The sequence below is a fragment of the Actinoallomurus rhizosphaericola genome (genome assembly GCF_024055675.1).
GTDB classification, from domain to species: domain Bacteria; phylum Actinomycetota; class Actinomycetes; order Streptosporangiales; family Streptosporangiaceae; genus Actinoallomurus; species Actinoallomurus soli.
In genome coordinates, this window is record NZ_JAMXMW010000006.1 from 115,344 (window position 1) to 171,112 (window position 55,769).

Annotated in this window: 57 protein-coding genes (2 of these 57 cut by a window edge); 36 read left to right on the plus strand and 21 right to left on the minus strand. The window is 71.5% G+C overall.

The window, feature by feature from the left end:
* The 4 genes from NE234_RS15940 to NE234_RS15955 form a co-directional block, all read right to left on the minus strand.
* Positions 1-98 carry the 5' portion of an alpha/beta hydrolase gene (locus NE234_RS15940; protein ID WP_252781065.1) on the minus strand. The gene continues 937 nt to the left of window position 1, outside the view, so 98 of the gene's 1,035 nt are visible here — the first part of the coding sequence; its start codon is at positions 96-98; the stop codon falls past the left edge of the window.
* Between the two features lie 2 nt (positions 99-100).
* The gene (locus tag NE234_RS15945) at positions 101-2,809 is read right to left on the minus strand and encodes an MMPL family transporter (protein ID WP_252781066.1); all 2,709 of its coding nucleotides are present in this window, start codon (positions 2,807-2,809) and stop codon (positions 101-103) included.
* 13 nt (positions 2,810-2,822) lie between these two features.
* Complete coding sequence (locus tag NE234_RS15950; RefSeq protein WP_308206892.1) at positions 2,823-4,562, minus strand: fatty acyl-AMP ligase; 1,740 nt, start codon at positions 4,560-4,562, stop codon at positions 2,823-2,825.
* Positions 4,563-4,723: 161 nt separating this feature from the next.
* Positions 4,724-6,967: a substrate-binding domain-containing protein gene (locus NE234_RS15955; RefSeq protein ID WP_252781067.1), complete on the minus strand. Its 2,244-nt coding sequence runs from the start codon at positions 6,965-6,967 to the stop codon at positions 4,724-4,726.
* A 211-nt stretch (positions 6,968-7,178) separates the two neighbouring features.
* Between NE234_RS15955 and NE234_RS15960 the strand changes: the two genes are divergently transcribed.
* Entirely contained in the window at positions 7,179-8,300 is a 1,122-nt protein-coding gene (locus NE234_RS15960) for a sensor histidine kinase (protein WP_252781317.1), read from the plus strand.
* A gap of 73 nt (positions 8,301-8,373) precedes the next feature.
* Here NE234_RS15960 and NE234_RS15965 read toward each other — a convergent pair whose 3' ends face one another.
* Together NE234_RS15965 and NE234_RS15970 are read right to left on the minus strand one after the other, a co-directional pair.
* Complete coding sequence (locus tag NE234_RS15965; protein WP_252781068.1) at positions 8,374-9,270, minus strand: RNA polymerase sigma-70 factor; 897 nt, start codon at positions 9,268-9,270, stop codon at positions 8,374-8,376.
* Entirely contained in the window at positions 9,267-10,472 is a 1,206-nt protein-coding gene (locus NE234_RS15970; protein ID WP_252781069.1) for an NAD(P)/FAD-dependent oxidoreductase, read from the minus strand. Before NE234_RS15970 ends, NE234_RS15965 begins: the two co-directional genes overlap by 4 nt.
* 344 nt (positions 10,473-10,816) lie before the next feature.
* Between NE234_RS15970 and NE234_RS15975 the strand changes: the two genes are divergently transcribed.
* On the plus strand, positions 10,817-11,356 hold the full coding sequence (locus tag NE234_RS15975; RefSeq protein WP_252781070.1) for a hypothetical protein: 540 nt from the start codon (positions 10,817-10,819) through the stop codon (positions 11,354-11,356).
* A 47-nt stretch (positions 11,357-11,403) separates the two neighbouring features.
* Here NE234_RS15975 and NE234_RS15980 read toward each other — a convergent pair whose 3' ends face one another.
* Positions 11,404-11,802: a VOC family protein gene (locus NE234_RS15980; protein WP_252781071.1), complete on the minus strand. Its 399-nt coding sequence runs from the start codon at positions 11,800-11,802 to the stop codon at positions 11,404-11,406.
* 153 nt (positions 11,803-11,955) lie between these two features.
* On the opposite strand from NE234_RS15980, the gene NE234_RS15985 reads away from it, so the two are divergent.
* From NE234_RS15985 to cydC, 6 genes are all read left to right on the plus strand, one after another.
* On the plus strand, positions 11,956-13,095 hold the full coding sequence (locus tag NE234_RS15985; RefSeq protein WP_252781072.1) for a glutathione-independent formaldehyde dehydrogenase: 1,140 nt from the start codon (positions 11,956-11,958) through the stop codon (positions 13,093-13,095).
* A 39-nt stretch (positions 13,096-13,134) separates the two neighbouring features.
* The gene (locus tag NE234_RS15990; protein ID WP_252781073.1) at positions 13,135-13,809 is read left to right on the plus strand and encodes a response regulator; all 675 of its coding nucleotides are present in this window, start codon (positions 13,135-13,137) and stop codon (positions 13,807-13,809) included.
* A gap of 210 nt (positions 13,810-14,019) precedes the next feature.
* Positions 14,020-15,186 (plus strand): cytochrome ubiquinol oxidase subunit I, encoded by a 1,167-nt coding sequence (locus NE234_RS15995; protein WP_252781074.1) that lies wholly within the window; start codon positions 14,020-14,022, stop codon positions 15,184-15,186.
* A 14-nt stretch (positions 15,187-15,200) separates the two neighbouring features.
* Positions 15,201-16,166, plus strand: a complete 966-nt coding sequence (locus NE234_RS16000) for a cytochrome d ubiquinol oxidase subunit II (protein WP_252781075.1) — start codon at positions 15,201-15,203, stop codon at positions 16,164-16,166.
* Positions 16,166-17,803 (plus strand): thiol reductant ABC exporter subunit CydD, encoded by a 1,638-nt coding sequence (cydD, locus tag NE234_RS16005; protein WP_252781076.1) that lies wholly within the window; start codon positions 16,166-16,168, stop codon positions 17,801-17,803. Before NE234_RS16000 ends, cydD begins: the two co-directional genes overlap by 1 nt.
* Complete coding sequence (cydC, locus tag NE234_RS16010) at positions 17,797-19,536, plus strand: thiol reductant ABC exporter subunit CydC (RefSeq protein ID WP_252781077.1); 1,740 nt, start codon at positions 17,797-17,799, stop codon at positions 19,534-19,536. The genes cydD and cydC overlap by 7 nt, the downstream gene beginning before the upstream one ends.
* On the opposite strand, the gene NE234_RS16015 is transcribed toward cydC, so the two are convergent.
* Both NE234_RS16015 and NE234_RS16020 read right to left on the minus strand, forming a co-directional pair.
* Positions 19,520-19,768, minus strand: a complete 249-nt coding sequence (locus NE234_RS16015; RefSeq protein WP_308206893.1) for a TFIIB-type zinc ribbon-containing protein — start codon at positions 19,766-19,768, stop codon at positions 19,520-19,522. The genes cydC and NE234_RS16015 overlap by 17 nt on opposite strands.
* A 110-nt stretch (positions 19,769-19,878) precedes the next feature.
* The gene (locus NE234_RS16020) at positions 19,879-21,468 is read right to left on the minus strand and encodes a hypothetical protein (RefSeq protein WP_252781079.1); all 1,590 of its coding nucleotides are present in this window, start codon (positions 21,466-21,468) and stop codon (positions 19,879-19,881) included.
* Between the two features lie 298 nt (positions 21,469-21,766).
* On the opposite strand from NE234_RS16020, the gene NE234_RS16025 reads away from it, so the two are divergent.
* From NE234_RS16025 to NE234_RS16075, 11 genes are all read left to right on the plus strand, one after another.
* Positions 21,767-22,495 carry an IclR family transcriptional regulator gene (locus tag NE234_RS16025; protein WP_252781318.1) on the plus strand — a complete coding sequence of 243 codons (729 nt, stop codon included), beginning with the start codon at positions 21,767-21,769 and terminating at the stop codon, positions 22,493-22,495.
* A 209-nt stretch (positions 22,496-22,704) separates the two neighbouring features.
* Positions 22,705-23,571, plus strand: a complete 867-nt coding sequence (locus NE234_RS16030; protein ID WP_252781080.1) for an NAD(P)-dependent oxidoreductase — start codon at positions 22,705-22,707, stop codon at positions 23,569-23,571.
* 88 nt (positions 23,572-23,659) lie between these two features.
* Positions 23,660-24,802: a ferritin-like domain-containing protein gene (locus NE234_RS16035; RefSeq protein WP_252781081.1), complete on the plus strand. Its 1,143-nt coding sequence runs from the start codon at positions 23,660-23,662 to the stop codon at positions 24,800-24,802.
* A gap of 167 nt (positions 24,803-24,969) precedes the next feature.
* Positions 24,970-25,551, plus strand: a complete 582-nt coding sequence (locus NE234_RS16040) for a septal ring lytic transglycosylase RlpA family protein (protein ID WP_252781082.1) — start codon at positions 24,970-24,972, stop codon at positions 25,549-25,551.
* Between the two features lie 345 nt (positions 25,552-25,896).
* Entirely contained in the window at positions 25,897-27,048 is a 1,152-nt protein-coding gene (locus NE234_RS16045) for a sensor histidine kinase (protein WP_252781083.1), read from the plus strand.
* Positions 27,045-27,710, plus strand: coding sequence for a response regulator transcription factor (locus NE234_RS16050; protein ID WP_252781084.1), 666 nt, complete (start codon positions 27,045-27,047; stop codon positions 27,708-27,710). Before NE234_RS16045 ends, NE234_RS16050 begins: the two co-directional genes overlap by 4 nt.
* Positions 27,711-27,803: 93 nt before the next feature.
* Positions 27,804-28,685 carry an ABC transporter ATP-binding protein gene (locus tag NE234_RS16055; protein WP_252781085.1) on the plus strand — a complete coding sequence of 294 codons (882 nt, stop codon included), beginning with the start codon at positions 27,804-27,806 and terminating at the stop codon, positions 28,683-28,685.
* A gap of 51 nt (positions 28,686-28,736) precedes the next feature.
* On the plus strand, positions 28,737-29,483 hold the full coding sequence (locus NE234_RS16060; RefSeq protein WP_252781086.1) for an ABC transporter permease: 747 nt from the start codon (positions 28,737-28,739) through the stop codon (positions 29,481-29,483).
* Positions 29,480-30,637: a sensor histidine kinase gene (locus NE234_RS16065; RefSeq protein WP_252781087.1), complete on the plus strand. Its 1,158-nt coding sequence runs from the start codon at positions 29,480-29,482 to the stop codon at positions 30,635-30,637. The genes NE234_RS16060 and NE234_RS16065 overlap by 4 nt, the downstream gene beginning before the upstream one ends.
* 31 nt (positions 30,638-30,668) lie before the next feature.
* Positions 30,669-31,274, plus strand: coding sequence for a response regulator transcription factor (locus tag NE234_RS16070; RefSeq protein WP_252781088.1), 606 nt, complete (start codon positions 30,669-30,671; stop codon positions 31,272-31,274).
* A gap of 139 nt (positions 31,275-31,413) precedes the next feature.
* A complete protein-coding gene (locus tag NE234_RS16075) occupies positions 31,414-31,647 on the plus strand; it encodes a hypothetical protein (protein ID WP_252781089.1) in 234 nt (77 codons plus the stop codon).
* A 76-nt stretch (positions 31,648-31,723) separates the two neighbouring features.
* Here NE234_RS16075 and NE234_RS16080 read toward each other — a convergent pair whose 3' ends face one another.
* From NE234_RS16080 to NE234_RS16085, 3 genes are all read right to left on the minus strand, one after another.
* Complete coding sequence (locus NE234_RS16080) at positions 31,724-32,743, minus strand: BtrH N-terminal domain-containing protein (protein WP_252781090.1); 1,020 nt, start codon at positions 32,741-32,743, stop codon at positions 31,724-31,726.
* Positions 32,744-32,832: 89 nt separating this feature from the next.
* Positions 32,833-32,928 (minus strand): DUF397 domain-containing protein, encoded by a 96-nt coding sequence (locus NE234_RS45940; protein WP_406567008.1) that lies wholly within the window; start codon positions 32,926-32,928, stop codon positions 32,833-32,835.
* Positions 32,925-33,770 (minus strand): helix-turn-helix domain-containing protein, encoded by an 846-nt coding sequence (locus NE234_RS16085; RefSeq protein WP_252781091.1) that lies wholly within the window; start codon positions 33,768-33,770, stop codon positions 32,925-32,927. The genes NE234_RS45940 and NE234_RS16085 overlap by 4 nt, the downstream gene beginning before the upstream one ends.
* 91 nt (positions 33,771-33,861) lie before the next feature.
* On the opposite strand from NE234_RS16085, the gene NE234_RS16090 reads away from it, so the two are divergent.
* From NE234_RS16090 to NE234_RS16100, 3 genes are all read left to right on the plus strand, one after another.
* Complete coding sequence (locus NE234_RS16090; protein WP_252781092.1) at positions 33,862-34,185, plus strand: hypothetical protein; 324 nt, start codon at positions 33,862-33,864, stop codon at positions 34,183-34,185.
* A gap of 79 nt (positions 34,186-34,264) precedes the next feature.
* Positions 34,265-34,693, plus strand: a complete 429-nt coding sequence (locus NE234_RS16095) for an ATP-binding protein (protein ID WP_252781093.1) — start codon at positions 34,265-34,267, stop codon at positions 34,691-34,693.
* 192 nt (positions 34,694-34,885) lie between these two features.
* Positions 34,886-35,203 carry a hypothetical protein gene (locus tag NE234_RS16100; protein ID WP_252781094.1) on the plus strand — a complete coding sequence of 106 codons (318 nt, stop codon included), beginning with the start codon at positions 34,886-34,888 and terminating at the stop codon, positions 35,201-35,203.
* Positions 35,204-35,275: 72 nt separating this feature from the next.
* Here NE234_RS16100 and NE234_RS16105 read toward each other — a convergent pair whose 3' ends face one another.
* On the minus strand, positions 35,276-36,310 hold the full coding sequence (locus NE234_RS16105) for an SDR family oxidoreductase (RefSeq protein ID WP_252781095.1): 1,035 nt from the start codon (positions 36,308-36,310) through the stop codon (positions 35,276-35,278).
* 125 nt (positions 36,311-36,435) lie between these two features.
* Here NE234_RS16105 and NE234_RS16110 point away from each other — a divergent pair, with 125 nt between their 5' ends.
* The 3 genes from NE234_RS16110 (at position 36,436) to NE234_RS16120 (ending at position 39,602) form a co-directional block, all read left to right on the plus strand.
* Entirely contained in the window at positions 36,436-37,008 is a 573-nt protein-coding gene (locus NE234_RS16110) for a TetR/AcrR family transcriptional regulator (protein ID WP_252781096.1), read from the plus strand.
* Between the two features lie 221 nt (positions 37,009-37,229).
* A complete protein-coding gene (gene abc-f / locus NE234_RS16115) occupies positions 37,230-38,867 on the plus strand; it encodes a ribosomal protection-like ABC-F family protein (RefSeq protein WP_252781097.1) in 1,638 nt (545 codons plus the stop codon).
* Between the two features lie 156 nt (positions 38,868-39,023).
* Entirely contained in the window at positions 39,024-39,602 is a 579-nt protein-coding gene (locus NE234_RS16120) for a biotin transporter BioY (protein ID WP_252781098.1), read from the plus strand.
* A gap of 69 nt (positions 39,603-39,671) precedes the next feature.
* Here the strand turns inward: NE234_RS16120 and NE234_RS16125 are convergent, their stop codons facing one another.
* Positions 39,672-40,295 carry a TetR/AcrR family transcriptional regulator gene (locus NE234_RS16125; RefSeq protein ID WP_252781099.1) on the minus strand — a complete coding sequence of 208 codons (624 nt, stop codon included), beginning with the start codon at positions 40,293-40,295 and terminating at the stop codon, positions 39,672-39,674.
* 79 nt (positions 40,296-40,374) lie between these two features.
* Between NE234_RS16125 and NE234_RS16130 the strand changes: the two genes are divergently transcribed.
* A complete protein-coding gene (locus tag NE234_RS16130) occupies positions 40,375-41,667 on the plus strand; it encodes a GH1 family beta-glucosidase (protein WP_252781100.1) in 1,293 nt (430 codons plus the stop codon).
* On the opposite strand, the gene NE234_RS16135 is transcribed toward NE234_RS16130, so the two are convergent.
* On the minus strand, positions 41,668-42,726 hold the full coding sequence (locus NE234_RS16135; protein WP_252781101.1) for a CapA family protein: 1,059 nt from the start codon (positions 42,724-42,726) through the stop codon (positions 41,668-41,670).
* Positions 42,727-42,790: 64 nt separating this feature from the next.
* Between NE234_RS16135 and NE234_RS16140 the strand changes: the two genes are divergently transcribed.
* From NE234_RS16140 to NE234_RS16170, 7 genes are all read left to right on the plus strand, one after another.
* Positions 42,791-43,951, plus strand: coding sequence for an aminotransferase class V-fold PLP-dependent enzyme (locus NE234_RS16140; protein WP_308206895.1), 1,161 nt, complete (start codon positions 42,791-42,793; stop codon positions 43,949-43,951).
* A 103-nt stretch (positions 43,952-44,054) separates the two neighbouring features.
* Positions 44,055-44,504, plus strand: coding sequence for a Fur family transcriptional regulator (locus NE234_RS16145; protein ID WP_252781320.1), 450 nt, complete (start codon positions 44,055-44,057; stop codon positions 44,502-44,504).
* Between the two features lie 184 nt (positions 44,505-44,688).
* Complete coding sequence (locus NE234_RS16150; protein WP_252781321.1) at positions 44,689-45,525, plus strand: HAD family hydrolase; 837 nt, start codon at positions 44,689-44,691, stop codon at positions 45,523-45,525.
* Positions 45,526-45,728: 203 nt separating this feature from the next.
* Complete coding sequence (locus NE234_RS16155; RefSeq protein ID WP_252781102.1) at positions 45,729-46,190, plus strand: hypothetical protein; 462 nt, start codon at positions 45,729-45,731, stop codon at positions 46,188-46,190.
* Positions 46,191-46,368: 178 nt separating this feature from the next.
* Positions 46,369-47,610 carry a lipase family protein gene (locus tag NE234_RS16160; protein ID WP_252781103.1) on the plus strand — a complete coding sequence of 414 codons (1,242 nt, stop codon included), beginning with the start codon at positions 46,369-46,371 and terminating at the stop codon, positions 47,608-47,610.
* A gap of 93 nt (positions 47,611-47,703) precedes the next feature.
* Positions 47,704-48,195, plus strand: coding sequence for a YjdF family protein (locus tag NE234_RS16165; RefSeq protein WP_252781104.1), 492 nt, complete (start codon positions 47,704-47,706; stop codon positions 48,193-48,195).
* A gap of 32 nt (positions 48,196-48,227) precedes the next feature.
* Positions 48,228-48,740: an O-acetyl-ADP-ribose deacetylase gene (locus NE234_RS16170; RefSeq protein WP_252781105.1), complete on the plus strand. Its 513-nt coding sequence runs from the start codon at positions 48,228-48,230 to the stop codon at positions 48,738-48,740.
* Positions 48,741-48,749: 9 nt separating this feature from the next.
* Here NE234_RS16170 and NE234_RS16175 read toward each other — a convergent pair whose 3' ends face one another.
* Positions 48,750-49,814 (minus strand): SPFH domain-containing protein, encoded by a 1,065-nt coding sequence (locus NE234_RS16175; RefSeq protein ID WP_252781106.1) that lies wholly within the window; start codon positions 49,812-49,814, stop codon positions 48,750-48,752.
* The gene (locus NE234_RS16180; RefSeq protein ID WP_252781107.1) at positions 49,796-50,248 is read right to left on the minus strand and encodes an NfeD family protein; all 453 of its coding nucleotides are present in this window, start codon (positions 50,246-50,248) and stop codon (positions 49,796-49,798) included. The genes NE234_RS16175 and NE234_RS16180 overlap by 19 nt, the downstream gene beginning before the upstream one ends.
* Positions 50,249-50,450: 202 nt before the next feature.
* Between NE234_RS16180 and NE234_RS16185 the strand changes: the two genes are divergently transcribed.
* Entirely contained in the window at positions 50,451-51,359 is a 909-nt protein-coding gene (locus tag NE234_RS16185) for a Rieske 2Fe-2S domain-containing protein (RefSeq protein WP_252781108.1), read from the plus strand.
* 110 nt (positions 51,360-51,469) lie between these two features.
* Here the strand turns inward: NE234_RS16185 and NE234_RS16190 are convergent, their stop codons facing one another.
* Positions 51,470-51,718 carry a hypothetical protein gene (locus NE234_RS16190; RefSeq protein ID WP_252781109.1) on the minus strand — a complete coding sequence of 83 codons (249 nt, stop codon included), beginning with the start codon at positions 51,716-51,718 and terminating at the stop codon, positions 51,470-51,472.
* Between the two features lie 133 nt (positions 51,719-51,851).
* On the opposite strand from NE234_RS16190, the gene NE234_RS16195 reads away from it, so the two are divergent.
* The gene (locus tag NE234_RS16195; RefSeq protein ID WP_252781110.1) at positions 51,852-52,382 is read left to right on the plus strand and encodes a hypothetical protein; all 531 of its coding nucleotides are present in this window, start codon (positions 51,852-51,854) and stop codon (positions 52,380-52,382) included.
* 215 nt (positions 52,383-52,597) lie between these two features.
* Here the strand turns inward: NE234_RS16195 and NE234_RS16200 are convergent, their stop codons facing one another.
* Positions 52,598-53,533 carry a PrsW family intramembrane metalloprotease gene (locus NE234_RS16200; protein ID WP_252781111.1) on the minus strand — a complete coding sequence of 312 codons (936 nt, stop codon included), beginning with the start codon at positions 53,531-53,533 and terminating at the stop codon, positions 52,598-52,600.
* A 194-nt stretch (positions 53,534-53,727) separates the two neighbouring features.
* On the minus strand, positions 53,728-54,525 hold the full coding sequence (locus tag NE234_RS16205; RefSeq protein WP_252781112.1) for an ABC transporter ATP-binding protein: 798 nt from the start codon (positions 54,523-54,525) through the stop codon (positions 53,728-53,730).
* 103 nt (positions 54,526-54,628) lie between these two features.
* Here NE234_RS16205 and NE234_RS16210 point away from each other — a divergent pair, with 103 nt between their 5' ends.
* A complete protein-coding gene (locus tag NE234_RS16210) occupies positions 54,629-55,402 on the plus strand; it encodes a hypothetical protein (RefSeq protein WP_252781113.1) in 774 nt (257 codons plus the stop codon).
* 79 nt (positions 55,403-55,481) lie between these two features.
* Here the strand turns inward: NE234_RS16210 and NE234_RS45325 are convergent, their stop codons facing one another.
* Positions 55,482-55,769, minus strand: partial view of an RDD family protein gene (locus NE234_RS45325; protein ID WP_252781114.1) — the 3' portion only. Its footprint extends 498 nt past the window's final position; the window shows 288 of its 786 coding nt (coding positions 499-786); its start codon lies off the right edge, out of view — the gene reads right to left on this strand; it ends in the stop codon at positions 55,482-55,484.

Genomic DNA, 55,769 nt, shown 5'->3' on the forward strand with positions numbered 1-55,769 from the left:
TTGCTCGCCGCGTCGGCGGGCGACGCGCCCGCCATGGCGACGGCCAGGGCCGCACCCATGGTCGACGCGATGGCGCGGCGGAGCGGAGTTCCTGGCATGCTCAATCCTCCGGTGTCTTCCAGTGCCACCCGGGGCCGTCCGGGTTGGGAACGATCTCTCGCTGGGGACGGGGGGCGCTCGGGCCGCCTTCCGCCTCCTCGCGTGTCTCGCGGGACGCCAGGGGCCGGCCGTTGACGGCGGCGACCCGGCGCAGGACCTCGTCGGCGAACGTCGGCGCGCCCGCGTTCTCGGACTCGTCGGTGAGCGTCGGCTCGCCCATGCTCTCGAGCTCTTCGGCGAGCGTCGACTCGCCGGTGCTCTCGGGCTCGTCGGCGGCGGACGGCTCGGGGAAGGCCGGGGGCTGCGGGACGGGCCGCAGCGCCCTCCGTTCCGCCCTCAGTTCGGCCAGCCGCTGCGACTGCCGCCGCGCCCTGGGCGCGGGGGCCGCCGCGACGAGCGCGGGCTCCAGAGGCTGGGTCCCGTCCGGGGCCGGTGCGTCCTCCTCGGCCGCAACCCGCTCCACGACAGGCGGCTCCCCCGAAGCATCCTCCGCGGCCGGCGGCTCCTTCGCGGCGCTCTCCGCGGCCGGTGGGGGCCCCTCCTCGGCCTCGTGTTCGCCGAGGTCGATGCGGGAGTGGAGGGCGCGCAGGGGGCGGGGCAGCCACCAGTTCGCCGGGCCGAGGAAGCGCATCGTCGCCGGGACGAGCAGCATCCGGACCAGCGAGGCGTCGACGACGATCGCCACGAACATCCCGACGCCGATGAGCTTGACCAGGGTGATCTCCGCCGTGGAGAACACCGCGATCACCACGAGGAACAGCACCGCGGCGCTGGAGATGATGCCGCCCGTACGCTGCAGGCCGATGGCGACGGACCGGGCGTTGTCCCCCGTACGGTCCCACTCCTCGCGGACCCGGCTGAGCAGGAACACCTCGTAGTCCATCGACAGCCCGAAGACCGTGAGCAGGACGAGGATGATGGTCGTCGGCTCGGTCGTGCCGGTCGGGGTGAAGCGCAGCAGGCCCGCGAGGTGGCCGTCCTGGAAGCCCCACACGATCGCGCCGAACGACGCGCCGAGGGACAGCAGGTTCATGGCGACGGCCTTGAGCGGCAGCACGATCGACCCGAACGCCATGAACAGCAGCAGGAACGTGACCAGCCCGATCACCGCGCCGACCATGGGCAGGCCACGCCGGAGGCTGTCCATCATGTCCATCTGGGCGGCCGTGGAGCCGCCCACGTCGGCGTACAGGGCCTCGCCCTGCGGCGGGACGGCGCGGATGCGGCGGACGAGGTCACGGGCCTGGTCGCTCATCGCGGCGTACCGGTGGCGGACCGAGATGCGCACCGCGGCGTACTTGTCGGCGTACCCCGTGATCTCCACGCTGGTGACGCCGGGCAGGTGCCGCAGCCGGTCCTCGTAGTCGGTGATGAAGGACGGCACCGGCCGCTTCTTCGACGGCACGAAGTTCTTCGGGATGAGGTCGCCGGACAGGACGACGTCGATCGGGTCCTTCGAGCCGGTCGGGAACTCCCGCTGGAACGCCTCGTACAGCCGGCGGTTCGGGCTGCTCGTGGGCAGCACGCGCACGTCGGTCGAGCCGAAGCGCACGTGCAGGAACGGCGTGGTCAGCACGCCGAGGATCGCCATGACGCCGACGAAGAACAGGATCGGGTGGCGCATGACGCTGGTCGCCAGGCGGTACCACGGGCCGCTGTCCCGCCGGACCCCGCGGGACCGGCGGCGCCAGGGCATCCGGCCGAACTCCACGCGGGGGCCGAGCAGGGCGAGCAGCGCGGGCAGCAGGACCAGCGCGCCGACGATCGCGACGGCGACGACCGCCATGCCGCCGAGGCCGACCGAGCGCAGGAACATCTGCGGGAACAGCAGCAGGCCGCTGAGCGCCGTCGTCACCGTGATGCCGGAGAACGCGATCGTGCGGCCCGCGGTCGCCATCGTGTTCGCCAGGGCCGTCGGCCGGTCGGCGCCGCGCGCCAGCTCCTCCCGGAACCGGTTGACGATGAACAGCGAGTAGTCGATCGCCAGGCCGAGGCCCATCATCGTGATGACCTCGGCGCTGAAGGACGAGACGTCGGTGACCATCGTCAGCAGCCGAAGGACGGTGAACGCCCCGACGATGGAGAACGCCCCGACGACGAGCGGCAGCCAGAACGCCCCCAGGCTGCCGAACACCAGCAGCATCAGGACCAGCAGCACCGGGAAGGAGATCGTCTCCGCGCGGGCCAGGTCGCCCTGCGTCTGGGTGTTGAACTCCTTGGCCAGCGGCACGCCCCCGCCGACCCGTACGCTCAGGCCCGGCGCGCCGAACAGGTCCTCGATGGCGTCGTACGACGCGGCCTTGGCCGAGTCGTCGCCGGCGAGCTGCACGGCGGCGAACGTCGCGTGCCGGTCCTTGGACGCGAGCTCGGCGACGCGCGGCGTCTGGCTCCAGTACGTCAGGACGCCCCGGATCCGGTTCTGCGGCAGGCGGGCGAGCGTCGTGGTGACGGCGCCGCGGAAGCGCGGGTCGTCGATGGTCAGCCGGTCGCTGCGGTAGATGACGAAGACGTCGGGCGTGGAGTTGCTGAAGTACTGCGCGGACAGCTTGGCGACGAGCGAGGACGAGGAGTGCGGGTCGTCGAAGCCGCCGCTCTTGAGCCGCGCGACCGCGCCCGATCCCCACATGCCGGACAGGACCGCGAACGCCAGGCACAGGGCGAGACAGCTCAGCCGTCGTCGATGGACGAGACGTCCCAGACCGGCGAACATCGCTGCCCTTCGTCTACCGGATCACGGGCAGCGTCCCGGCGAGGTACCGCTCCCGGCAGGCACTGCGCGCGATCTTGCCGCTGGACGTGCGCGGGACCCCACCCGGCTCCACGAGCACGAAGTCGTCGAGCCGCAGTTCGTGGGCAGCGCTCACGGCGCTCCGTACGGCGCGGGCGATGTCCTCCACGGGGACGCCCTCGCCGCGCCGGGCGCGTTCGGCGACGACGACGACCCGTTCGCCGTCCTCGCCGGCGAGCGCGAACGCCGCCACGTGGTCGCGCCGGATCCCCTCGTGCGCCTCCTGCGTGCTGACCTCCACATCCTGGGGATAGTGGTTGCGGCCGTCGACGATGATGAGGTCCTTGATCCGGCCGGTGACGTACAGCTCGCCGTCGTGGACGACGCCGAGGTCGCCGGTGCGGAGCCAGCCCTCGGCGGGCAGCCCGCCGGCCGGGTCCTCCAGGACGGCGCCGAAGACCTCGGCCGTCCGGCCGGGGTTGCGCCAGTAGCCGGGTGAGACGTTCGGGCCGTTCACCCAGATCTCGCCGACCCGGCCGTCCGGCAGCTCGATCCGCGACTCCGGGTCGACGATGGCCACGTGCTGGCCGGTCGGCGTGCCGCAGGACACCAGGACGGTGTCGCCGCCGGGCCGCGCCTCGCCCCCGGCCAGCGCCACCCGGTCGAACGCGGTGAACCGCGGCTCGCCCCGCGTCTTGCTGGAGACGTACACGGTCGCCTCGGCCAGGCCGTACCCCGGCGACTGCGCGGCGGGCCGCAGCCCCGCCGAGGCGAACGCGTCGGCGAACATCCGCACGGTGTCCGGCCGGATCGGCTCCGCGCCGTTCAGCGCGACCCACAGGCCGTCGAGCCGCAGCCGGGCCTTCTCCTCCTCGGTCACCCGTGAGGCGCAGTACTCGTACGCGAAGTTCGGCCCCGCCGTGATCACGTCGTCGTGCTCGGACAGCAGCTCCAGCCAGCGGAACGGCTCCATCACGAACGCCACCGGGTCGGTCAGGACGAGGTGGTTGCCGTGCACCAGCGGCAGGGCCAGCGCCAGGATCAGCCCCATGTCGTGGAACAACGGCAGCCAGCTCACGCCGACCGTCACCCGCGGCCGCGCCTCGTACGCGGCCCACACCTGCAGCGCGTTGGCGGTGATGTTCCGGTGGGTGATCTGCACGCCGGCCGGCGCGCGGGTCGACCCGGAGGTGTACTGCAGGTACGCGACGTCGTCCGGGGCGATCTCCTCGCCCGGCCAGGAGGCGGCGAGCGAGACGTTCACGGTGTCGGCCAGCACGATGTCTTTGGGCCGGGGCGCGCTCTGCTCGTCCAGGAAGCGCTCCACCTGCGGAAGCGCGGACGTCACGGTCACCACCACGGACGGGTCCGCGTCGCCGTACGAGCGGATCAGCCGGTCGCCGTGGCCCGGCAGGTCAGGGGAGAACAGCGGCACGGCGATGAGCCGGGCGTACATCGCCCCGATCATCGTGGTGAGGTACTCCAGGCTCTGCGGCATGAGCAGCGCGACGCGCTCACCGGGCTCGGCGACCTCGCGCAGCCGGGCGGCGATCGCGCGCGCCCGCCGGTGCATCTGCCCCCAGGTGAGCTCCTGCCGCTCGCCCGCCGGGTCGGCGGCGTAGTCGACGAAGGTCAGGGCGGGCGCGGACGGCATCTCGGCCGCTCGGCGGGCCACCGCCGTGATGAGCGGCTCGTCCAGGGCTCCGGGCTCCAGAGGCCGACCACTCAGTGCCACGTCCGCACTCCCTGCCTCGCCACGGCCGCAAGGCCGACACCACCCGTGATCATCGTGACCGCGTGAAGCTATCGCAGTACGCGAAGCCGCCACTTGCCCCCGAGCCCACATTCGCCGCACCGTCCTTGTCACGCCGGTGACAAGCGGAAGAGCCGCAGGGCTCAGCGGCACTTTCGGGTGGAGCAGATTCGCTGGTCGATGATGTCTTGCAGGATCCGCTGCACGTCCGACGAGTCCATCGCGTGGTACGCGGCGCCGTTGGTCTCCTCGGCGATGCTCTGCATCGTCCTCATGTCGACGGACGGGCCGAAGCCGATGGCCAGGACCGGGACCGGCTTGTCGGGGTCGTTCTCCTTCGCGAGCGTGCGCCGCAGCTCCTTGAGGGAGATGCCGGAGGGATCGTCGTTCTTGCCGTCGGTGAGCAGGAGGACGTTGTTGTAGTAGCCCTGCTTGTAGGTGTTCCGCAGCGAGCGGACCGCCGCGAGCACGGTGTCGTACAGACCGGTGTCGCCGTCCGGCTTCGGGCGAATCCGGCCGAGTACGTGGTTGATCGCCTGACGGCGCGTGCCCGATCCCGACCGGGTCGAGAGCGGCCCGATCGGCACGTCGACGCGATAGTCCCGGCTGCCGTCCAGTCTGGTGGAGAACGTCCACAGGCCGACGTCGGTGTCGTCGGGCAGGGTCGCCAGCGCGCTCGTTCCGATCTTCGCGGTCGCCTGCAGGCGGCTCACCCCGCCGCGGACCGGCTCGGCCATCGACCCCGACACGTCGAGAACGCACAGCGCCCGGGCGGTCAGCGACAACTTGCTCCAGACCTGCATCGCCTGAGTCACGTCGTCGGCCGACGGGGTCGGCAGCGCCCGCGGGACCTGGGTGTTCAGCCCGCCGGCGGCGAAGTCCTTGCCGGGACGGCCGTCCGGGGTGCGGAAACCGAGTGCCTGGACGGCGGCCCGCGCCTGTCCGGTGTTCATCGCCTGCGCCAGCAGGGTCGTGGCGCCGGCGCGGGTACGGTCGCCGGTGGTCACCGCGAACGGGTAGTCGAGGTCGAGCACGCCCTCGCGGGGATAGAGCACGGCCGCCGGGGCGGTCGTGGCGTGGTTGTACTTCCACACCGCCTGCTCGGGAGCGATCAGCACGGGAGCCTTGCCGTCCTGGTTCCGTGACAGGCCGGCGAGCAACGCCTGGGTGGTCGGCGAGACGTTCTTCCGCACGTCCTGGACGAGCCGGCCGAAGACCGACAGGGCGTTCGGGTCGCGCTGCAGCAGGACCCGGGTCATGACGACCGTGCCGATGCCGGCCGCCTGACTCGCCGGATCGAGGATCTGCAGCCGGACGGACTTCGCCGAGATCCCGGCCTTCCCACCGGTACCGGAGGAGGGCGACGCCACCGACTTGAGCAGCGTGTCCCAGCTCAGCGGAACCTTCTGCGCGGCCATCGCGGTGGCGAGCGAGCGCGTCGTCGCGACGACGACCGGTGTTCTGGCCACGGAGAGCGGAGCCGGACCGCCCTCGGCCGCGCCCGAGGAGACGTGCGCCATGGCGAGCCAGATGGAGGAGTCGGGGATCCAGACATCCGGCCTGGCCGTCCCCGGTGCCGGCACCGTGCCGGAGAGCGTCCGGGCCACTCCGGCCGGATCCGCCGCCTGCACGCCGGCCTGGACGCACCTGCCGTCGATGGAGTGGTGTTCCTTGTTGAACGTCCGGGTGATCTCCACGATGGCCGGCGCGACCTCCGGTGCCGCGGCGACGTTCAGCGCGATCGGGCTGCCGCCGCACTCCGGCTTGCCGGACAGCGCGTACACGGCCGCCCCGACCAGGAGCACCACGACCGTGACCCCCGCGACCAGACCGGTCAGCACACGGATCTTACGGCGCCGCGCGGCCCGATCGTGTTCCCTGTCGCCGGGACCGAGATCCCAGGGATCCGGAGGGCGGATTCCGGCACCGGCCGTGCCCAACCCGGCGGAGACCGCCGGCCGCTCCCGGGGCCCTGTGGTCTCGCGGGATCCTGCGGTGGTGTGGGGCCCTGTCGTCTCCCGGGGCCGTATGGTCTGGCGGGGTCCGGTGGCAGAGCGCTCGACGCCGGCGGCGGTGTCGTGCCCGAACAGGTCGGGGCGCGTCACCTCCGACGGCGCCTCGGCGGGCCCGCCGTCGTCATCCTCGGCGGGATACGGAGGAGTCGCCGGGCCGTACGGAAGCCATCCGGCGGGCCCTTCGCCGCGCGGTCCGCGAGGTCCGCCCGTGGGCGCCTCGTCGTACGGCTCGTTCCGCCGGTCGCGCGGAGGCGCGTCGTCACCGCTCGCCGCTTCGTACCCGTCCGCAGGCGGTGCGGTGGACGTGTCACCGTCGCGAGGCGCCGCACCGTCGGCCGAGGTCGACTCCTCGAACGTCACGTATTCCGACATACCGCCACGATCAGGTCTCTTGCGGCGGTTTCCGCGCACGACTGCCCTCATTTCGACTGTCGGTGATACGACGCGGAACTGTAGCGCCTGGGATAAGTGTGGCAAAACGGGCTAAATGATGAATCAGCGCTGCGTGACAAGGCATAACATTTCCCCTACCGGTCACCCCGAGGACACCCGGAAGCGCTGCATTACGGTGCAAGACGTGAGAATGCCCCGGCTGCCGCGCGGACAGCGCGCCGACATCCTGCTGGCCGCGGTCGTCGGGGTGCTCGTGGCCCTCAGCACCGTGTGGCACGCGGGAGGTTTCCGCCCCGTCCACGCCCGCGCGTACGCCATGATGGCCGTCGGCGTCGCCGCGCTCGCCGTCCGCCGCCGGGCGCCGGTCCTCGCCGTCACCGTCGTCGGGGTCTCGACCGCCTACTACTACATCGGCCCCTTCCCGGACGGCGCGGAGATGCTCACGTTCGCCGTCGCCTCGTACCTCGCGGCGGCACAGGGGCAGCGGATCGCCGCATACGTCGGGACCGCGGCAGGGCTCTCGGTGTTCGGATGGGCCGAGTTCGCGATCGGGCCGGGCCGCCCCGCGCGGTTCCTCGGCGTCCTCGCCTGGGTGCTCGTCGTCGTCATCGCGGGCGAGGTGACGCGCTACCACCGGGCGTACCTGAGCGAGGCGCGGCGACGGCTCGCCGAGGCGGAGCGCACCCGCGAGGAGGAGGCCCTGCGGCGCGCCACCGAGGAACGCCTGCGCATCGCCCGCGAACTGCACGACGTCCTCGCGCACAAGATCTCACTGATCAACGTGCAGGCGGGCGCCGCCCTGCACCGGCGCGACCCCGAACAGGCGTACGCCGCGCTCAGCGCGATCAAGGACGCGAGCAAGGAGACGCTGCGGGAACTGCGCACGACCCTCGGCGTCCTCCGCCAGGTCGACGAGGCCCAGCCGCTGGCCCCCGCGCCGTCGCTCGACCACCTGGAGGACCTGATCGCCCAGACGAGGAAGGCCGGACTGCCCGTCGACCTCACCGTCTCCGGCGAGCGCGCACCCCTGCCGTCCCCGGTCGACCTGGCCGCCTACCGCATCGTCCAGGAGGCGCTCACCAACGCCGTACGGCACGCCGGCCCGGCGACCGCGACCGTCCTGGTCCGGTACGACCCGGACCGGGTGACCGTGGAGATCGCCGACGACGGGCGCGGCCCCGCCGCCGGCGAGGGCAACGGCATCCGCGGCATGCGCGAACGCGCCACCGCCGTCGGCGGCACCCTCACCGCGACCGGCCGCCCCGGCGGCGGCTTCCTGATCCACGCCACGCTCCCCCTGCCCGCGCCCTGACGGGCGGCGCCGGCCCTGCTCATGATCCCTGGTGCCTGCGGCTCCCCATGCGCACCGACCGCCGGCGCATCCGTCATCGGAGGGTGAGCGGGATCTCGGAATCGACGCGGGTCAGCTTCTCCGGGTTGCGGACGTAGTACAGGCCGGTGATGCGGGCGTTCTCGACGCGGATCGCCATGGCGCCGTCGATCTCACCGTCCACCCGGATGAGGAGCGCCGGGCCGCCGTTGACCACGGTGGGTTCGGCGGTGATCGCGGCCTTGGTCTTGCCGATGCCGCCGAGCATGTAGCGGACGATCTTTTCGGCGCCGGTGATCGGCCGCAGCGCGGCCTGCTTGACGCCGCCGCCGTCGCTCACCAGGACGACCTCGGGGGCGAGCACGTCGAGGAGGGCCTGCGGGTTCCCGGTCTCGAGCGCGCGCCGGAACGACTCCAGGGCCGCCCGGGCCTGGCTCGCCGGAACCGCCTCGCGGGGACGCCGGGCGTCGACGTGCTTGCGGGCGCGGTGGGCGATCTGGCGGACGGCCGCGGGACTCTTGCCGACGGCGGCCGCGATCTCGTCGTAGCCGACGTCGAAGGCCTCGCGCAGCACGAAGACGGCGCGCTCGGTCGGTCCCAGCGTCTCGAGGACGAGCATGAGCGCCATCGACATGCTCTCGGCGAGTTCGACGTCCTCGGCGACGTCCGGCGCGGTGAGGAGGGGCTCGGGCAGCCAGGGGCCGACGTACGCCTCCTTGCGGCGCTTCATCGTGCGCAGCCGGTTGAGCGACTGCCGCGTCGTGATCCGGACCAGGTAGGCGCGCTCGTCGCGCACCTGGTCCAGGTCGGTCCTGACCCAGCGCAGCCAGGTCTCCTGCAGGACGTCCTCGGCGTCGGCCGCCGATCCGAGCATCTCGTACGCGACGGTGAAGAGCAGGTTGCGATGGGCGACGAAGGCCTCGGTCGCCGGGTCGGTGGTGTGGTCGCTCATGCCTGGGCCGCCCGTTCGGTGATGATCGGCGCCTCGCCGTCCCGGGCCTCCAGCAGCCGCCGGCGCTGGGCGTCCTTGGCCCACCAGGTTCGCACGCCGGGCTTGCGCGCCTCGTACCCCAGTTGCCAGACGGTGCTCCGGCACACGAACTCCTTCACCTTCGCGCCCACGCGGCCGCCGAGGTGGAACCTCGTCGCGGTGTCGTTCCGGTGGGAGAACTGGAAGACGCCGAAGCGACGCCCCAGGCTGATGCACTGCCCGGCGAACCCGACGCTGACGGGCGTCGGCCGCTCACCCGCGAGCCGGCTGAGCACCGTCTCGGCGGCCTGCGGGCCCAGCTGGACCGCGGACTGGCAGCCCATCCGGAACGGCAGGCCCGACGGTGCTGCCGAGTCCCCGGCCGCGATGATCCGCACGTCGTCCACGCTCGTCAGCGTCTCGTCGGTGAGCAGGCGACCCAACGCGTCGGTGCTCAGCCCGCTGCGCGCGGCCAGGTCCGGGACACCGAACCCGGCGGTCCAGATGGTGAGCCCGCTCGGCAGCTCGCGACCGTCACCGAGCCGCACACTTTCGCGGGTCACGGCGGTCACGTTCGTGCCGGGACCGTCGAGCACGGTCACGCCGAGCCGGGCCAGCCGCCCGGCTACCGCGCGCCGGCCCCGGGGATGCAGGTACGGGCCGAGCTCCCCGCCGCAGACCAGGGTCACGGCGCGGCCCTTCTCCGCCAGCTCCGCGGCGGTCTCGATGCCGGCCGGGCCGGCTCCGACGACCGTCACCGCGGTCGACGCGGGCGCGGCGTCGAGGACCGGCCGCAGCCGCTGCGCCTCCTCCAGGGTGGCGATCGGATGGGCGAACTCCGCGACTCCGGGCACTCCCGCGTCGGTGCTGTCGCTGCCCACCGCGTAGATCAGATAGTCGTAGCCGACCGTGCCGCCGGCCGCCAGGGTCACGCAGAGCCCGGCCGCGTCGATTCGAGTCACGGTGTCGACCACCAGCCGTACGCCGTCGGCCAGGACCTTCCGGTAGTCGACGACCGCGTCGTCGGATCCGCCTACCAGTTGGTGCAGGCGGATCCGCTCCACGAAGGCCGGGCGGGGGTTGACCAGCGTCACGGTCACGTCGCCGCGCTGCGTCAGGCGATTCGCGGCCATGACGCCCGCGTACCCGCCGCCGACCACGAGGACCTCGGTGTTCTCGGCCATGGTGTCTCCTCCGTCTCAGGGATTCGGCCTCAAGACACCGCGTGATCCACGGTTGTGACATGCGTTTTGATCCAGGCCCCAGAACGGCAGCGACCGGCTGCCTCAGGGCTGGGTGACGGGGCTCGTCAACGATGAAGATGGAGTGTTCGAATGCATGGAAGATGTTCGTCTGGGCACAACAGCAGTTGTACTGTACGCAACATGGCCGCCAAGGAGATCCTCGCAGCGATCCGCGACTTAGAGGCCGCTGGATGGCGTACGCCCAGAGTCCCGGAGCATGAAGCCACGAAGATCAAGCGGACGTTGACACGGTGCCCGCACACCTGCTCCGGCGAGGAGGTCTAGTGAACGTGTACTGGTTCGACGTGAACGTGGCCGGACGTGTCACCGACAGGCACGCCGAGGCGCTAGGAGATGTACTGACAGCCGCCGACGGCATCGACGCGACCGTTCAGGCCGGGGAGGACGGAGGCGTGATCATGTTCTCCCGAGAGGCCGATGACGCGATTCAGGCCATCATCTCTGCTGTCAGGGACGTCGAGGAAGCCGGGATGACCGCCACCGGTGTCACCGAAGATCTTGTGACTGCGGAGGACATCGCTGAGCGAGCGAAGGTAACCGCCGCCTCGGCACGCTACTGGATCACAGGCGAACGAGGACCGGGGGGATTCCCTTCCCCCCGGGTCGCCCGGCCGAAGGCGAGCCTCTACTCATGGGCGGAGGTGTCCACTTGGCTGCACAAGGCGAGACTGGGTGCCGTCGACCACGTCGCCGTTGAGACGGCACAGGCCTGCGCCCTGATCACCGCTGCTCTTACCGTCCGTCGAGGTGTGGCCAACCTGCCGAAGCACGAGCGCCGTTTGGTGACACGACTCGTCGCCTGACCCGTGACCGTTGGCGCCGGCGGAAGAATCGCGTTGCGGACGCCGCTCTATCGCTCGTAGCGCTGGAGGGCCTCCGGGGTGACGGGGGCGAAGAAGTTGACCAGGTTGCCGTCGGGGTCGCGGAACAGCAGCGACCGGTTGCCCCACGGCTGCGTGGTCGGCTCGTTCACGAAGTCGACGTCGAAGCGCTTGAGGTTCTCGTACTCCGCGTCGACGTCGTCGACGCGGAACTCGATGATGACGCTCTGGTTGGCGGCCGGCCGGGGCGCGTTCGCGCCGAGGGCCTGGACCGTGCGGGTGCTCGCGATGGCGAGCGTCCCGACCGGGGTGATGATCTCGGCGAAGTCGTCCGTGGACCGCTTCGCCGCCTGGCCGGTGGCCTTCTCGTAGAAGTCGGCGAGGCGGGCGACGTCCTCGGTGATGACGCGGATCGAGGCGAACTGCATGGCGTACTCCCGTGTGCTCTGAACTGCGATGAGACGACCGTAGAGCGAATACCGGACAGGATCCGCCCGGTATCCGACGCGACGTTTGGGGATTCGTGTCCGGGTAGGCGACCGAGGGACACGTGTGAGCGGTACGGATGGAGGGAGCGTCACGTGAAGGCAGTGGTCTACCGCGGTTCCAAGGACGTACGGGTCGAGGACGTCCCCGACGCGCGGATCGAACGGCCGACCGACGTCCTGGTCCGGGTCACCACGACGAACATCTGCGGCTCCGACCTGCACATGTACGAAGGGCGGACGGACGTCGAAGAGGGCAAGGTGCTCGGCCATGAGAACCTCGGCGAGGTGATCGAGGTCGGCTCGGCCGTCGACCGGGTGAAGGTCGGCGACCGGGTCTGCCTGCCGTTCAACATCGCCTGCGGGTTCTGCAAGAACTGCGAGCGCGGGTTCACCGCGTTCTGCCTGTCCGTCAACCCCGGCTTCGCCGGCGGCGCGTACGGCTACGCGGACATGGGCCCGTACTCCGGCGGCCAGGCCGAGCTGCTGCGGGTGCCGTACGGCGACTTCAACTGCCTGCGGCTGCCGCCGGACGCCGAGGAGAAGGAGAACGACTACGTGATGCTGGCCGACATCTGGCCGACGGGGCATCACGCGACGCAGCTCGCCGACGTCGCGCCCGGGGACTCCGTGGTCGTGTACGGCGCCGGGCCGGTCGGCCTGATGGCGGCCTACTCCGCGCAGCTCATCGGCGCGAGCAAGGTGATGGTCGTCGACCACCAGAGCGACCGGCTCGCGCTGGCCGAGAAGATCGGCGCCATCCCGGTCGACCCCCGCAAGGGCTCGCCCGTCGAGCAGGTCATGGAGCTGACCGGCGGAGAGGGCGCCGACAAGGGCTGCGAGTGCGTCGGCTGGCAGGCGCACGACCCGCAGGGCGACGAGCACCCCGAGCTGACGATGAACGACCTCGTCGCCTCCGTCCGCGCCACGGGCGCGATCGGCGTGGTCGGGGTCTTCGTCCCGGAGGATCCGAAGGCCCCGGGTGAGCTGGCCAAGCAGGGGAAGCTCCCGTTCGACATGGGGCTGTTCTTCCAGAAGGGCCTGCGCATGGGCACCGGCCAGGCCAACGTCAAGGCCTACAACCGGCAGCTGCGCGACCTGATCGCCGCCGGCAAGGCCCAGCCGTCCTTCCTCGTCAGCCACGAGCTGCCGCTTGACCGGGCGCCGGAGGCGTACGAGCGGTTCGACCGCCGCGAGGACGGCTGGACGAAGGTGGTCCTCAAGCCCGCGGCGTGATCGACGCAGGGCCCGGCCCGTCGATGTGATGATGGGCGCGTGCGTTCCCCCATCAGGGTCGTCCTGGCCGACGACCAGACGCTCGTACGGGCCGGGTTCCGGTCCATCCTCGACAACGAGGACGACATCAGCGTGATCGCCGAGGCCGGTGACGGAGCCGAGGCGGTGCGCCTCGCGGCGGCCGAACGCCCCGACGTCGTCCTGATGGACATCCGGATGCCCGTCCTCGACGGGCTGGAGGCCACCCGGCGGATCGTCGCCGACGAACGCCTCCGCGACGTCAGGGTCGTGATCCTCACGACGTTCGACCTGGACGACTACGTCTACAGCGCGCTCAAGGCCGGGGCCAGCGGCTTCATGGTCAAGGACACCGAGCCGATCGAGCTCATCCACGCCGTACGGGTCGCGGCGCGCGGCGACGCCCTCCTCGCGCCGTCGGTGACCCGCCGCCTGATCGGGGAGTTCGCCGCGCGCATCAAGGAGCCGCCGCCGTCCGTCGAGCTGAACGCCCTGACCGACCGCGAGCGCGAGGTCCTCGAACTCGTCGCGGCGGGGCTGTCCAACGACGAGATCGCCGAGCGGCTCGTCGTCAGCCCGGCGACGGCGAAGACGCACGTGAGCCGGGTCCTCACCAAACTGCGCGCCCGCGACCGGGCGCAACTCGTCGTCCTGGCGTACGAGTCGGGGCTGGTCCGCCCCGGTTGGCTCGGCTGAGCCCCGGGCCGGGTCTCCTCCTTCCGGACGAGGCCCTACCGCGCACGCGGTAGGGCCGACGGGGCCGCTGCACCACCGGATGTACGGCAGATGTAACACGTAGCCGGACGCCGTATGACCGCCTGATCCGCTTCGCTACCAGGGTGCCCGGCCCGAGGGGACTCCCACGGGCCCCGTCGCACGAAGACCGCGACCGGACCTGGAGGACCGTTGAGCACCCTGGCGCTCGCCCGATCGTTGTTCGCCCTCACCGCGGGGACGCATTTCCTGTTCGTCGCGCTGACGCTCGGCCTCGCGACGCTCGTCGCGATCATCCAGACCAGGGCGGTGTTCGGGGGCGGCGCCGTGCACGTGCGGATGGTGCGGTTCTGGGGTCAGTTGTACGTCATCAATTACGCGGTGGGGATCGTCACCGGGCTGCTGATGGAGTTCCAGTTCGGACTGGCCTGGCCGGGTCTGGCGGATCGGGCCCCCGGTGTCTTCGGGACGCCGCTCGCCCTGGAGACCCTGGTCGCCTTCTTCGTCGAGGCGACGTTCCTCGGGCTGTGGATCTTCGGGTGGGACCGGCTCAACCGCTACGCCCACCTGGCCCTGATCTGGATCGTCACGCTGACCGCGTACGCGTCGGCGTACTTCATCCTCGTCGCGAACGGCTTCCTCAACCACCCCGTCGGATACGTACGGACCGGCGGCGGGCTGCGCGTCGACTCCGCCGGCGCGCTGTTCACGAACCCGGCGGCGCTGCTGCCGCTCGCGCACGTCGTCGCCGGAGCCTTCCTGACCGCCGGGTTCTTCATGGCCGGGATGAGCGCCTGGCACCTGTTGCGCTCGCACGAGCCGGAGTTCTACCGCCGGTCGCTGCGGATCGGCCTGATCGCCGTCCTCCTCGGCATCCTGCCGTCGGCGGCGTCCGGCGGCCTGCAGTTCCCCTACGCGCCCCACGCCGCCGGCGTCCACCCCCTCAGCGGGCTCGCCGCGGAGACGATGATGGCGGCCTGGGCGTGGATGTTCGCCGTGGCCCTCATCGCGCTGGTCAAGCTGCCGTTCACCGGCTGGCTCCTACGCGGGCGGATCTTCCTGCGCGTCGTGACGGCGACGCTGCCCCTGCCGTACGTGGCCATGCTCGCCGGGTGGATCTACCGCGAGACCGGGCGCCAGCCCTGGCTGATCTACGGCGTGCTGCGCACCGAGGACGCCGTACGCCCGGTCGGCCACGGGGCGATGCTCGCGGCGTTCACCGGCGTGACGGTCCTGTTCGCGGTTCTCGTCGTCGTGAACGTCACGCTGCTCCGGCGGTACGCGCGGCTCGGCCCGGACGGCGCCGCGCTCGGCCGGTCCGAGCTCCCCTCCCGGCCCGAGCCCGTCCCCTCCTTCTGACCCGGAGCGCACTCGTGGACACTTTCGCGTTCTCCCTGCTCGGCTTCTTCGTCGTCGGGTACTTCCTGCTGGCCGGCGCCGACATCGGCGTGGGCATGCTGCTGCCGTTCCTCGGCCGCGACCGCCGGCTGACCCTCGCGGCGATCGCCCCCTTCTTCCTCGGCAACGAGGTCTGGCTGGTCGCCTCCGCCGGCCTGCTGACCGCGCTGTTCCCCGCTCTGGAGGCCGACCTGTTCGGCCGGGCCTGGGGCGCGCTGATCGTCCTCATCGCCGCGTGGATCCTGCGCGACACCGGGCTGTGGCTGCGCGGCCGTCAGGCGGGGCGGACCTGGCGGCGCGTCTGGGACGGGGCGATCGTCGCGGGCAGCTGGGGCGTCGCCGCGTCCTGGGGCGCGACGATCGGCGTGCTGATGGGCGGCGGCGGGCTCCTGTTCGCCGGAACGACGTGCGGCCTGTTCGCGCTGCACGGCGCGGTCTTCGCCGTCGTACGGCTCGGCACCGACGCCGCGCGCGCGGTGGCGCGGTGGGTGGTCCGGGCCGCGCTCCTCGCCGGCGTGCCCTGCGCCGTCGGCGCGGGGACCGACGACCTCGGCAGGACGGCGCCCGTCGCGGTCGCGCTGGCCGCGGTGCTGGCCGGCGCGTGGATCGCGCTCGCACGGCCCGGCGCCGCCGAAGGCCGGACGCGGGACGGATCGGCGCGGGACGGCCGGGAGCGAAGCGGGTCGGCACCGGACGGACCGGCGCGGGACGGCCGAGAGCGGAGCGGGTGGACGCGGAACGGGTGGGCGCTGGCGGCGTCCGCGCTCGCCATCACCGTCGTGCCGCTCCTCGGCGGGCTGAATCTGCCGCACGTCTCCCCCGCGGACGACACCACCCTGACGCTCACGGTCATCGGCCCGCTGGTCCCGGTCCTGCTCGCGGCGCAGGCGTGGGTATGGTGGATCTTCCGCGGCCGGGTCGAACGGCCGTCGTACCTGTGATGGCCTACCTGCTGTTCGCGCTCGCGCAGGGCCTGCTCGTGGTGGCCCAGGCCGACCTGCTGTCCCGCGTGCTGGCCGGAGGCGCGCCGCTGCTGCCGCTGACGGCGGTCCTGACCGGCCGCGCCGTCCTCCTCGCGGGACAGGGCGGCGTGTTCCGGTGGACGGCGGCCCGGCGCAAGGAGGAGCTGCGCCGCCGGCTCCTCCGGGCCGGCGGCCCGGCCGCGGACGTCACGCTGCTCGGCCGGGGGCTCGACGCCCTCGACCCGTTCTACGCCGGATACCTCCCGCAGCGGTACGCCGCCGCGGTGATCCCTCTCGCGGTGCTCATCCGGCTGGTGGCGGCGGACTGGCCCTCGGCGCTCGTCATCGCCGTGACGCTGCCGCTCATCCCGGTGTTCGGCGCGCTCGTGGGGTGGCGGACCAGGGAGGCGACCCGGCGGCAGTGGGGGCTGCTGCACCGGCTGGGCGGTCACTTCCTCGACGTGGTCACCGGGCTGCCGACGCTCCGCGCGTACGGCCGGGACGAGGCGCAGACGGAGGTGGTCCGTGCCATGGCCGACGGCCACCGGCGGGCGACCGTGCGCACCCTCCGCATCGCCTTCCTGTCGTCCTTCGTGCTGGAGGTCATCGGCACGCTGTCGGTCGCGCTGGTGGCGGTGCCGGCCGGGCTCCGGCTGCTGAACGGCTCGATCGGCCTGCGGACGGCCCTGCTGGTGCTCCTCCTGGCGCCGGAGGCGTACCTGCCGCTGCGGCTCCTGGGGACCCGGTTCCACGCCGCCGCCGAGGGGCGCGCCGTCCTCGACCAGGTGGCGGAGATCCTCGCCGAGCCGGACGCTCCGCGCTCACTCGTCGGAACGGAGGAACGGGCCGGGCCCGCGGCGAAGCTGCGGGAGTCGGGCGATCCGCGCCCGCCCGCGGCGAGCGAGCGGCCCCCGGCGGTGAGCGAGCGGCGGGCGGCGGTGAGCGAGCGGCGGGCGGCGCGGATCGAGGTCAGGGACCTGGTCGTCCGCTACGCCGGCGCCGGCGCGCCGGCCCTCGACGGCCTGTCGCTGACCGTCGAGCCGGGTGAACGGGTCGCGCTGTCCGGCCCGAGCGGCGCCGGCAAGACGACCCTGCTTCGGGCGGTGCTCGGCTTCGTCGTCCCCGAGAGCGGCCGGATCCTCGTCGACGGCCACGACCTCGCCGAACTGGACCTGACCGTGTGGCGCAGCCGCGTCGCGTACGTGCCGCAGCGGCCGCACCTGTTCGCGGGCACGGTGGCGGACAACATCCGTCTCGGCCGGCCCGACGCGGAGGACGACGCCGTACGCGCCGCCGCGGAGGCCGCCGCCGCCCACGAGTTCATCACCGCGTTGCCGGGCGGGTACGACGCGCCGATCGGCGAGCGCGGGCTCGGCCTGTCCACCGGGCAGCGGCAGCGCATCGCGATCGCCCGCGCCCACCTGATGGACGCGCCGATCGTGGTGCTGGACGAGCCGACGGCGCGGCTCGACCTGGCGGCCGAGGCGGCGGTCGCGGACGCGGCCGCCCGGCTGCTCGACGGGCGTACCGGGCTGCTCGTCGCGCACCGCCCGGCGCTGCTGTCCATCGCCGACCGCGTCGTCCGCCTGAACGGACGGGAGGTGTGCGCGTGCTGAGACGGCTGGTCGAGAGGCGGGAAGGGCTGCGTCTGGCCGGGGCGGTGGCCGCCGGTACGAGTGCCGAGTTCTGCACGGTCGCGCTGACCGCGACGGCCGCCTGGCTCATCGCGCGGGCGGGACAGCATCCGCCGTTGTCCGCACTGGCCCTGGCGATCGTGGGCGTCCGCGCGTTCGCGCTGTTCCGGGGCGTCCTGCGCTATGTGGAACGGCTCGTCGGGCACGACGCCGCCCTCCGCGTCCTCGCCGGTCTGCGCGTCCGCGTCTACGAGGCGCTGCGTCGTTCCGCCGATCCGGCCGAGGAGACGTCGCCGGGAACGCCACGGGACGCGGACGCGGTGCAGCGGATGGTCGCCGACGTCGAGTCCGTTCAGGACCTCCTGCTGCGCTGCCTGCTGCCCGCCTCGGTCGCGTGGCTCACGGGCCTGGCCGCGATCGCGGTGACGGCCGTCCTGCTGCCTGCGGCCGGCGCGGTCCTGGCCGTGGGTGTCGTGCTCGCCGGGGCCGGTTCGCCGGCCCTCGCCGCCCTCGCCGCGCGGGCGGACGCCCGCCGCGCCGCCGAGGCCCGCGCCGACCTCGCGGTCCACGCCCTCGACCTGGAACGCGGCGCGGCGGACCTCGCGGCGTTCGGCGCGACCGGGCGCTTCACGGCCCGCGCCGAGGCCGCCGCCGGCCGGCTCGCGCGGCTGGAGCGGCGGGCCGGGGCGGTCGAGGCGGCGGTCGCGGCCCTCGGCACGGCCGTTCAGGGCGCCACCGTGCTCGCCGTGCTCTGGACGGCCCGCCGGAGCGGCGCGGACGGCGTCCTGGTCACCGTGCTCACGCTGACCGCCCTGGCCTCGGTGGACGCGGTACTGCCCGTCGCCGAGGCCGCCCGGCGACTGTCCGAGGTCCGGCCCGCCGCCCTCCGGGTCCTCGACCTGCTACGGGCCGGCGGGCGGCCACGCCCTCGCCGGGTGTTCGTCCCGGCTCCGGTCCTGCGCCCGGCGCTCGACCTGCGCGGCGTCCGCGTGTCGTACGTACGCGACGGAGGCGGCTCCGCCCCGGCGCTGGACGGCGTCGACCTGCGTGTTCCCGCCGGACACAAGCTCGCCGTGGTCGGCGCCAGCGGCGCGGGCAAGAGCACCCTGATCGGCGTCCTGACCGGCGAGGTCAGGGCCGCCGAGGGCGTGGTCCTGCTGGGCGACGCGCCGCTGGACGCGTACGATCCGCGTGACGTACGGGCGACCGTGCGCGGCCTCACCCAGGACGCGCACGTCTTCAACGCCTCGATCCGGGCCAACGTGGCGCTGGCCCGGCCCGACGCCACCGACGCCGAGGCGGCCGACGCCGCACGGCGAGCCGGCCTGCTCGGCTGGATCGAGACGCTGCCCGAAGGCTGGGACACCCTCGCCGGCGACGCCCGATCGTCCGGCGGGCAGCGGCAACGGCTGCTGCTCGCCCGCGCGCTGCTGGCCGATCCGCCGATCCTGGTCCTGGACGAGCCCACCGAGGGCCTCGACCTCGCGACCGCGGACCGGCTGATCACGGACCTGCTCACCGACCGGCGCACGGTCGTGCTCGTCACTCACCGGCTCGCGCCCCTCGCGGCGGCCGACGAGATCGTCGTACTCGACCGTGGCCGGATCGTCCAGCGCGGCACCCACCGCGCCCTCACGGAAGTGCCCGGCCCTTATCAAGATCTCTGGGCGGCGGAAAGCCGCCCGGGCACCGTCCCCGCTATTCCGCGGGAGTGAAGATCTGGTGCATGATCCCCCGCCGGTGGCGGCCGTGGTAGGACCCGGCTCCGTCGGTGTCGGCGTCCAGATTGGCCAGGTAGTCGCTCTCGGCGTCGATCAGGCGTTCCAGCTCCCCGCGGTCGAGGAAGACGCCGTGACAACCGACGCATTCCTCGATCATTACCCCATTACGTTCCCGAACGTCCCATTCGCCGGAACACTTCGGACACGTCATCCCCGTCGCAGCCATTGCGGCTCCCCTGTGAACGAATTCGGCGATCAGTAAGACTAATAACGATCGCCGTAAGAGGGAACGTTTTTGGCTCGCCGCTTATTTGATCATGATGGCTCCGGAAGACCTCAGCGGGTGGGGCCCAGCACCTTGGGCCTGATCGACCGCATCCGCCGCCGCAACGGCTGCACGACCCGGTTCCGTCGCAGGATCACCAGACTGGCCAGCCACAGCAGAAGCGTCTCGGCGGCCACGGCGACCCCGAGCGCGGCCGTCCAGGATCTCCGGCCCTCCCGGGCACCGGTCGGTGTGACGGTGGTCAACTCGGACGTGCCCTCAGGCCGGGGCGGCATGGCCGCCGGCCCGAGCTCGACACTCGGCAGCACCGGCGTGGTCGGACCCGCCGACGGCCGCCCGGAGGCGCTCGCCCCCGGAACGACGGGAGCGGCGGCAACGGCCGGACCGGGCTGGGGCACGGCTGCGGCGCCCGCGTCCACACCCACCCCACCGACCGGCCCGACGAGTTCGGCCGGTGGAACCGGCGGTGCGGGTGGAGCGGGTGGAGCCGCCGCCCCGGCCGGCGCCGGCGTTCGCGCGTGCGCGGGCTTGAGGGACTTGGCGGCCGGACCGCCCTTCGGAGACGGCCGCACCGCTCCGGTCGCGGCCGGCCCGCCCTGAGGCCGGCCCGGAACCCGCAGCCGGGCGGGAACGGAGGCGGGACCCTGCGGGTGGGCAGCACCCGGGACAGAAGGCCGGGCTCGGAGGCCCGCGGCCGGCGGGCGGGGCGTCCGTCGTGGCGTCGTCGCCGGAGCGGCGCTCCCCGGGACGCTCGACGGCCCGCTGCTCACCGCACCGCTCGACGGTCGGGCGCTCCCCGGTCCGGCCGGTGACCCGGTGGCCGTCGGGACCGCGGCGCCGGACGCCGGGCCGGGAGAGGGGGAACCGGACACCACGGCCTGTGGTGACGTGGACGGCGATGCGGTGGCCGGCGCCCGTACGGACCGGGTGTCGCCCGCCTTGTCCTGCGACGACGGGAGCTGCGAGGACGGGGCCGGGGGCGACGGCTCCGATGACGCGAGTGGCCTCAGATTCACCGTTGCGGCGGAGGCGCCTCCTGCCGGTGAGGCGGCGGCGTGCAGGCTCGGGTCCGGCGCGGCACCGGCCGAGACCGCCGGTGCGGGAGTCGCCGGGACCGGGGCCGGCCGGGTGAGGCCGGCCGAAGGCCGGACGGTCCGCAGCAGGGCCACCGAACGATGCGAGGCGTTGGTCGCGCTCGCCTCCACGGTGACGGGCGGCTCGCCGCGGAGGAATCCGTTCGTCCGTATCCGCACCCGGAGTGTCCGCGCGGCGGCCAGGTCGCCGAGGTCACAGTGGAGCACGGTCGTCGACCCGCTCGTCACGCAGGGCGTCGCGGGCGGCTCCCAGGCCGCCGGTCCCTCGGTCGTCAGCACCAGCCGTACGCCGGTCGCCGTGCCGCCGGCCGGCCGTACCCGGACCGCGTACTCCACCACTCCGGGCGTCACCGCGGCGACCTCGACCGAGGCGTCGAGGCTCACGTCCCGTACCGGCGCCGCCGGCCTGATGACCGCCGCGCCGGTCGGCGCGGGCGCGACCAGCGCCGACGCGGGCAGCGCCGGCTCCGGAAGCGGGATCCGCCACGCGATCGCCGGAACGGTCACCGCGGCCGTACCGACGGCGGCCAGCATCGTCCTGGACACCGGCTTCACAGCTGTACCCCCACGAACGCCTGTCGGCCTCCGGGGGGACGGGCCGGGAGCCCGTGAGGCGATCGTTCCCACTACTACCGCACGATCGCGGAGCGTAACCACGGCCGGTGAGCGTTTCAGCGAAGCCGAACCTTGTTTCTACACTTTCCGTCAGGTGTCGAGAGGAGTCCGCGTGGCGACCGAGGATCCGGGGATGCCGTCCGCGCACCCGCCGACCGCGCTCCCCGCCGGGGAACGAGCTGCCGGGGAACGGCCCGCCGAGGCGCCGGTGGAGCGATCCGCGTCGGGCGTGCGCTCGCTGGAGCGCGCCTTCGAGCTGCTCGAGCATCTGGCGGACGCGGGTGGCCAGCTGGCCCTGACCGAGCTCGCCGAGGTGTCCGGGCTGCCGATGCCGACCATCTACCGGCTGATGCGGACGCTGGTGAACCGCGGGTACGTCCGGCAGGGGCCGTCCAAGCGGTACGCCCTCGGTCCACGGCTGATCCGGCTCGGGGAGACCTCGGAGCGCCTGCTCGGCTCGTGGGCACGCCCGGCGCTCGCCCAGCTGGTCGACGAGGTCGGTGAGACGGCGAACATGGCGCTGCTGGAGGGCGACGAGGCGGTGTACGTCGCGCAGGTCCCGTCACGGCACTCGATGCGGATGTTCACCGAGGTGGGACGGCGGGTCCTGCCGCACTGCACCGGGGTGGGCAAGGCCCTGCTGGCGCAGCTGCCCGAGCCGGTGGTCCGGGAGATCATCGCCCGTACCGGCATGCCCGCCTACACGCCGCACACGATCACCGATCCGGCGGCGCTGGTGGAGGAGCTGGCGCGCATCCGGCAGCGCGGTTACGCCCTCGACGAGCAGGAGCAGGAGATCGGGGTGCGGTGCGTCGCCGTCCCGATCACGGACACGCCGACTCTGGCCGCCATCTCGGTGTCCGGGCCGCACGGCCGGCTGACCAACGAGGTGATCGAGGAGGTCGTGCCCATCATGCGCCGCGCCGCCGGGCAACTCGCCCGGCGCCTCTCCGCCTGAGCCCCCGCCTCTCCGCCTGAGCCCCTGCCCCTCCGCCGGAGCCCGGTGCCTCCGCCGGAGCCCGGTGCCTCCGCTGGAGCCCCCGTCCCTCCGCCGGAGGCCCCATGCGAACCCCGTCCGGGCCCTGGCTGCGGCCCGGGTGAAAGGCTGTAATCGGAAACGCCGGTTGATATCGGATCATGTGTCCCGGCCTGGGTAGAGGAGTCGCCATGGATGAGCTCACCGTCGCCGTACTCGGAACCGGGATCATGGGCGAGCCGATCGCCCGCAACCTGCTGCGCGCCGGATTCGCCGTGCGTGTGTGGAACCGTACCCGTGCGAAGGCGGAGCCGCTCGCGGCCGACGGCGCACGGGTGTGCGACGAGCCCGCCGAGGCCGCCGACGGCGCCGAGGTCGTCATCACCATGCTGCACGACGGCGAGGCCGTCGAGAACGTCATGGCCGGCGTGCTCCCGGCGATGGAGGAGGACGCGGTCTGGGCGCAGATGAGCACGGTCGGGGCGGAGGCCGCCGACCGTCTCGCGGACCTGGCCCGCAAGCGCGACGTGCGCTTCATCGACTGTCCGGTGCTGGGCACCCGCAAGCCCGCCGAGGACGCGGCGCTCGTCGTCCTGGCCGCCGGTGCCCGGGACGAGCGCGCGGATCGGGTCTTCGACGCGATCGGCTCCCGTACGGTCCGGGTGGGCGAGGGCACCGAGGCGTCCCGGCTGAAGCTCGTCCTGAACAGCTGGGTGCTCGCGCTGACCACGGCCACCGGCGAGGCGATCGCACTGGCGGAGGCGTTCGGGCTGGATCCGCGGCTGTTCCTGGAGACGATCGCGGGCGGGTCGCTCGACTCGCAGTACGCCCAGATGAAGGGCAAGGCGATCCTGTCCGGGGAGTTGCCGGCGAGCTTCAAGGCGATCGGCGCCGCCAAGGACGCCGGTCTGGTCGCGTCCGCCGGCCGGGCGGCGGGCGCGCGGCCCCGGGTCGCCGAGGCCGTGCGCGACCAGCTGCGGCGGGCCGTCGAACTCGGCCACGGCGACGAGGACATGGCGGCCGTCTACTACGCCGCCCGCGCGTCCGATTCGGAGTGAATATCGGGTACGACCTTCACGAGGCGTGCTTTACGTGCTACCAACAAATGTAAAGCCGATCCCTCGGGTCCCTCGGGAGGTTCCCCCGATGACGATGCGCGACCGCTACACGAGCCCTGTTCCCGACGGCACCTGGGACGTGCCCGCCTCCGGCGCGGCACGGTTCACCTGGGAGTACGAGGACGGCCGGGACCGCCTCCTGGCCCTCTACCAGAAGGGCAAGGATAAGCAGTGGGACGCCCAGAAGCGCATTGACTGGGACCTGCCCGTGGACGTCAACAACGTCGCCGGGTTCCCGGAGGAGTTCAACCCGCTGGTCGGGTCGGACGTCTGGGACCGCATGCCCCAGGAGGCGCGCGACGAGTTCGGCCGGCACCAGGGCGCGTGGCTGTTCAGCCAGTTCCTGCACGGTGAGCAGGGCGCGCTGACCGTGTCGGCGCGAATCGTCGAATCCGTGCCCGACCTCGACTCGAAGTTCTACGCCGCGACCCAGGTCATGGACGAGGCCCGGCACGTCGAGCTGTACAAGAAGTTCGTCGACGAGAAGCTCGGCATGTACTACCCGATCAACCAGGACCTGGCCAAGCTGCTGGAGGAGTCGCTCACCGACGGCCGCTGGGACCTGCCCTACCTCGGCATGCAGGTGCTGATCGAGGGCCTGGCCCTGGCGTCCTTCGGCCTCTACCGCGACATGTCGACCAACCCGCTGGTCAAGCAGCTCCTCGCGTACGTCATGCAGGACGAGGCACGGCACGTGGCGTTCGGCCGGCTCGCGCTGAAGGACTACTACGCCGAGCTCACCGAGAAGGAGCGGGCCGAGCGCGAGGAGTTCGTCGTCGAGGGCTGCTACCTGATGCGCGACCGCTTCAAGGGCAAGGAGATCTTCGAGACGCTCGGCATGCCGGTGAAGGAGTGCATGGCCTACGTCGACAACGGTCCCGTGTACCAGCTCTACCAGTCGCTGCTGTTCAGCCGGATCGTCCCGTGCGTCCGCGACATCGGCCTGTGGGGCGACAAGGTGCAGAAGGCGTACGCGGACATGGGCGTGCTGGACGCCGCCAAGGGCGACCTGGTCCAGCTCATGAAGCAGGACGAGCAGATCGCCGAGGACATCGACCGGGCCAAGCACGAACAGGAGCTGGCCGAACGCCGCGCGGAGGTCCAGGCGGCGATCGCCGAGGGCGCCGCCGAGGAGGAGGGCGCCGTCGCTCTCGAGGGCGCGGCCGAGTAGCTCCGGGGTAACCCCGACCGAAAACGGCGAGTCAGCCACGATCACGGTCGGTAGCCGCCTATCGTCGGGAACTCGCGCGCGGAGCCTCGGCGTTCCGCGCCCGATCGGGCCGTCGGCCGGGTTCCGGCCGGTGGCCCGATGTCCTGTTCCCTACCGAAGGACGCTTCGTGGGTGGTTCCGGCCGGCATCGCCAGGTTCACCGATCCGCACGTCTCCGTACCGGTCTCCTGACCGCCGCCGGGCTCGCCGCCGCGACGCTCGCCGCGACCGTGGCGACCCTGATCGGATCCGGGCGGTCCGCGCCACGGGCGGACGTCGGGGCGGCGGTCGTCCCCGCGGCCCCGCCGCACCTGCCCGGACGGGCGGCTCGTGCGCTCCGCCGTGTCCCGGTCCGTACCCGGCCCGTACGGCGGCGGGCGGCGCGGAGGCCGGCCCGCCGGGCGCCGAAGACGAGGGTCCTGGGCGGCGGCAGCTGTGAGGCGTCGTTCTACGCGGCCGGCCCGGCGACCGCGAGCGGCGCGCCGTACGACCCGGAGGCGCTCACGGCGGCGCACCGCACGCTGCCGATGGGGTCGCGGGTCCGGGTGACCAACCTGAGCAACGCCCGCTCCGTCGTCGTCCGGATCAACGACCGCGGCCCGTTCGTCCCGGGCCGGTGCCTCGACCTGTCCGCGGCGGCGATGCGGGCGATCGGCGGGGTCCTCTCCGGGGTGATCCCGGTGCGGTACGAGGTGCTGGCGGCCGTCTGACGGGTTCGCCGGGGAGTGTGCCGGACCCGGGCATGTGAACGCCCGCGACCGGCCCCTTCCCCCAAAGAAGCACAGCTCGCGGGCGTTCACCTTCGCAGCCTGGACGGGTACAGATCCAAGGCCTGCGGATCCGGCCGTTTCGTCGTGTCCCCCGTTGAATCCCCCAATTCATCACGACGGTCCGGCCGTACAAGGTGGTCCGTGGTCTTGCATTAGCTACGCTATGTGAGACGCACAGGGCATTCCGTCCACCCCTGGTTGACACTTCTCCGTACACCCCCGGTTGACCTGCGGCTTTGCCGTGTTTTGGGGTTGACGAGACATGTAACGACCGATGATCGGAATGTGGCTGTGAGGGGATCCACGGCGCGGGCCGGGAGGCCCGTCACTCCGGCCGACATGATCCTGTCGGCCGGGGTCTTCGCCGTGTCCATTCTGTTCATTTACGGAAAAAAGGATCTAAGGTTCGAGATACCGCTGAGCGGAGCCAGCGCGGCCCTGTTGCTGGCGAAGAAGCGCCTCCCCCTGGTGACGCTCGCCGGCTGCCTGCTGTTCACCGCGCTACTCGCGGTGCATCTGCGGTGGTCGTACCCGATGACCCCGGCGACCTTCATCGCCCTGTACGCGGTCGGCCGCTACTGCTCGCGCGGCACGGCACTGGCCGCGGCGGTCGGCACGATCATCATCGGGTTCACCCTCTCCGAGTTGATCGCGAATATCCCCTCCTACACGCTGCGCAACGTCCGTGACCTCGGCTGGGTGGTCTTCGCCGTCCTCGCGGGCGCCTGGGTGCAGACCCAGCGGGTCTACGTCCGCGACGTCGAGGAGCGGGCCGAGCGCGCCGAGCGGGAACGCGACGAGGAGGCGCTGCGCAGGGTCGCGGAGGAGCGGGTGCGCATCGCACGGGAACTGCACGACATCGTCGGGCACGCGCTGATGTCGATCAACGTGCTGGCATCGGTGAGCTCCCGCATCGTCGAGCGCAATCCAGGGGCGTGCCGGGACGCGATGGGTCAGATCAAAGGGGTCAGCAACTCGGCCCTCCGGGAGATCCGCAGCACGCTGAGCCTGCTCCGCGAGGGCACCGCACCGCTCAAGAACCCCGAACGCGGAATCGAGGACCTGCCCGTGCTGATCGAGCAGGTGCGGCTCGGCGGCCTGCCGGTGACCTTCAAGTCCTACCTCGACGACCGGAAGATTCCGGCGATCGTCGGGTTCACGGTGTACCGGATCATCCAGGAGAGCCTGACCAACGTCTGCCGGCACGCGAAGGACGTCACCAAGATCGTCGTCGCGATCGCCTGCGCGAACGACCACCTGGACGTCTCCGTCGTCAACGACGGTGCTCCGGCCACGCCCAGCGAGGGCGGCGGAATCGGCATCCAGGGAATGCGCGAACGCGTCACCGCGATCGGCGGCCGCCTGGACACCACGGCGCTTCCCGGCGGCGGCTTCCGCGTCCACGCCCGTCTGCCGTTGAAGGAGACATCCGCATGACGATCCGCGTCCTGCTGGCAGACGACCAGACGACCGTACGGGCCGGGTTCCGTATGCTCATCGACTCCACCGAGGACATGCACGTCGTGGCCGAGGCGGGCAACGGCGTCCGCGCCGTCGAGATGGCCCGCGCCGTCGTTCCGGACGTCGTCCTCATGGACATCCGGATGCCGGGCATGGACGGCATCGAGGCCACCCGCCGGATCACCTCCGACCCGGCGCTGCCCGACGTGCACGTTCTGATCCTCACGACGTTCGAGCACGACGAGTACATCTTCGGCGCCCTGCGGGCGGGGGCCGCCGGGTTCCTCCTCAAGGACACCGACCCGGACGACCTTCTCGAGGCGATCCGGGTGGTCGCCTCGGGAGAGGCCCTGCTGGGCCGCGGCCTGACCCGCCGGGTGATCAAGGAGCTCGTCGCCCAGCCGGAGCACCCGGAGCCCGGCGGCAAGGACCTCGAGGTGCTCAGCGAGCGGGAGCGGGAGGTCCTGCTGCAGATCGCGTACGGCCTCACCAACGAGGAGATCGCCGCCAAGCTGCACCTCAGCCCCGCCACCGCCAAGACCTACGTCCATCGGATCATGACGAAACTGCACGCCCGCGACCGGGTGCAGTTGGTGATCTTCGCCTACGACCAGGGGCTCGTACGGCCCCGGCCCTGATCAACGGCCCTGGATCGGCGATGACAAATGTCATCGCGAACCCAGGATCGGGCACACTAGGGCGCTGACCGGCGCGAATCTAACGTTCTTTCCATGAACGCCATCGCCTTCACCGGGGTCGCCAAGAGCTACGGAGCCGTCCGCGCCGTCGAGGGGCTGGACCTCACCATCGAGGACGGCAGCACCGTCGCGCTGCTCGGCCCGAACGGAGCCGGCAAGTCCACCTCGATCGGAATGCTGCTCGGTCTCGTACGGCCTACGGCGGGCGAGATCAGCGTCTTCGGCGAAACCCCCGACGCCGCGGTCAAGCACGGCCGGGTCGGTGCGATGCTGCAGGACGGCGACCTCATCCCCGGGCTGACCGTCCGCGAGGTCGTCTCCTTCGTCCGCGGTCTGTACCCCGACCCGATGCCGCTGGAGGAGATCCTCACGCTGGCGAACCTGACCGACCTCGCCGGCCGCCGGGCCGACCGGCTCTCCGGCGGGCAGGCGCAGCGGGTCCGGTTCGCGATCGCCATCGCCGGCGCGCCCCGGCTCCTCGTGCTGGACGAGCCCACCGCGGCGATGGACGTCGAGTCCCGCCGGTCGTTCTGGGCGAGCATGCGGGAGTACGCCGCCGCCGGCCGGACCATCCTGTTCGCCACCCACTACCTGGAGGAGGCGGACGAGAACGCCGACCGGGTCATCGTCATCGCCCGGGGCCGGGTCGTCGCGGACGGCACCCCCCAGGAGATCAAGGCGGCGGCCGGGGCCGGGACCGTACGGTTCACGATCGGCGACCAGCCCACGGCCGGCCTGGACGCGCTGCCCGGCGTCAGCGCCGTCGACGTCCGCGGGCCGGTCGCGCGGCTGCACACCACCGACCCGGACGCGACCGTCCAGGCGCTGTACGCCACGGGCCTGCGGGTCACCGACCTGGAGGTCAAGGGCGCCGATCTGGAAGACGCCTTCCTCTCCCTCACCCACGACCGCTGACTCCGGCTTCGGCTTCGGCTTCGGCTCGGCTCGGCTGAAAGGACGCATACGATGCTTCGCTACCTGGGCCTGGAGATCCGGCGCATGTTCCGTGACCGGCGCTTCGTCTTCTTCACCATGGCCATCCCCGTCGTCTTCTACCTCCTGTGGTCCAACACCTTCGGCAAGGGCCCCGGCACGGTCGGCCACACCGGCCTGGACGCCAAGACGTACCTGCTCGTGTCGATGGCCTCCTTCGGGGCGGTCGGGGCCGCACTGACCACGACGGGAGCCCGGCTCGCCGGCGAACGGCAGAGCGGCTGGCTGCAGCAGCTCCAGGTGACCCCGCTGCGCCCCTGGGCGGTCATCGTCGTCAAGACGCTCGCGTCGATGTTCCTGGCCCTGCCCGCGATCGTCCTGGTCGGGCTCGCCGCCGCGCTGACGCAGCACGTCCACCTGTCGCCCGGTGAGTGGGCCGCGATGATCGGCCTCATGTGGCTCGGCACGCTGCCGTTCGCCGCGCTCGGCACCCTGATCGGCTCGCTGGTCGGCGCCGACGCCGCCCACCCGGTCACGCTGGCCTGCTACTTCGGCCTGTCGATCCTCGGCGGCCTGTGGATGCCGGTCGACTCGCTGCCCAAGGCCCTGCGCCAGGTCTCCCACTGGCTGCCGTCCAACCGGTTCGCCCAGCTGGGCTGGAGCGCCGCCGGCGGGCACACCCCGGCCGCCTCCGACGGCCTCGTCCTCGCCGGCTGGGCGCTGGTCCTCGGCATTCTGGCCATCGCGGCCTACCGCCGCGCTACCGTTCGATCTCGATGAACCCTTTCTTCCCCGAAGGCGCCGGCGGGACGAGTCCGTCCCGCTGGCGCCGTCTCGTCGGGATATCGGTCGGCATGGTCTACCTGGTGGTCTGGCCGCTGGCCGACGTGAGCCACGAACGCTCCACGACCCGCATCGTGCTGTCGGTCCTCGCCCTCCTGAGCTTCGTGGCGGCCTTCCTCGCGCTGGCCATCGGCAACCGGATCTGGTCCGGGGCCACGACGCGCCGTACCTATGTCCTCCTCGGGATCGTCACGGCCATGGCCGTCGGCTACCCGCTCCTCTTCGGTCAGGAGTGGGCGGGGATGCCGATCTACCTGGGCGTCGGGTACGCGATGACGCTGCCGCCCGCGTGGGCGATGCGCGGGGTCCTCGCCGCCACGGCGCTGACCTTCGGGCTGTGCGAGATCACCCACGTCTCCGGCGGCACGGTGTTCCTGCTGACCTTCCAGACGTTCACCATCAGCCTGATCATGTTGAGCTTCCGCGGCAGCCGGATCCTGATCGCGCAACTGCAGGAGGCGCGCAGTGAGGTCGCCCGGCTCGCGGCGAACGAGGAGCGGCTGCGCATCGCACGCGACCTGCACGACCTGCTCGGCCACACGCTGTCGCTGATCGTTCTGAAGAGCGAGGTCGCGGTCCGCATCGCCGACCGCTACCCGGCCAAGAGCCTGGGCGAGATGAAGGACATCGAGACCGTCGCCCGGCAGGCGCTGACGGACGTCCGCGCGACGGTCAGCGGCTACCGGCGGCGCGACCTCTCCGAAGAACTGGACAACGCCCGCGGGGTGCTCGTCGCCGCCGACATCGAGCCGTCGATCAGCACCTCCGGCACTCCCCTGCCGGACGGGGTCGACGACCTGTTCGCCTGGGCCGTCCGCGAGGGCGTCACCAACATCGTCCGGCACTCCCGCGCCCGTACCGCCGGGATCTCGGTCAGCCGCCTCGGTGCGGGCGCCGTCCTCGAGATCACCGACGACGGGGCGGGCCCGGCGGCGAGCGAGAGCTCCCCGGGCGTCGGCGGCAACGGCCTGACGGGGCTCGGGGAACGGGTCGCGCAGGTCGGCGGGTCGGTCGAGTCCGGTCCGGGCCCGGACGGCGGTTTCCGGCTGATCGTGCGCGCTCCGCTGGACGCGCCGACGCCGGCCGCGTGAACAGCTCATCGTTCGTCGAAGAGGAACACGGATGATTCGCGTACTTCTGGCCGAGGATCAGGGCATGGTCCGCGGCGCGCTCGCCACCCTGCTCGGCCTCGAAGAGGACATCGAGGTGGTCGGCGAGGCCGCCGACGGCGATGAGGCCCTGACCGTCGCCGAGCGGACGCGCCCCGACATCGCGCTGCTCGACATCGAGATGCCCGGCCGGAACGGCATCGACACGGCCGCCGCGCTCCGCACGGCCCTGCCGGACTGCCGAGTGATCATCCTGACGACGTTCGGCCGTCCGGGGTACCTGCGCAGCGCCATGGAGGCGGGCGCGTCGGCCTTCCTCGTCAAGGACAGCCCGGCACGCGAACTGGCGGCCGCGATCCGGCGCGTGCTGGCCGGCGAACGCGTCATCGACCCGGCGCTCGCCGCCGCCGCGCTCAGCGCCGGCCCGAACCCGCTGTCCCCCCGCGAACGCGAGGCGCTCACCGCGGCGGCCGACGGCTCGACCATCGGCGACGTGGCGCGGAAGCTGCACCTGTCGGAGGGGACGGTCCGCAACTACCTGTCCGCGGCCATCCGCAAGACCGGTGCCCGCAACCGCATCGAGGCCGTCCGCGCCGCCCAGCGCCAGGGCTGGCTCTAGATCGACTTATTTTCTGACGACGTGAACCGGTCTTCTGTCAGGGCCGTATGCCGAAGTAGATGACCTTCGAGCCCTCCATCCCGGGCTGGAGGGCTTGGGGGCCATCGACCGGCTTGTCATCGTCAGAAGGGATTCACGCATGATCCGCAAGGTCTTGCTGCCGCTGGGCCTCGCCGCAGGCGTCGCCGGCGGTGTCCTGTTCTCCGCAGGCTCGGCCTCCGCCGCGACCTTCGTGCCCGGTGGGGTCTACCCCTCGCTCCAGGCCTGCGCGGACGCCGGCAACGCGGGCTTCCCGCAGCACCGCTGGGTCGGCTGGCACTGCGACCCGCTCGGCTACGGCCAGTACGAGCTCTGGGTCCAGCCGACCTACTGATCTGCCCGTCGGCGCCGTCCTTCCCGCCTGCGCGGGGAGGACGGCGCCGTTCCGGCGGTGCCGCCCGGCGGCTTGGTCAGGCCCCGAGTCCGCTCAGCGCCTGCATGGCCTCCCGCTCCAGGCGTGAAAGACCGCCGAGGATGGTGCCCGCCTGGACGAGGCACCGCGCATCACCCGATTCACCGGCCTTCGTGATCAGTGCCGCGACCTCCGTCCACAGGATCGCCGCCTCGGTGTACAGCCTGTGGCCCGTACGCAGCCGGCCGCTGTCGAGCAGCAGGGCGCATTCGGCGAGGAAGTCGCGGTAGAGGTTACGGAACAGGGCGCCGCCGGTACCGGCCTTCTCCATCAGGAGGGCGGCCTGCGGCAGGTCCCCCTGCGGGTCGTCGGCGCGCTGAAGCCAGGTGCGCACCAGCGTGCCGGCCTTCTCGATGCCGCGGTGGCCGAGGTTGGCGATGGGCGGGTTGAGGAAGGCCTCGGCGCAGGCGGTGATGGCGGGGACGATCCGGTCGTGCGGGGACGGCGGGTCACTCGGGGCGGTGAGGGTGAACGACCGGTGCCTGGCGGTCATCGGACCGCGCGCGGCCCTGGCCCGGGCGAGGCCGGCCAGGCTCGTGGACACCGCTCCGCCCTGCTGGTCGGTGTCCACCAGGTAGGCGTCGTGGTCGTCGTATCCGTACATCGCGACGACGTGCCCGCCGAAGTGCACCTTCGAGGTGAAGTAATCCAGGTGGTGGCTGTCGAGCTGCAGCCCGACCGGGCGGCCCGCGTCAATCAGGGCCACCACATGCTCCCAGGCCCTGCGGGGAGACGTGGTCTCCCGGACCAGAAGCTCCAGCCCGAGCCGGGCGGCCAGGTTCCTGGTGAGTTCGAAAGGCTTGACCCGTCCCCCGAGGAACGGGAAGCCCATGTTCTTACCGTCCCAGTAGACGAAGGACAGACCGGAGCCGAGGCCGAAGAGCATGGGCTCGGACAGATCGAGCCCCTGGTGCCTCAGCAGCACCCCCAGAGCCGACGTCTCGCAGTGCTGCGTCCCTCGGGCATCGAGGTCGATCACCATGGCCATGCCGCGCTCTCCCGGAGGTTCGTCCTGCACGGCATCATCGTGGCCTCTCCCCCTAGGGGAGAGTCGAACGCCGCACCTGCAGAGCCCCTCCGGCCCTCATGACCACCTCTGCGGCACGGCTATCCGCACACCACGGCAACCTCGACGCACTGGTTGCCTTCCGTATCCGACCTGCTACTCTTTCGCCAGTCCACAGCAGATGCGTCCGAGTTCATCCGCTCATCTCCGTGATCGCCTTTTTGATGAGCGTAACCGAGGTTGTCTCGTCCAGGGCGTCCTCGATCATTTGTCGGAAGTCGGCGTGGAACCCAGCGACCTCATCGGCGTCATGGAAGTAACGCTCGCCGACGCGATTCTCACAGAGGACCACATCGGGATCGACCGATCCGGCGAAGGTGAGAATCACGAACGGGTTACCGGCCGCTGGATACAGACCGGCGTCGTACGGCAGGACCCGCAGGCTGACATTGGGCAGGTCCGCCGCCTCGATCAATCTCTCCAACTGACTGCGCATGACCTCCGCCCCTCCAGCTTGCCGATGTAGCACGGCCTCGTCGAGGAGCGCATGCAGTTCGAGCGGATTGTCACCTTGTAGCCGTTCTTGGCGTTTGAGCCGTACGGCGATCCGTCGTTCGACCTCTTCGGGCGGAACGGTCAGACTGGAGGCGCGAACCACCGCGCGGGCATAGTCCGGCGTCTGGAGCAGTCCCGGCACCTTGCTCGGCTGGTAGTTGCGAACCAGTGTCGCTTCGGCCTCCAGTTGGATGTACGGGCCGGGTAGCAGGTCGCGGTAGGACGACCACCAACCGCCCCGTTTGCGCGCGTTGCGGCCGAGGTCGAGTAGCTGTTCAGCGGTCTGGGCGTCGGCCCGGAAAAGTGCCAGCAGTTGGCGTAGGTCGCTGATGCTCACCGAGCTTTGGGCGTTCTCGATCCGGACGATCTTGTTGCTCGAGACCTCCAGGTGGGTAGCGACATCCTCCTGCGACATTCCGGCCTTAAGGCGCAAAGCTCGCAGTTCTCCGGCGAGTCTCCTCCGCAGTACGAGGGAAGCGCTCATTTTCTTACCTACCACCTTGTTATCTCTGAGTCGGTCGTCTACCGTGACGGCGACCACATGCTGTCACGACTCAGTTACGGATAGGTGAGAAATGGTCGAAGACGGCCTCCCAGCGTCCGGATCCGGCAACACGATCCAGACCAGGGGATCGATCGCCGCGCATCTCGAAGCCCTCGCGGAACGGCTGCGGGAGGAGGGGTGGTACGCGCGGGTCATCGCCTCCGAGGGGCAGGCGGCCTTACTGCGGGTGGTGAACCCGCTCGCGCCGCCGCTGAACGACGACCTCTCGCTGCGGCGGGACCAAGCGGGGCTGTGGTGGTTCTGCTGGTCGTTCGGCGACCGGATCGCCCACGTCGACAACCTCGACATCGCCGCCGCCCGCATCACCCAGGTCCTCGGCCACCCCGAACCCTGAACGAGCCACCGCGGCGGCCGAGGTCTTCCCCCCGATGCCCGGCCGCCGCGGTCACCCACACCTTCTGGAGGTCCCCGGCATGTCCCCCGAGTGCACCGCCGACCCATCGCGCGAGCAGCAGTGGTCCTGCCGTCTCGACGGCGACCCCTACGCCGTGGTCACCGCCCGCTCCCTGGCCACCGCCGTCCTGCTCGGCTGGAACGCCGACCTGGTCGAGGACGTCGTCCTGGTCACCAGCGAACTGGTCACCAACGCCATCGCCCACGCCGCCGCCCCCGTGACCTTCGCCCTCACCGCCCGGAAAGGGGTCAAGGCGGCCATCGTCATCGACGTCACCGACGCCTCACCGGACCTGCCCGTGCAGGACCTGCCCGGCGAGGTCGGCCACTTCGGCCTGTGGATCGCCGAAGAACTCGCCCGCGTCACCGTCCACCCGGCCCCACCCGGCAAGACCGTACGCGCCACCTTCGACGTCCGCGACGCAAGCCTCCTACCGCCGGCTCCCTAGCGCGATGACCACGAACGTTCGCCGGAAGTGGCCGGCCGTGCCCGTCGCAGCCGAAGGATGGGATCTTCATCGGCGCTGTCACCTGAGCAGGGATTTGTTCCTGCTGGAGTTACAGCCTCGGATCGCTTGGGGCAGCCCGGCGAGGTCGGCCACTTCGGACTGTGGATCACCGAAGAAGGAGAGACTTGGCGTATGGACATCAGGGGGTACGGGGCCAACCGCCCGTACGCGACACCGGAGTCGCTAGAGGAGCTGACCGGCCCGGTCAGCGGCCGGATCACCCTGCCCGGCCATCTCGACTCGGGCCCTCGCCGTACCTACGACCTCGACGAACCATCGGACGTCCGGCTCCTGTACATGCGCGTCATCCGCGAAAGCTCCACCGTGGACGATCTGCGCCGGCTGCTGAACGTCCGTCTGCTGCGGCGGGTATGGGCCGCCCTTGTCCTTCCACCCAGGGTCCGCAGGATGTGGGAGAGCCGGTTCTCCGACCTCCACCGTGCTGCTTGATGGACGATTTCCACCGCCGCTTGGCCCGGTGAATAATGACACGTCGATGCGGGCGGCCCCGGTTGGCGTACTTCAGTGATGTTCGATCAGTCCGCGTTTCACGAGGCTCTCGCCGGTGGCGATCAAGGCGTCTTCGGCGGAGCGCGGCCGCCATCCCAGGACGTCGCGGGCCTTGTCGTTGCTGAGCGGCTTGAACACGCCCAGGTCGTGCACCATCGGCCGCGCCGACGAGCTCACCAGGGCGAGGGCGCGGACGGCGAAGTCGGGGAGCACCCGGGTGGGAACCCGCTTGCCGGCGGCGCCGAGGCCGTCCCGGAGGATGCGGGCGATCTCGGACACCCAGAGTGAATCGCCGGCCGTGGCGAGGAAGCGCTCTCCACCGGCCGCGGGGTCGGTCATGGCCCGTAGCTGCAGGTCCGCCACGTCGCGTACATCGACGATCCCGAAGGAGAGGCGCGGCAGAGCGGGCATTTCCCTGTTGAGCAGGCTCTGGATCAGCAGGACCGAGGTGGTCGGGGGCCCGAGCAGGGGCCCCAGGATGCCGACGGGGTTGACGACCGCGAGCTCGACGCCTTTGCCTTCGCGTTCGACGAAGTCCCACGCCGCACGCTCGGCCAGGGTCTTCGATCGCTGATATGCCCCGACGCCGGGGCCGTCGGGATCCGTCCAGTCGAGTTCGGTGAACACGTGGTCCACGCGGGCGTGACCGTAGCCGATCGCCGCGAACGACGAAGTGAGGACCACCCGCTGGACGCCCGCATCGCGCGCGGCGCGCAGGACCCGAAGTGTGCCGTCCCGCGCCGGGACGATCAGCTCGTTCTCGTCGCGCGGAGCCTGCGCCGGGTACGGCGATGCCACGTGCAGCACATAGGTGCAGCCGGCGACGGCGGAGGACCACCCGTCGTCGGCGGTGAGGTCGGCCTGGACGAACTCCACGGCGGCGTCGTCGCCGGCACCGCCGCTGCGCAGCATCGCGCGTACGTCCGGCGAGCGCCGGAGGTCCCGGACGGTGGTTCGCACGCGGTAACCGGCCTGGAGCAGCCGCAGGATGCAGTACGCGCCGAGGAATCCGGTGCCTCCGGTGACGAGCACGGTGTCGTCGCTCATGTGTCTCACCCTTTCCGGTGCGGCCCGCTCGTACGGGGCGTACGCACCTTCCGGCGAGGACCGTAGCACAGGAAATGACCACACGGTCATTTTTTTATGACCGTGCGGTCAGATAGGCTGATCCCATGCCAGCGACGCGCCCCGACGACGTCCCGGTCACTCCGAAGGGACGAGAGACCAGGGAGAGACTGCTCGACGCCGGCGAGGTGGTGGCGGCGCGTCACGGGCTCGCCGGTCTGAGCGTCGCCGCGGTGACGTCCCAGGCCGGAGTGGCCAAGGGCACCTTCTACGTCCACTTCACCGACCGCGCGGCGTTCATCGCGGCGATCGAGCGCCGCTTCTACGACCGCGTCGGAGAGCAGGTGCTCGCCGCCGTCGCATCGCTGGACCCGGGGCACGACTTCCTCGTGGCCGCCGTCGAGGCGTACCTCGACGCGTGCCTGGCCAACCATGCGGTCAAGGCGCTGATCCTCGAATCACGCGCGCACGCGGAGCGCGGCGCGTTCTTCGCCGAGCTCCTCGACCGGTTCGAAGCACTCGTGGCCCCCAGCATGGAGGCGATCGGCATGACGCCGGTGGGCGTCCACGTCCGCCTTCTCATCGCGCTCGCTTCGGAGACGGTGCTCATCGAGCTCGACAGCGGAAGCCGGGTCGACGCGGCACGCGACACCGTCCGGGCGATGCTGCGAAGCGCCTGAACGAGCGACCGTGCCCGGCTCTGAGACCGCTGGTAGGGTGAACGTTCGAGTAGCCCCGAATCAGGGAGACAGACGTGGTTGGTGACGACGACATCTCCGGCTGATACCCGGATGTGACGGCCACCGGCGTGCGCGTGGAGCGCCGCCGGCGTGGCCATTCGGTCGTTCTCACCAATCCCTGCGGGTGTCGTGTCCCCGCGCCTGAACTTGAGGGCTCTGTCATGTCCGACGCTTTCATCGTCTGCTCGAACCTGTCCTTCTCCTGGCCCGACGACACTCCCGTCTTCCAGGACCTGTCCTTCTCCGTGGGCGGCGGCCGTACGGGCCTCGTCGCGCCGAACGGCGCCGGGAAGAGCACCCTGCTCAAGCTGATCGCCGGTGAGCTCCGGCCCGGTGGCGGCACGGTGTCCGTCGAAGGCGTGCCGGGGTACCTCCCCCAGACGCTGCCGCTGACCGGGGACCTGACCGTGGCGGAGGTCCTGGAGGTCGCGCCGGTGATCCGTGCGATCGACGCCATCGAGGCCGGGGACGCGAGCGAGGAGAACTTCGCGGTCGTCGGTGACGACTGGGACATCGAGGAGCGCACCCAGGCGCAGCTCGACCGGCTCGGCCTCGGAGACGTCGCCCTCGACCGGTGCCTGCGCACGCTCAGTGGCGGCCAGATCGTCTCGCTCGGGCTCGCGGCGCAGCTGCTGAAGCGGCCGGACGTGCTGCTGCTCGACGAGCCGACCAACAACCTGGACCTCGACGCGCGCCGCAGGCTCTACGCGGTCCTGGACGACTGGAAGGGCTGCCTGCTGGTGGTCAGCCACGACCGCGCGCTCCTCGACCGCATGGACCGCATCGCCGAGCTCGACCGGGGCGAGGTCCGCTACTACGGCGGGAACTTCACCGCCTACGAGGACGCCGTACAGGCCGAGCGCGAGGTCGCCGAGAAGAACGTTCGCAGCGCCGAGCAGGAGGTCAAGCGGGAGAAGCGGGAGATGCAGCAGGCCCGGGAGCGGGCCGAGCGCCGGGCCTCCAACGCCGCGCGGAACCTCCAGAACGCCGGTCTGCCCAAGATCCTCGCCGGCGCGCGGAAACGGCGTGCGCAGGAGTCGGCGGGCAGGGCGGACGAGACGCACGCCGCGCGGGTCGCCGGGGCCAGGGCCCGGCTCGACGAGGCGAGCCGGGCGCTGCGCGACGACCAGAAGATCACGCTGGAGCTGCCCGGGACGAACGTTCCGGCCGGGCGGACGGTGTTCGTGGGCGAGGGGATGCGGGTCCGCCACGGCGAGCGCGCGGTCTTCGCCGGAGACGGCGTCGACCTCATCATCCGGGGTCCCGAGCGGATCGCGCTGACCGGGCCGAACGGCGGCGGCAAGTCCACTCTGCTGCGCCTGATCGGCGGTGAGCTGGATCCGGACGGCGGCACGACCCGCCGGGCCGACGGCCGGGTCGCGTACCTGTCCCAGCGGCTCGACCTGCTGGACCCGGACCGTACCGTGGCGGAGAACCTCGCCGCGTACGCGCCCGGGATGCCGGAGTCGCAGCGGATGCACCTTCTCGCCCGCTTCCTGTTCCGAGGATCACGCATCCACCTTCCGGTCGGGGTGTTGTCCGGGGGCGAACGGCTGCGCGCCACCCTGGCCTGTGTCCTGTTCGCCGAGCCCGCGCCCCAGTTGCTGCTGCTCGACGAGCCGACCAACAACCTCGACCTGGTCAGCGTCGGCCAGTTGGAGAGTGCGCTGAACGCCTACGAGGGCGCGTTCGTCGTGGTCAGCCACGACGAACGGTTCCTCGCCGAGATCGGAGTGAGCCGCTGGCTGCGGTTGTCCGACGGCCGGCTGCTGGAGACGGGCGCGCCCACGGAGGACTGAGATCTCGGGCGCCCACCGAGGATTGAGACTTCGAGCCGCCGCCGAGGGCGACCGGTTACAAAGCCGGGGGGCCATCTTTTGGCGGAGCCGCCGCGCGCTCATCATCGACCTTGGAAGGGACAATGAGCGCGATAACCCTCGAAAGGGAGGTTCTAGGTGTCCAACTCGCAGGCTGTGGCGACCCGTCCGGCCGTCCTCGGCGACCTCGTGCCGGGCCGGCTGGTCCGCGACGTCGCGCTGGTCGTCGGCGCGGCGGTCTTCGTCGGACTGGCCGCCCAGGTCAGCGTGCCGATCCCGGGCACGCCGGTGCCGGTGACCGGCCAGACCTTCGCGGTCCTGCTGTCGGGGGCGGCGCTCGGGTTCCGCCGTGGCGCCCTCTCGATGGCGCTGTACACCCTCGCCGGCATGGTCGGCGTGCCGTGGTTCTCCGACGGCACGTCGGGCTGGCGGATGGCGTCGTTCGGTTACATCCTCGGCTTCGTGCTGGCGGGCGCGGTCGTGGGCGCCCTGGCCGCCCGTGGCGGTGACCGGTCGCCGGTGCGGACCGTGGGCACGATGGCCCTCGGCCTCGCGGTGATCTACGCCGTCGGGGTGCCGTGGCTGATGGCCTGGACGCACAGCGGCCTGGGCCAGGCCCTCTCGATGGGCGTCCGGCCGTTCCTCGTCGGCGACGCGATCAAGATCGCGCTCGCCGCGGGCCTGCTGCCCGGCGCCTGGCGGCTCCTCCGCCGCTGACGCGCCGCGCAGGCGATGAGGGCCCGGTCTCCGTTCCGGAGGCTGGGCCCTCGTCCGTTCGGTCCTCGTTCAGCGGTCGCCGAGGTGGTCGGCCAGGTAGCCGTGGATCAGGCGCTCGACCTCGGCGAGGAGCGCCGGGTCGCCGTCGGGGTCGTTGCGGAAGGCCAGCTTGAGCACCGCGTCGGCCGCCTCGACGGAGACGGCCAGCGCGCGGGTGAAGTCCCCGTCGTCCGGCAGGTCGAACACCGAGACGAGGAGCGTCTTGAGCCGGTCCGCGACGACGGCGTTGTTCTCGGCCGCGACGTCCAGCAGGTGGACGTCCGCGATGTCGCCGAAGCGCAGCACCCGAAAGCCCGGGACCGTACGGTGCATCCCGACGAAGACCTCGATGACCGTGCCGACGGCGTCGTACCAGTGCTCGTACCTCCGCTCGGCGAGCGCCCGCCCCACCCGCTCGCCGAACATGTCCAGGTTGCGGAGCGCGAGCTGCTGGGCGATCGCCTTCTTGTCGGGGAAGAACTGGTAGACCGAGCCGATCGCGACCTCCGCCCGCTGGGCGATCTTGGTGGTGGACAGGCCGTCGTACCCGGACTCGTCGAGGATCTCCGCACACGCGTCGAGCATGCGCTGGACGCGTTCGGCGCTCCGTCGTTGCGCAGGTCGGCGGCGCAGCGCCGAGCTATCCGTCGTCACACGTCCAATCATGCCTTTTCCGGCCCGGATACCGGCGCGTAATATCCGAGGTCCATTCACGTTTGCGTGGAGGTGGGCCGTGTTCCCCCCTGACTTCCACTGGGGCGTCGCGACCTCGGCGTACCAGATCGAGGGCGCGACGGAGGAGGACGGCCGGGGCCCGTCCACGTGGGACACCTTCTGCCGGGAGCCCGGCCGCGTACGGGACGGGCACACCGCCGACGTCGCCTGCGACCACTACCACCGCTGGGCCGAGGACCTCGACCTGATCGCCGGCCTGGGCGCCCGCGCGTACCGCTTCTCCGTCGCGTGGCCCCGCGTCCAGCCCACCGGCGGCGGGCCGGTCAACCCCAAGGGCCTGGACTTCTACGACCGCCTCGTCGACGGCCTCGCCGAACGCGGGGTCGCGGCCGTGCCCACGCTGTACCACTGGGACCTGCCGCAGCCCCTGGAGGACGCCGGCGGCTGGATGAACCGCGACACGGCCCACCGGTTCGCCGAGTACGCCGCGATCGTCGCCGACCGGCTCGCCGACCGCGTCGACCTGTGGATCACGCTGAACGAGCCGATGGTCGTGATGGCGTACGGCTACGCGTTCGGGATCTACGCTCCGGGCCGGACGCTCATGCTCGGCGCGCTGCCCACCGCGCACCACCAGCTCCTCGGACACGGGCTCGCCACCGCCGCCCTGCGGGCCGCCGGCGCGCGGCGGGTCGGGATCGCCAACCACTACACCCCGGCCTGGCCCGCCGGTGACACCGCCGAGGACGCCACGGCCGCCGCCGCGTTCGACGACCTGCTGAACTGGCAGTTCACCGACCCGATCCTGCGTGGCCATTACCCGGCCCTCGGCCTGGACCTGTCCCATGTCCGGGACGGCGACCTCGAGCTGATCCGCGCGCCGATCGACGTCCTCGGCGTGAACTACTACCACCCGACCGGGGTCGCCGCCCCGACCGACGACTCCCTGCCCTTCGCGATGCGCGACCTGACCGGGTACCCGACGACGGGGATGGGCTGGCCGGTCGTCCCGGACGGGCTGCACCGGCTCCTCGTCGACCTGCGGGACCGGTACGGCGCCGCGCTGCCGCCGGTGTACATCACCGAGAGCGGGTGCTCCTACGACGAGTCGCTCGACGACTCCGCCCGCATCGGCTTCCTCACCGCGCACGTCGGGGCGGTGCAGGCGGCGATGAACGACGGCGTCGACGTGCGCGGGTACTACGTCTGGTCGCTGCTCGACAACTTCGAGTGGGCCGAGGGATTCCACCCGCGCTTCGGGCTCGTCCACGTCGACTACGCCACCCAGCGGCGCACGCCGCGCGCGTCGTACGCGTGGTACCGCGACCTCATCGCGGCGGCCTCGTCCTGATCAGGGCGCGGCGGCGAGGCCGGTGCAGCGGCGCAGCCGCTCCCACTTGGCGTGCGCCCGGGTCGCCGCGGTGCCGTTGAGGAGCCGCGGCACCCCCTTGGTGATGTAGACCGGCTTCCACTCGGCCCCCAGCACCTTCCGCTTGCGCAGGGTCACCTCGAGGATGCCGGAGTCGGGGTCGTTGCGGCCCGGGGCGGTGAAGAAGTAGTTGCCGAGACCGTAGTCGACGTACCGGCCCTTCATGTACCCGCCGCCGAGGGGGATGTGGGCGTGGCCGCCGACGATCACGTCCGCGCCGGCCCGGACGAGCGCGCGGGCCAGCGTCTTCTGGCGGGGCAGCGGGCAGGGGTTCTTCTCCTGCCCCCAGTGCAGGTAGACGATGACGGTGTCGGCGTGGCGCCGCGCCGCGCGCACCTCCGCGACGAGGCGCGGAACGTTCTTGGCCGAGGCCAGGCCGCCCTTCTTGGCGGTCGCCGTCCAGGCGGTGATCAGGTTGTCGTCCAGGACCTGCGTCGCCCCGAGGATGGCGAGGCGGTTCCCCTTCACCGTCACGTAGTACGGCCGGAAGGCCTGGGCGATGTTCGCGCCGATGCCGACGGTGGGGAAGCCCGACCTCTTGATGGCGGCGAGCGAGTCGCGCAGGCCGACCGTGCCGTAGTCCATGGCGTGGTTGTTGGCCATGGTCACGACGTCGATCCCGGCGGCCCGCAGTGCGCCGAACGCGCTCGGCGGCGCCCGGAACGTGAACTGCTTCGGCGCCTTCGTCCCGCGTGTGGTGACGGCCGTCTCCAGGTTGACCATCGCCAGGTCGGCGCGCTTCAGCTCGGGGATGGTCGGGCCGAGGGCGGTGGCGGGATCGGCCAGGCGCGCGGCGAGCCGCCCGTTGAAGTGGACGTCCCCGGCGAACGCCACCGTGATCGGCCCGTTCTCGGCGCCGTCCGGTGCCCGGCCGGATGGCGCGGTGGCGCGCGGCGGGTGCTTCGTCGCACCGCCTCCGCCGCAGGCCGCCGCCGCTGCCACGACACCGGCCAGCGCGGCCATCAGCACCGTCCGCCGCATCACACCCACCATCTCCGGGAAAGATCCCCAGGATGGCATGTTCTGCGCATTACGGATAATTGGAGTGATCTTGCTCGACATCGCGGCCCTCCGCGCCGAGACCCCCGGTTGCCGGGAGGTCGTGCACCTCAACGCCGCCGGATCGGCGCTGCCCCCGCAGGTCGTCCTCGACGTGATGCGCGAGCACCTCGACCTCGAGGCGCGCGTCGGCGGGTACGAGGCGGCCGACGCCGTCGAGGAACGACTCTCCGGAACGTACGACTCCCTCGCCCGCCTCATCGGCGCGCACCCCGACGAGATCGCCTGCACGGAGAACGCCACACGCGCCTGGGACATGGCCTTCTACGGCATCCCGTTCCGTCCCGGGGACCGCGTCCTCACCACCGCCAGTGAGTACTCCAGCAACGCGATCGCCTTCCTCCACGCCGCCCGCCGGAAGGGCGTGAAGATCGAGGTCATCCCCGACGACGAGTACGGCCAGATCTCCCTCGACGCCCTCGAGGCCGCGCTCGACGACGACGTACGGCTCGTGGCGATCAACCACGTCCCCACCCACGACGGCCTCATCAACCCGGTCGCCGAGGTCGGCCGCCTCGCCCGCGCCGCCGGCGCCCTGTACCTCCTCGACGCCTGCCAGTCCGTGGGCCAGCTCGTCGTCGACGTCGAGGAGATCGGCTGCGACCTGCTGTCGGCCACGGGCCGCAAGTTCCTGCGCGGCCCCCGCGGCACCGGATTCCTCTACGTACGGCGGTCGGCGCTCGACCTCCTCGAACCGCCGTTCCTCGACCTGCGGGCCGCGGACTGGACGGGACCGGAGTCGTACGAGCTGCGCGGCGACGCCCGCCGGTTCGAGTCGTGGGAACGCTCCGTCGCCGGGCACCTCGGCCTGGGCGCCGCCGCGGACCACGCCCTGGAGATCGGCCTCGCCGCCATCGAGGAGCGCGTCCTGGAACTCGGCGCGCTGCTGCGCACGGCCCTCGCCGAGCTCCCGGCCGTCACCGTACGGGACCGGGGCCTGCACCGCTCGGGCATCGTGACGTTCACGCACCGGGACCGGTCGGCCGCCGAGATCACGGCGTCGCTCGCCGAACAGCGGATCCACGTGCGGGTCTCCGAGCAGACGTACCGCTACGACGAGGGCGCCCGGCCCGAACCTCGCGTGCGCGCGTCCGTGCACTACTACACCACCGAGGACGAGATCCGCCGGCTCATCACCGCCCTGTGAAACGTTATTCCAGGTAGATCTATATTTCGGGATCCACCATCCAGGCAAACCTGCGTCTATCATTGTCCTGAATGCATCAAGCCAGGGAGATGGCGTGGGCGACGTGAAGGACCGGGGGCACCTCCACGACCCGGCGGCCGAGCTGCGCGCGGCCGGGTTCCGCGTGACCGCCGCACGGATCGCGATCCTCGACACCGTGCGCTCCGGCGACCACCTCGACGTCGAGACGGTGACCGGCCGGGTGCGCGAGCGGCTCGGCCAGGTGTCCGTGCAGGCGGTCTACGAAGCCCTGCACGCCTTCACCGGCGCCGGCCTCGTACGGCGGATCGAGCCGGCCGGCAGCCCGGCGCGGTTCGAGGGACGGGTCGGCGACAACCACCACCATCTCGTCTGCCGCGACTGCGGCCGGGTCACGGACGTCGACTGCGCCGTCGGCGAGGCGCCGTGCCTCGAGCCCGCCCGCGACGCCGGCTACCTGGTCGACGAGGCCGACGTCACCTTCTGGGGCTACTGCCCCGACTGCCGCCCGAAGCCAGAGCAGGCCCTCACCTGACCGGGGATCCCGGTCTCCCGAAGACGCCCCTTCCCCCCATTTTCCGAGGGTGCGGCCCCTCCCCCCGGGGCCGCCCCTCGGAAGACCAATGGCCTGCGCCGAGAGTTTTCGTCACATGAGCCCGCGGGATTCTCGGCAGTGAATCGACTTGATTAACCGGCCTGCTGCAGAGATCGCAGCCATCATGGCGTGGAGCGGCTGGATCGGTGAGTGCGTGAGAGTTGCGGTCGAGCCTTTTCACTATGCGCCGGCTTCGCGGTTGTGCAGGACCCCTTCGGCACCGTATCTCCGGCAGAGCTGTCCGCACGACGAGAAGGAGCAGGTTGTGAGGGGAAACCGTGACGGGTGGAAGGTCGTTTCCGACCCGTCGGCATGGGTCGGCATAGTCTTCGTCGACATTGACGGCACCCTCGTACCGGCCCCCGGCTCCGCTGTCCACGTAGCCCGATATCTGGGCACGGAGGAGGAGATGATTAAGGCCGAGGCGGCCTACGCGGCCGGTCAATTGACCAACCCCGAGATCGCGGCGGTGGACGCCCTCGCATGGGCGGACCGCACCGAACGGGAGATCGACGACTGGCTGACTCAACTGCCGCTCGTCGACGGAATCGCGGAGACGGTCCAGTGGTGCCGTGCTCATCGTCTGCTGCCGGTACTGGCCACCCTGGCCTGGCAGCCGATCGGGAAGCATCTCGGGAAGAGGTTCGGGTTCGCCGCCTACTGCGGACCTGAGCTGGAAATCCGCAACGGGTCCTTCACCGGCCGAGTGCGGGCCACCCTCGATGAGTTCGGCAAACGTGACTTCGCGCTGCGCTACGCGGAGAATCTCGGCTTTGGCCCGTCCCAGTGCGCCGCCATCGGCGACAGCCGGTCGGACCTGCCGCTGTTCGACGAAGTCGGCCTCAGTGTCGCCTTCAACGCGGACCAGCAGGCGCGTGACAGGGCCTCGACGACGGTGGACGGCGGGGACCTATGGGCCGTGACACCGCTTCTGGCGGATTGGCATCAGCGCATTCGTTGAAGCGCCCAGCCGGGTACGGCGCATGTCGTCACCCGAAGACGCCCCTTCCCCCCATTTCCGAGGGGAGCGGCCCCTCCCCCGGGGCGGCCCCTCGGAAGACCAAAGGCCTGTGCCGAGAGTTTCGGTCGTGTGAGCCACCAGGATCCTCGGCCGAAGCGATCCCGCGTCTGGTCAGGTGGGAGCCGTGGATGCATGATCAGTGCGTGGAGACTCCGGTGGTCACCTGGCGGATGGGACCGGCCCTACGGATCTTCGTGGCGCTGGTCATGCTGTTCTTCCTCCTGATGGGACTCGGAGGGGCCGCAGATCTGATCGAGTCTCGGAGTGCGGCGTTCTTCCTCCCGCTCCTGTGGTCGCTCGGCATCGACGTCTACTTCTGGTGGCTCTTCTTCCGGCCGTTGATCAGGCTCACGCCGACCGAGCTCGTGCTTCGCAACAAGTACCGGACCGAGCGCGTCGATCTCCGGACCGTCCAGGCCGTCGTGCCGAGTTCTGCGGGACTGGTCATCATGGTGGACGGCCGGGCGGCTCACACCGGCTGGGCGGTGCAGAAGTCGACCCTCGCGTTCTTGCTGCACCGAGAGGGTCGCGCCGATCGGATCGCTGAACAGATCCAGCAGGCGGCCCGGGGGGTCGGTGCTCCCGCCCCGCCCGTGCTCGAGTGACGTGGGCTTCGGCGAAGTTGTGAAGCCAGCGCGTGCGAGTAAGTGATCGTTTATCACATTGGTCGCAAATCGCGGGCCGCCGTTTGACGGTGCTCGCCTATCGTCCCGGCGGCGTACGGGAGATAGTCCAGGCTTCCGCACCGATGAGGTCCGGTGCCCGCCTCCGCTGGAGTGACCGATGACCACGGCCGTCCCCCGCCTTCGGCTCGCCGCCAGAACCGTCCGTGCGCTGCCGATCGCCGCCGCCGCGCTGACCCTCGCGGCCGGCGCCGCGTACGCCGCCGATCGGCCACCGGCCGGTTCGGTGCCGCCCGACCAGGACCCCTTCTACAGCGCACCGGCCGACATCGGCTCCTACCGGCCGGGCCAGGTCGTCGACGACCGGACGATCACCCCCAAGGTGGGCGGCCTGGGCACGACGACCGACGCCTGGCAGATCTCCTACCGGACGAACGACTCGCACGGTCAGCCCGAGCTGGCGGTCACCACGCTGCTCGTCCCGAAGAAGGCGTGGACGGGCGGCGGTCCGCGTCCCGTGGTCTCGGTGCAGGCGGCCGAGGACTCCACCGGGACGCAGTGCGCGCCGTCGTACGGAGTCTCCTCGGGCCAGGGGTACGCGGCCTCGTCCGCGATCTACCCGGCCGCCGTGCTGGCCAAGGGCTGGGCCGTGGCGATGCCCGACTTCGAGGGCCCGAAGTCGGTGTTCATGGGTGGCCCGCAGGCCGGGCACGCCGTGCTCGACGGCATCCGGGCCGTACGGAACCTCGGCGCGGGCGGCGTCGGCACGACCAACCCCTGGGCCCTGAACGGCTACTCCGGCGGCGCGCAGGCGACCGGCTGGGCCGCCGAGCTGCAGCCCTCGTACGCTCCGGACGTCAGGCTCGTCGGGGCGGCCATGGGCGGCACTCCCGCCGACCCGGCCGCGGTGGCGCGGTCGCTGGACGGCGGGGTCTTCTCCGGGTTCGAGGCCGCGGCCACCGTCAGCCTCGCCGCGGAGTACCCCGAGGCCGGCATCGACGACCTGACCAACGCCCAGGGCAAGGTGGCGCTGCAGCAGGCGCGCGGCAAGTGCCTGACCGACCTGCTCACCGGCTTCGCGTTCAAGAGGCTCGCGGACTACACCACCGTGCCCGACCCGCTCTCGGTCCCCTCCGTGGCGGCGATGCTCCAGAAGAACACCATGGGCGCGGCGGCGCCGACCACGCCGATCTACGACTACCACGCGAACACCGACGAGATCGTTCCCGTCGGCCAGGACGACGCCCTGACGCGCACCTGGTGCGCCAAGGGTGCCACCGTGCAGGTCGTCCGCGACCTCATCGGGGAGCACGCGGTCGAGATGGTCGTCCGCCAGAACGACGTGCTGTCCTTCCTCACCGACCGCTTCGCGGGCAGGACGCCGGGCGACACGTGCCCGTAGAATGCGGACCGCACACGAAAACGCGGCCCGGTAGGTAGCCCGGGCGCCGTCGACTCCGACGGTCTGTATCCGCCCTTCCCAGGGATGTCCGGTGTGCCGGAATCCGGCCTCGTCAGGCCGGTGCTCGGCATGGACACTGGAGGGACGATGAGCGCCGTGGCGCTGACCGTGTGCTTCGAAGACCCGTTCTGGGTCGGCATCCTGGAGATCACCGAGGGCGGCGAGACGCGGGCCACCCGGATCGTCTTCGGCGGCGAGCCCACCGACGCGGAGCTCCACGAGTTCCTGCTGCGGCACGGCTCGGCGCTCCTGGCGAAGGCCGCCGCCAACCCGCCCGTACCGGCGGACGCCCGTCCGTCCCGGCCCCGGGTCAACCCCAAGCGCGCCGCCAAACTGGCGGCGCGCGAGGCCGCCCGCGCCGCCGAGGGACGACGCGGCACCGCCTCCCAGGAGGCCGTACGCCTCGAATACGAGCAGCGGAAGGCGCAGGGGGCCGCCGACGCCCGGGCGCGGAAGGCCGACCGTGCCGAACGGCGCCGGGCGGCCGCCCTCGCGAAGAAGAAGGCCCGCCACCGCGGCCACTGACTCCAGCAGGTCGTTCGCTGTAGGAAGGGACGATGACGTCGATCAGGTTGGTGCAGGGCGATATCACCGAGCAGGAGGTCGACGCGGTCGTCAACGCCGCGAACTCCTCGCTTCTCGGCGGAGGCGGCGTGGACGGCGCCATCCACCGGCGGGGCGGCCCGGAGATCGTGGCCGAGTGCCGGCAGCTGCGCGCGTCCCGGTACGGGAAGGGGCTGCCGACCGGGCAGGCGGTGGCGACGACCGCCGGACGGCTGCCCGCGCGCTGGGTGATCCACACGGTCGGCCCCGTGTACTCCCGGTCCGAGGACCGGTCCGAGCTGCTCGCCTCCTGTTACCGGGAGTCGCTGCGGGTCGCCGACGAGCTGGGCGCCGCGACGGTCGCCTTCCCCGCCGTGTCCGCCGGCATCTACGGCTGGCCGCTGGACGACGCCGCGCGCATCGCGGTCGGCACCGTACGAGCGACGCCGAGCCGGGTGGACGAGGTGCGGTTCGTGCTGTTCAGCACGGACGTCCACGAGGCGTTCGCGCGGGCGCTGGCGGGCTGAGCGGCCTCGTCACTCGGTGGCGGCCTCCACCCGGCCCGGAGCGAGCTCGAAGGGCGGCGTGTGGTCCGGCAGGGCGGCCTGCTCCTCCGGGCCGCCGACGGCCCCCGGCCGTGGTTCCGGCACGTGCGCGGCGGGTTCCTCCCGTCGTGCCGCCGTACGGCCGTTCTCGCCCTCGGCGGTGCCCACCTGCTCGGCCTGCCCGCCGAACGCCGCGCTGACCGCCCGCAGTGCGGAGGTGAGCTCGCCGGGGATGACCCAGAACGTGTTCCCCTCTCCGGCGGCGAGCTTCGGCAGCGTCTGGAGGTACTGGTAGGCGAGCAGCTTGGGATCCGGGTCGTTCTGGTGGATCGAGGTGAAGACCTGCTCGATGGCCTTCGCCTCGCCCTCGGCCTTGAGGATCGCGGCCTGCCGGGCGCCCTCCGCCTGCAGGATCGCGCCCTGCTTCTCCCCTTCGGCCGTCAGGATGCGGGACTGCCGCACGCCTTCGGCCTGCAGGATCGTGGCGCGCTTCTCCCGCTCGGCCCGCATCTGCTTCTCCATCGCGTCCTTGATGGACTGCGGCGGCTCGATCGCCTTGATCTCCACGCGGGTCACCCGGATGCCCCACTTGCCGGACGCGTCGTCCAGCACGCCGCGCAGCGCGGTGTTGATCCGGTCGCGGGAGGACAGGGTCGCCTCCAGGTCGAGCGTGCCGATCACGTTGCGCAGCTGGGTGGCGGTGAGCTGCTCGATCGCCTTGATGTAGTCGACGATCTCGTAGTCCGCCGCCCGCGGATCGGTGACCTGGAAGAACAGCACGGTGTCGATGTGCACGACCACGTTGTCCTCGGTGATGACCGGCTGCCCCTGGAACGCCACGACCTGCTCCCGCAGGTCGATCAGCGGCTTGACCCGGTCGACGAACGGGACGATGAAGTTCAGGCCCGGCTGGAGGGTCTTGCGGTAGCGGCCGAAGCGTTCGACGTTCCGGGCGCGGGCCTGGGGCACGATCCACACGGTCCGCACCACCACGGTCGCCACCAGGAGCAGCGCGATGATCAGTGCGACGATGCCTGCTATGGCGAGATCGGCCATGGGTCCTCCCGGGGATGCACGAGGGCGGTGACGCCTTCGATGGCGAGGACGTCCACGGCCGCCCCCTCAGGAATGACGACTCCGGGGTCGTACGGGCGCGCGCTCCATTCCTCGCCGCCGATGCGCACCCGGCCCGAGTAGCGGGAGACCTCGGTGAGGGCCAGCGCCTCACGTCCCACGAGCGCCGCGGTGCCGCTCCGCAGGAGCGGCGGCTGCCGGACGTGCCGGAGGGCGATCGGCCGTACGGCGGCCAGCCCGGCGGCGGAGGTCGCCCCGAACACGATCACCTGGAGCGGCAGGGGCAGCCCGACCGACGCGGTCACGGCGGCGACGAGCGCTCCGACCGCCATCAGCCCGAGCGCGAACGTCAGCGTGGTCACCTCGGCGATTCCGAGAACTGCGGCCACGACCAGCCAGACGACCCACGCCGGCATCGGGAACTCCTTCGGTGACGCACGGCCCTGAGTCCACGGTAACTCCGTACGCGCCGGTTGCCGCCGTCCGAAGAGGCGATACTTCCGGCGCGAAGGGCGGGTCCGATGTGCCGGGGGAAATCGAGACGGGTAGGACCCCCGGTGATGGGGACGTAGGACGGCAGACTAATGTCCGAAAAGCGAAGCCATCCGAGGAGGTGCGGTGAACCGCCAACGGGTGAGCAGGATCTCCCGGTCGCTGGTGCGGCCCCGTCCCTTGAAGGTCGCCGAGGATCTCGAACACGCCGATACCCTCGACGGATCCGCGCGATTGATGACCAAGGTCGTACGGCGGCTGCTGCCCCCGGGCCCCGTCAAGGATCTACTGCACGGAGTTCCCCTGGGCCATCCGGCCCATCCACCGCTGACCGATGTCCCGATCGGCTGTTTCGTCTCGACCGCCGTACTCGATCTGCTGCCCGGCACCGAGCGGGCGTCCCAGGCGCTCGTGGCGACCGGGCTGGTGGCCTCGGTGCCGACCGTGCTCACGGGCGTGGCCGACTGGTCGGCTCTGCACAGTGAACAGCAGCGCGTCGGCCTGGTCCACGCGCTGAGCAACGCGGCGGGCAGCACGCTGTACACCGCCTCGCTCCTCGCCCGCAGAAGCGGTTTCACCGGTGCCGGCAAGGTGTTGTCCTACGCGGGCCTGACCGCCCTGCTCGCCGGGGCGTACCTCGGCGGGCATTTGGCGTTCCGGCAGGCGGCCGGGCCGAGCCACGCCGAATCGATCACACATCTCGGTCCGCTGGGCTGGCACGACCTGTGCTCCATCGACGAGCTGCCCGACGGATGGCCGGTCCACCGGAACCTCGGCTACATCAGCCTGTTCGTGCTCCGGGAGGGCGATGACGTCCACGTCCTCGCCGACCGGTGCTCCCACCTGGACGGTCCCCTGCACCAGGGTCGCGTGACCGAGGTCAACGAGGAGACCTGCATCATCTGCCCGTGGCACGGCAGTACGTTCCGGGTCAGCGACGGCACGGTCGTGCACGGCCCCGCCACCGGCCGGCAGCCGGCGTTCGAGACGCGAATGGGCGACAACGGCATGATCCAGGTGCGCCCGGCCCGATAGACCCCAGAAAGGACCGTTCCACTCCCGCCCGCCGTACGGCGCCTTCCCCCGCCCCGCCCGAAGGCCCGTCACGGCGGTCCGGCGGAGCCGGCGGCTCCTCGGAGAGGGGACTACTCCTCGTCGGCCTCGGCCCGTGGCTCTCCACGGTCGTTCACCGGATACTCCACCAGCGCGAGGATGCGGCTCGCCATGAACCGGGCGGTCCGTACGGGAGTGCCGTTCCGCGTGACCTCGACGACCTCGACCACGCCCCGGCGCGTGACGACCTCGACGCGCCGCCCGGCGCGTGTCGCCACCACCTCATAGGTGCGGGTCGCCCCTCCGGCATCGATGACGACCTCAACCCGGTCACCCTTCACGCCCCACCCCTTTCGAACACCTATTCGATTAGTACCCCTCTCGCAAACTTCCCAACCGGGTCGACACAGAGATGTCGCCGAATTACTTCGATTACGATGCGTGCTCACTCGAACACTCTTACGCTCATGCATCGTGACGCTTCATGCTTTCGTCGACGAATCCGTTCGCAGCAGGTACATCCTTTGCGCAGCGGTCGTTCCGACCGCGAACCTCAACGAGATACGTCGACTGGCACGCGAGCTCTGCATGCCGGGCCAACGGCGCTGGCATTTCAAATCCGAGTCCGACCGCCGACGACGGCTCATCCTGGACGCCCTCGTTCGCCGCTCGGATGTCCGAGTCGCCCTCTACATGGGCAAGGGAAAGAGACCCCGGGTTCGCGCCGAGTGCCTCGTGACCCTGGTGACCGACCTGATAGACCAGGGCGGGTCGCAGTTGGTGATCGAAAGTCAGGACGGCCAGGATCGTCTGGATCGCCAATGTCTGCTCGAGACTCTCCACAAGGCCGGCGCCAATCTCAGGTACCGCCATGTGAGGCCGCACGAGGAGCCGGGGTTGTGGCTTCCCGACGCGTTCGCCTGGGCTTACGGGACCGGCGGGGAATGGCGTCGCCGAATCGCGCCGAGTATCGACCGGATACGCGACCTGGGAGACCTTCGTTGAGAAACGCGAAACCCGGCTGCTGACCGTCCGAACAGGAGCCGGGCTCACTTCCTCGGGCTAATGCTCAAGGCTGGTCTTACAGCGCGAAACCCGACCCATCACCGTCCGGAGAAGAGTCGGGCTCACTTCCTCAGGCTCAGCGCCAGAGGCTGGGACCATTGTGCAACACGGGCTCTGTGTAATCAAGCGAATACGGACGTCGTACGGCTCCTGGCTCAGCGGGGGACGTACGTGGTGGGGATGCGCCAGCCCGGGGGTGGGGTGTACGGGCGGCGGGTCGAGCGCCACAGGCCCATCAGCCAGGCGACGCCGATCACGGAGATGACGGCGAGGCCCGCCCAGGACAGGACCGTGAACAGGTGCACCTGCTCCTCGGTGGGCTTCGGCATCCAGCCCAGCTCGATGAGGCGGTACTGCGCGGGCGTCCCGGTGAGCAGCAGGGTGATGACCAGGGCGATCGAGTGCATCGAGTCCCACAGGGCGTGCAGGAGCGAGACGCCGACGTAGGCGAGGAGCAGCCGGTAGGTGATCAGGAAGTGGTGCCGGGTGCTGGCCCGGAACAGCACCCCGCCGAGGATCGCCGTCCACAGGCCGTGACCCACGGGGGCCAGCAGGCCCCGGAGGAACTCCGTCTGCACCACCTGCATCAGCGACAGGCCGTTCTCGGTGAACAGCGCGGTGAAGGCGTAGCCGGCCGACTCGAAGGCGGCGAAGCCGAACCCGACGGCCGCGCCGAGGATCATCCCGTCGCGCACCGTCTTGGAGGCCAGGTGCCGGGTGAGGAACGCCAGCGCGCCCAGCTTGACGGCCTCCTCGATCAGGCCGACGCCGACGAACAGCCAGGGTGACGGGTGCAGCAGGTACGTCTCCAGCAGCGAGGCGGCCAGCACGCCGAGAACGCCGCCCGTGAGGAAGGTGCTGAACACCAGCGTCGGCGTCAGCTCACCCGTGTCACGGCGTTCGAACGCCCAGACGACGAACGTCACCGGCACCAGGAAACTCCCGAGCAGCACCAGGGTCGGGATCAGGTTGGGGTTCTGGGTGAGCAGGATGACGAGAACGGTCAGCACCCACAGCACCAGTCCGGTGACGAAGACGCGCAACCACGGCCGCCCGGCCCGTCGCGGAGCCTGAAAGGTGGGTGTGGCCATCGCCCGCTCCTGTCGCGTCGACCCGTCTCGGAGCCCATGCGCCGATCGGTCGGCGTCTACCCGGGTCGAAGCACCGAAAACGCCGCCGGCCCACGATCGTACGCAGGCCGGCGGCGCGTTCCCGGGACCGGCGGGGTGGTGACGGGCCGGTCCCGGATCACCGTCTCAGGGGCAGGGAGCCGGGATGGACCGTCTCAGGGGCGGGGGGCGACGGCGTGGGCGTGCCAGCGGCCGTCCTGGCGCTCGATCTTCAGGGGCAGGCCGAAGCACTCCGACAGCAGGTCCTCGGTGAAGACCTCGTCGACCTTCCCCGTCGCGACGACCGAGCCGCGGCGCAGCAGCAGGGCGTGCGTGAATCCCTCGGGCACCTCCTCCACGTGGTGGGTGACGAGGGCCATCGTGGGCGCGAGGCGGTCGGTGGCCAGGGCCGTGAGGCGGGCCACCAGGTCCTCACGGCCGCCGAGGTCGAGGCCGGCGGCCGGTTCGTCCAGGAGCAGCAGCTCGGGGTCGGGCATGAGCGCGCGGGCGATCGAGACCCGCTTGCGCTCGCCCTCGGACAGGGTGGAGAACCGGCGGCGGATCAGGTGCGCGCAGCCCAGCGCGTCGAGGAGCTCGACCGCACGGGTGACGTCCGTGGAGTCGTACTCCTCCTTCCACCGGCCGATGATGGCGTACGACGCCGTCAGGACGATGTCGATGACCTTCTCGTCGCCCGGGATCTTGTCGGAGATCGCCGCGCTGGCCAGGCCGATGCGGGGGCGCAGCTCGAAGACGTCGGTCTTGCCGAGCGTCTCGCCCAGCAGCTCGACCTCGCCCTCGGTGGGGAACAGCATGGCGGCCGCGACCTGCAGCAACGTCGTCTTGCCGGCGCCGTTGGGGCCGACGATGACCCATCGCTCGTCTTCCTGGACCGTCCAGTCGACGTCGCGCAGGAGCGACGCGCCTTCGCGTCGGACCTCGACGCCCTTGAGTTGGAGTACCTCGCCGGCCATCGCATCCTTCCCCTAGAGCGCGCAGCGGCCGGCGGGGTGCCGCCGGCGCTGTCCAAGTCTCGGAATGAACCTACGGCATTATGAAACGCTTATGGTGGTCGGCATGCGCCTCACTCACCCATCCACCGGGCTTGTCGCCTGGGGCAACGCCTGGCTGACCGGCCATGTGGGGCTCGACGAGGCCGCCGATGCCGTCGAGCGCCAGGGCGGCCCGCACGTCGTCGTCGGAGTCCCCGGCGAGAGCGGCGAGCTTCCGCTGCGGCGGGGTCTCGGCGCCCTCCGGGTCGCGGGGCTCACCGCGCTGCGCCTCGCGCTGCCCGCCCCGGGCGATCCGCTCGGGCTGACCGGCCCGCCCGATTTCAACACGGCGGCCATCGACGCCGGCGAGGCCGTCCTCGCCACGGTGGGCGGGCGACCGCTCGGCCTGATCCCGGCGGAGGACCGCCGGGGTTCGTCGTACGTCGGCACCCGCTGGGAGGTCCACGAGGTCCGCTACGGCACTCCGGACACTCCGTCGTTGTCGGAGGCCGACCATCAGCTGACGCTGGCGGTCCGGGACGCCACCGAGGCGCTCCTCACCGTGGACGGCGGGCAGGAGTGGCGGCCGGAGGTCGCCGAGGCACTGGGCGCGCTGCGCGAGTCGCACCGGCACGAGCAGGTCGGCGGCCTCGCCCCCGGGTACCCGGCGCGCGCGCACCGCGTGGCCGCGCTCGCGAGCCGGCTGGCCGTCGTGGTCGATCTGGCACGTTCCACGGAGAGCGTGGGCCTGTCCGCCGCCCACGTCCAGCGCCGCTCCGAGGCGCTCCGCACGCTCGACCACGCGGTGCGCCGGGCCCGGGTGGCCGCCTGCAACAGCGTTCTCGACCCCGTCCGCTGACCCCGGCACCCGCCTCTCCCGTACGCGAAACGCCCCGGTGACCGCTGCTCGCGGTCACCAGGGCGCTGTGCCGAAGACGTCAGGCCTGAACGACGATGGTCGAGCACACCTTGTCGGCGAACGTCTGGCTCTTGTCGTCCCAGAGCGGCCAGAGGTAGCCGATGTAGCAGGCGGCGCCGTCCAGGAAGTGGGCGAGACGGCGCACGAACGCCATGCCGAACCCGATCGGCTGCCCGGTGGTCTCGCCGATGAGCTTGATCCCGAGGGCCTTCTTGCCGGGCGTCTGACCGGTGGTCCCCTCCTGGTGGCACAGCCACAGGCCGGCGCCGAAGCCGACGAGCAGCGCGAGGAGGATGAGGATGGCGCC

What these genes read in the sequence shown, in the direction of transcription:
- NE234_RS16070 (WP_252781088.1), top strand. Translation starts at nt 30,669, where the DNA reads ATGATTCGCGTACTTCTGGCCGAGGATCAGGGCATGGTCCGCGGCGCG.
- NE234_RS16035 (WP_252781081.1), top strand. Translation starts at nt 23,660, where the DNA reads ATGACGATGCGCGACCGCTACACGAGCCCTGTTCCCGACGGCACCTGG.
- NE234_RS16205 (WP_252781112.1), bottom strand. Translation starts at nt 54,525, where the DNA reads ATGGCCGGCGAGGTACTCCAACTCAAGGGCGTCGAGGTCCGACGCGAA.
- NE234_RS16085 (WP_252781091.1), bottom strand. Translation starts at nt 33,770, where the DNA reads ATGAGCGCTTCCCTCGTACTGCGGAGGAGACTCGCCGGAGAACTGCGA.
- NE234_RS16100 (WP_252781094.1), top strand. Translation starts at nt 34,886, where the DNA reads ATGGACATCAGGGGGTACGGGGCCAACCGCCCGTACGCGACACCGGAG.
- NE234_RS15955 (WP_252781067.1), bottom strand. Translation starts at nt 6,967, where the DNA reads ATGTCGGAATACGTGACGTTCGAGGAGTCGACCTCGGCCGACGGTGCG.
- NE234_RS16160 (WP_252781103.1), top strand. Translation starts at nt 46,369, where the DNA reads ATGACCACGGCCGTCCCCCGCCTTCGGCTCGCCGCCAGAACCGTCCGT.
- NE234_RS16150 (WP_252781321.1), top strand. Translation starts at nt 44,689, where the DNA reads ATGGCGTGGAGCGGCTGGATCGGTGAGTGCGTGAGAGTTGCGGTCGAG.
- NE234_RS16050 (WP_252781084.1), top strand. Translation starts at nt 27,045, where the DNA reads ATGACGATCCGCGTCCTGCTGGCAGACGACCAGACGACCGTACGGGCC.
- NE234_RS16090 (WP_252781092.1), top strand. Translation starts at nt 33,862, where the DNA reads ATGGTCGAAGACGGCCTCCCAGCGTCCGGATCCGGCAACACGATCCAG.
- NE234_RS15970 (WP_252781069.1), bottom strand. Translation starts at nt 10,472, where the DNA reads ATGGCCGAGAACACCGAGGTCCTCGTGGTCGGCGGCGGGTACGCGGGC.
- NE234_RS16110 (WP_252781096.1), top strand. Translation starts at nt 36,436, where the DNA reads ATGCCAGCGACGCGCCCCGACGACGTCCCGGTCACTCCGAAGGGACGA.
- NE234_RS16065 (WP_252781087.1), top strand. Translation starts at nt 29,480, where the DNA reads ATGAACCCTTTCTTCCCCGAAGGCGCCGGCGGGACGAGTCCGTCCCGC.
- NE234_RS16200 (WP_252781111.1), bottom strand. Translation starts at nt 53,533, where the DNA reads ATGGCCACACCCACCTTTCAGGCTCCGCGACGGGCCGGGCGGCCGTGG.
- NE234_RS16210 (WP_252781113.1), top strand. Translation starts at nt 54,629, where the DNA reads ATGCGCCTCACTCACCCATCCACCGGGCTTGTCGCCTGGGGCAACGCC.
- abc-f (WP_252781097.1), top strand. Translation starts at nt 37,230, where the DNA reads ATGTCCGACGCTTTCATCGTCTGCTCGAACCTGTCCTTCTCCTGGCCC.
- NE234_RS16170 (WP_252781105.1), top strand. Translation starts at nt 48,228, where the DNA reads ATGACGTCGATCAGGTTGGTGCAGGGCGATATCACCGAGCAGGAGGTC.
- NE234_RS16135 (WP_252781101.1), bottom strand. Translation starts at nt 42,726, where the DNA reads ATGCGGCGGACGGTGCTGATGGCCGCGCTGGCCGGTGTCGTGGCAGCG.
- NE234_RS16175 (WP_252781106.1), bottom strand. Translation starts at nt 49,814, where the DNA reads ATGGCCGATCTCGCCATAGCAGGCATCGTCGCACTGATCATCGCGCTG.
- NE234_RS16105 (WP_252781095.1), bottom strand. Translation starts at nt 36,310, where the DNA reads ATGAGCGACGACACCGTGCTCGTCACCGGAGGCACCGGATTCCTCGGC.
- NE234_RS16060 (WP_252781086.1), top strand. Translation starts at nt 28,737, where the DNA reads ATGCTTCGCTACCTGGGCCTGGAGATCCGGCGCATGTTCCGTGACCGG.
- NE234_RS16030 (WP_252781080.1), top strand. Translation starts at nt 22,705, where the DNA reads ATGGATGAGCTCACCGTCGCCGTACTCGGAACCGGGATCATGGGCGAG.
- NE234_RS16055 (WP_252781085.1), top strand. Translation starts at nt 27,804, where the DNA reads ATGAACGCCATCGCCTTCACCGGGGTCGCCAAGAGCTACGGAGCCGTC.
- NE234_RS16075 (WP_252781089.1), top strand. Translation starts at nt 31,414, where the DNA reads ATGATCCGCAAGGTCTTGCTGCCGCTGGGCCTCGCCGCAGGCGTCGCC.
- NE234_RS16015 (WP_308206893.1), bottom strand. Translation starts at nt 19,768, where the DNA reads ATGGCTGCGACGGGGATGACGTGTCCGAAGTGTTCCGGCGAATGGGAC.
- NE234_RS15945 (WP_252781066.1), bottom strand. Translation starts at nt 2,809, where the DNA reads ATGTTCGCCGGTCTGGGACGTCTCGTCCATCGACGACGGCTGAGCTGT.
- NE234_RS15980 (WP_252781071.1), bottom strand. Translation starts at nt 11,802, where the DNA reads ATGCAGTTCGCCTCGATCCGCGTCATCACCGAGGACGTCGCCCGCCTC.
- NE234_RS15965 (WP_252781068.1), bottom strand. Translation starts at nt 9,270, where the DNA reads ATGAGCGACCACACCACCGACCCGGCGACCGAGGCCTTCGTCGCCCAT.
- cydD (WP_252781076.1), top strand. Translation starts at nt 16,166, where the DNA reads ATGGCCTACCTGCTGTTCGCGCTCGCGCAGGGCCTGCTCGTGGTGGCC.
- NE234_RS15960 (WP_252781317.1), top strand. Translation starts at nt 7,179, where the DNA reads ATGCCCCGGCTGCCGCGCGGACAGCGCGCCGACATCCTGCTGGCCGCG.
- NE234_RS45940 (WP_406567008.1), bottom strand. Translation starts at nt 32,928, where the DNA reads ATGAACTCGGACGCATCTGCTGTGGACTGGCGAAAGAGTAGCAGGTCG.
- NE234_RS16180 (WP_252781107.1), bottom strand. Translation starts at nt 50,248, where the DNA reads ATGCCGGCGTGGGTCGTCTGGCTGGTCGTGGCCGCAGTTCTCGGAATC.
- NE234_RS16095 (WP_252781093.1), top strand. Translation starts at nt 34,265, where the DNA reads ATGTCCCCCGAGTGCACCGCCGACCCATCGCGCGAGCAGCAGTGGTCC.